Annotated in this window: 54 protein-coding genes, 2 pseudogenes and 1 riboswitch (1 of these 57 running past the window's edge); of the genes and pseudogenes, 33 read left to right on the top strand and 23 right to left on the bottom strand. The window is 47.0% G+C overall.

Annotated features, from left to right (window positions below; translation table 11 throughout):
- Positions 1-231, top strand: partial view of a glucose 1-dehydrogenase gene (locus HCZ42_RS14270; protein WP_167421324.1) — the end only. The gene continues 507 nt to the left of window position 1, outside the view; only the last 231 of its 738 coding nucleotides appear in the window; the start codon falls outside the window, past its left edge; its stop codon occupies positions 229-231.
- A 242-nt stretch (positions 232-473) separates the two neighbouring features.
- Positions 474-1067, top strand: coding sequence for a Fic/DOC family protein (locus HCZ42_RS14265; RefSeq protein WP_167421323.1), 594 nt, complete (start codon positions 474-476; stop codon positions 1065-1067).
- Positions 1068-1131: 64 nt separating this feature from the next.
- Here the strand turns inward: HCZ42_RS14265 and HCZ42_RS14260 are convergent, their stop codons facing one another.
- Positions 1132-2007, bottom strand: coding sequence for a DMT family transporter (locus HCZ42_RS14260; protein ID WP_439849001.1), 876 nt, complete (start codon positions 2005-2007; stop codon positions 1132-1134).
- Positions 2008-2142: 135 nt separating this feature from the next.
- Between HCZ42_RS14260 and HCZ42_RS14255 the strand changes: the two genes are divergently transcribed.
- The 6 genes from HCZ42_RS14255 (at position 2143) to pstB (ending at position 8844) form a co-directional block, all read left to right on the top strand.
- Positions 2143-2625, top strand: coding sequence for a MarR family winged helix-turn-helix transcriptional regulator (locus HCZ42_RS14255; RefSeq protein ID WP_167421321.1), 483 nt, complete (start codon positions 2143-2145; stop codon positions 2623-2625).
- A 153-nt stretch (positions 2626-2778) separates the two neighbouring features.
- Positions 2779-4206: an NAD-dependent succinate-semialdehyde dehydrogenase gene (locus HCZ42_RS14250; RefSeq protein WP_167421320.1), complete on the top strand. Its 1428-nt coding sequence runs from the start codon at positions 2779-2781 to the stop codon at positions 4204-4206.
- Positions 4207-4372: 166 nt separating this feature from the next.
- Positions 4373-5365 (top strand): substrate-binding domain-containing protein, encoded by a 993-nt coding sequence (locus HCZ42_RS14245; protein WP_368484195.1) that lies wholly within the window; start codon positions 4373-4375, stop codon positions 5363-5365.
- Positions 5366-5370: 5 nt separating this feature from the next.
- A complete protein-coding gene (gene pstC, locus HCZ42_RS14240; RefSeq protein ID WP_167421318.1) occupies positions 5371-6753 on the top strand; it encodes a phosphate ABC transporter permease subunit PstC in 1383 nt (460 codons plus the stop codon).
- Complete coding sequence (gene pstA, locus HCZ42_RS14235; RefSeq protein WP_167421317.1) at positions 6746-7987, top strand: phosphate ABC transporter permease PstA; 1242 nt, start codon at positions 6746-6748, stop codon at positions 7985-7987. Before pstC ends, pstA begins: the two co-directional genes overlap by 8 nt.
- Positions 7988-8103: 116 nt before the next feature.
- Positions 8104-8844, top strand: a complete 741-nt coding sequence (pstB, locus tag HCZ42_RS14230; RefSeq protein WP_167421316.1) for a phosphate ABC transporter ATP-binding protein PstB — start codon at positions 8104-8106, stop codon at positions 8842-8844.
- 19 nt (positions 8845-8863) lie between these two features.
- On the opposite strand, the gene HCZ42_RS14225 is transcribed toward pstB, so the two are convergent.
- Together HCZ42_RS14225 and HCZ42_RS14220 are read right to left on the bottom strand one after the other, a co-directional pair.
- Positions 8864-9328, bottom strand: a complete 465-nt coding sequence (locus HCZ42_RS14225; protein WP_167421315.1) for an arsenate reductase ArsC — start codon at positions 9326-9328, stop codon at positions 8864-8866.
- A gap of 206 nt (positions 9329-9534) precedes the next feature.
- Positions 9535-9960 carry a universal stress protein gene (locus HCZ42_RS14220; RefSeq protein WP_167421314.1) on the bottom strand — a complete coding sequence of 142 codons (426 nt, stop codon included), beginning with the start codon at positions 9958-9960 and terminating at the stop codon, positions 9535-9537.
- A 344-nt stretch (positions 9961-10304) separates the two neighbouring features.
- On the opposite strand from HCZ42_RS14220, the gene HCZ42_RS14215 reads away from it, so the two are divergent.
- From HCZ42_RS14215 to HCZ42_RS14190, 6 genes are all read left to right on the top strand, one after another.
- Entirely contained in the window at positions 10305-11045 is a 741-nt protein-coding gene (locus tag HCZ42_RS14215; RefSeq protein ID WP_175579512.1) for an IclR family transcriptional regulator, read from the top strand.
- Positions 11046-11050: 5 nt separating this feature from the next.
- Positions 11051-11884, top strand: coding sequence for an arginase family protein (locus HCZ42_RS14210; RefSeq protein ID WP_167421313.1), 834 nt, complete (start codon positions 11051-11053; stop codon positions 11882-11884).
- A 472-nt stretch (positions 11885-12356) separates the two neighbouring features.
- Positions 12357-14237: a PhoX family protein gene (locus HCZ42_RS14205; RefSeq protein WP_167421312.1), complete on the top strand. Its 1881-nt coding sequence runs from the start codon at positions 12357-12359 to the stop codon at positions 14235-14237.
- A gap of 381 nt (positions 14238-14618) precedes the next feature.
- Positions 14619-14771 carry a hypothetical protein gene (locus tag HCZ42_RS14200; protein WP_167421311.1) on the top strand — a complete coding sequence of 51 codons (153 nt, stop codon included), beginning with the start codon at positions 14619-14621 and terminating at the stop codon, positions 14769-14771.
- 145 nt (positions 14772-14916) lie between these two features.
- A riboswitch (TPP riboswitch) is annotated at positions 14917-15014 on the top strand.
- Positions 15015-15107: 93 nt separating this feature from the next.
- Complete coding sequence (thiD, locus tag HCZ42_RS14195; protein ID WP_167421310.1) at positions 15108-15938, top strand: bifunctional hydroxymethylpyrimidine kinase/phosphomethylpyrimidine kinase; 831 nt, start codon at positions 15108-15110, stop codon at positions 15936-15938.
- 136 nt (positions 15939-16074) lie between these two features.
- A complete protein-coding gene (locus HCZ42_RS14190) occupies positions 16075-16809 on the top strand; it encodes a phosphatase PAP2 family protein (protein WP_167421309.1) in 735 nt (244 codons plus the stop codon).
- A gap of 89 nt (positions 16810-16898) precedes the next feature.
- Here the strand turns inward: HCZ42_RS14190 and HCZ42_RS14185 are convergent, their stop codons facing one another.
- Entirely contained in the window at positions 16899-17189 is a 291-nt protein-coding gene (locus HCZ42_RS14185; RefSeq protein WP_167421308.1) for a hypothetical protein, read from the bottom strand.
- Between the two features lie 277 nt (positions 17190-17466).
- Here HCZ42_RS14185 and HCZ42_RS14180 point away from each other — a divergent pair, with 277 nt between their 5' ends.
- Positions 17467-17799 (top strand): ArsR/SmtB family transcription factor, encoded by a 333-nt coding sequence (locus HCZ42_RS14180; RefSeq protein ID WP_167421307.1) that lies wholly within the window; start codon positions 17467-17469, stop codon positions 17797-17799.
- Positions 17800-17881: 82 nt separating this feature from the next.
- Here HCZ42_RS14180 and HCZ42_RS14175 read toward each other — a convergent pair whose 3' ends face one another.
- Positions 17882-18904 carry an acyltransferase gene (locus HCZ42_RS14175; RefSeq protein ID WP_167421306.1) on the bottom strand — a complete coding sequence of 341 codons (1023 nt, stop codon included), beginning with the start codon at positions 18902-18904 and terminating at the stop codon, positions 17882-17884.
- Positions 18905-19139: 235 nt separating this feature from the next.
- Between HCZ42_RS14175 and HCZ42_RS14170 the strand changes: the two genes are divergently transcribed.
- From HCZ42_RS14170 to HCZ42_RS14160, 3 genes are all read left to right on the top strand, one after another.
- Positions 19140-19727, top strand: a complete 588-nt coding sequence (locus tag HCZ42_RS14170) for a TetR/AcrR family transcriptional regulator (protein ID WP_167421305.1) — start codon at positions 19140-19142, stop codon at positions 19725-19727.
- A gap of 92 nt (positions 19728-19819) precedes the next feature.
- Positions 19820-20671: an alpha/beta fold hydrolase gene (locus HCZ42_RS14165; protein ID WP_167421304.1), complete on the top strand. Its 852-nt coding sequence runs from the start codon at positions 19820-19822 to the stop codon at positions 20669-20671.
- A 159-nt stretch (positions 20672-20830) separates the two neighbouring features.
- On the top strand, positions 20831-22219 hold the full coding sequence (locus tag HCZ42_RS14160) for an SLC13 family permease (RefSeq protein ID WP_167421303.1): 1389 nt from the start codon (positions 20831-20833) through the stop codon (positions 22217-22219).
- A gap of 59 nt (positions 22220-22278) precedes the next feature.
- On the opposite strand, the gene speB is transcribed toward HCZ42_RS14160, so the two are convergent.
- Positions 22279-23205 carry an agmatinase gene (speB, locus tag HCZ42_RS14155; RefSeq protein ID WP_167421302.1) on the bottom strand — a complete coding sequence of 309 codons (927 nt, stop codon included), beginning with the start codon at positions 23203-23205 and terminating at the stop codon, positions 22279-22281.
- Positions 23206-25128, bottom strand: a complete 1923-nt coding sequence (gene speA / locus HCZ42_RS14150) for a biosynthetic arginine decarboxylase (RefSeq protein ID WP_368484193.1) — start codon at positions 25126-25128, stop codon at positions 23206-23208.
- Between the two features lie 272 nt (positions 25129-25400).
- Between speA and HCZ42_RS14145 the strand changes: the two genes are divergently transcribed.
- Positions 25401-25652 (top strand): DUF3081 domain-containing protein, encoded by a 252-nt coding sequence (locus HCZ42_RS14145; RefSeq protein ID WP_167421300.1) that lies wholly within the window; start codon positions 25401-25403, stop codon positions 25650-25652.
- A gap of 122 nt (positions 25653-25774) precedes the next feature.
- Here the strand turns inward: HCZ42_RS14145 and HCZ42_RS14140 are convergent, their stop codons facing one another.
- Positions 25775-26128: a DUF413 domain-containing protein gene (locus HCZ42_RS14140; RefSeq protein WP_167421299.1), complete on the bottom strand. Its 354-nt coding sequence runs from the start codon at positions 26126-26128 to the stop codon at positions 25775-25777.
- A gap of 207 nt (positions 26129-26335) precedes the next feature.
- Between HCZ42_RS14140 and HCZ42_RS14135 the strand changes: the two genes are divergently transcribed.
- Positions 26336-27229, top strand: coding sequence for a LysR family transcriptional regulator (locus HCZ42_RS14135; protein ID WP_167421298.1), 894 nt, complete (start codon positions 26336-26338; stop codon positions 27227-27229).
- A gap of 61 nt (positions 27230-27290) precedes the next feature.
- On the opposite strand, the gene HCZ42_RS14130 is transcribed toward HCZ42_RS14135, so the two are convergent.
- Positions 27291-27872 (bottom strand): FMN-dependent NADH-azoreductase, encoded by a 582-nt coding sequence (locus HCZ42_RS14130; protein ID WP_167421297.1) that lies wholly within the window; start codon positions 27870-27872, stop codon positions 27291-27293.
- Between the two features lie 188 nt (positions 27873-28060).
- Positions 28061-28264, bottom strand: a complete 204-nt coding sequence (locus tag HCZ42_RS14125; protein WP_167421296.1) for a hypothetical protein — start codon at positions 28262-28264, stop codon at positions 28061-28063.
- 154 nt (positions 28265-28418) lie between these two features.
- On the opposite strand from HCZ42_RS14125, the gene HCZ42_RS14120 reads away from it, so the two are divergent.
- The gene (locus HCZ42_RS14120) at positions 28419-29780 is read left to right on the top strand and encodes a DNA-3-methyladenine glycosylase 2 family protein (RefSeq protein ID WP_167421295.1); all 1362 of its coding nucleotides are present in this window, start codon (positions 28419-28421) and stop codon (positions 29778-29780) included.
- Positions 29777-30253, top strand: coding sequence for a methylated-DNA--[protein]-cysteine S-methyltransferase (locus HCZ42_RS14115; protein WP_167421294.1), 477 nt, complete (start codon positions 29777-29779; stop codon positions 30251-30253). The genes HCZ42_RS14120 and HCZ42_RS14115 overlap by 4 nt, the downstream gene beginning before the upstream one ends.
- A gap of 103 nt (positions 30254-30356) precedes the next feature.
- Here the strand turns inward: HCZ42_RS14115 and nhaD are convergent, their stop codons facing one another.
- Entirely contained in the window at positions 30357-31793 is a 1437-nt protein-coding gene (nhaD, locus tag HCZ42_RS14110) for a sodium:proton antiporter NhaD (protein WP_167421293.1), read from the bottom strand.
- A 318-nt stretch (positions 31794-32111) separates the two neighbouring features.
- Between nhaD and HCZ42_RS14105 the strand changes: the two genes are divergently transcribed.
- Genes HCZ42_RS14105 through HCZ42_RS14095 form a run of 3 tightly spaced genes read left to right on the top strand, consistent with a single transcriptional unit; the run spans position 32112 to position 34447 of the window.
- Positions 32112-32849, top strand: a complete 738-nt coding sequence (locus HCZ42_RS14105) for a nucleoside recognition domain-containing protein (protein WP_167421292.1) — start codon at positions 32112-32114, stop codon at positions 32847-32849.
- Positions 32846-33313: a YjiG family protein gene (locus tag HCZ42_RS14100; protein ID WP_167421291.1), complete on the top strand. Its 468-nt coding sequence runs from the start codon at positions 32846-32848 to the stop codon at positions 33311-33313. Before HCZ42_RS14105 ends, HCZ42_RS14100 begins: the two co-directional genes overlap by 4 nt.
- 9 nt (positions 33314-33322) lie before the next feature.
- The gene (locus tag HCZ42_RS14095) at positions 33323-34447 is read left to right on the top strand and encodes a M20 family metallopeptidase (protein WP_167421290.1); all 1125 of its coding nucleotides are present in this window, start codon (positions 33323-33325) and stop codon (positions 34445-34447) included.
- A 212-nt stretch (positions 34448-34659) separates the two neighbouring features.
- On the opposite strand, the gene HCZ42_RS14090 is transcribed toward HCZ42_RS14095, so the two are convergent.
- Positions 34660-35964, bottom strand: coding sequence for a dicarboxylate/amino acid:cation symporter (locus tag HCZ42_RS14090; protein WP_167421289.1), 1305 nt, complete (start codon positions 35962-35964; stop codon positions 34660-34662).
- Positions 35965-36412: 448 nt separating this feature from the next.
- On the opposite strand from HCZ42_RS14090, the gene HCZ42_RS14085 reads away from it, so the two are divergent.
- On the top strand, positions 36413-36736 hold the full coding sequence (locus HCZ42_RS14085; protein ID WP_053409347.1) for a heavy metal-binding domain-containing protein: 324 nt from the start codon (positions 36413-36415) through the stop codon (positions 36734-36736).
- A 32-nt stretch (positions 36737-36768) separates the two neighbouring features.
- Entirely contained in the window at positions 36769-37224 is a 456-nt protein-coding gene (locus HCZ42_RS14080; RefSeq protein ID WP_167421288.1) for a YaiI/YqxD family protein, read from the top strand.
- 55 nt (positions 37225-37279) lie between these two features.
- On the opposite strand, the gene HCZ42_RS14075 is transcribed toward HCZ42_RS14080, so the two are convergent.
- The 3 genes from HCZ42_RS14075 to HCZ42_RS14065 are packed head-to-tail and all read right to left on the bottom strand — an operon-like array spanning position 37280 to position 40654.
- A complete protein-coding gene (locus tag HCZ42_RS14075) occupies positions 37280-38524 on the bottom strand; it encodes an ABC transporter substrate-binding protein (protein ID WP_167421287.1) in 1245 nt (414 codons plus the stop codon).
- 2 nt (positions 38525-38526) lie between these two features.
- Entirely contained in the window at positions 38527-39957 is a 1431-nt protein-coding gene (locus HCZ42_RS14070; protein WP_167421286.1) for an ATP-binding protein, read from the bottom strand.
- On the bottom strand, positions 39947-40654 hold the full coding sequence (locus tag HCZ42_RS14065; protein ID WP_167421285.1) for a response regulator: 708 nt from the start codon (positions 40652-40654) through the stop codon (positions 39947-39949). The genes HCZ42_RS14070 and HCZ42_RS14065 overlap by 11 nt, the downstream gene beginning before the upstream one ends.
- Positions 40655-40908: 254 nt before the next feature.
- Here HCZ42_RS14065 and ptsG point away from each other — a divergent pair, with 254 nt between their 5' ends.
- Positions 40909-42351: a glucose-specific PTS transporter subunit IIBC gene (ptsG, locus tag HCZ42_RS14060; RefSeq protein WP_079855635.1), complete on the top strand. Its 1443-nt coding sequence runs from the start codon at positions 40909-40911 to the stop codon at positions 42349-42351.
- Between the two features lie 147 nt (positions 42352-42498).
- On the opposite strand, the gene HCZ42_RS14055 is transcribed toward ptsG, so the two are convergent.
- From HCZ42_RS14055 to HCZ42_RS14040, 4 genes are all read right to left on the bottom strand, one after another.
- Positions 42499-44946 (bottom strand): molybdopterin guanine dinucleotide-containing S/N-oxide reductase, encoded by a 2448-nt coding sequence (locus HCZ42_RS14055; RefSeq protein WP_167421284.1) that lies wholly within the window; start codon positions 44944-44946, stop codon positions 42499-42501.
- Positions 44947-44964: 18 nt separating this feature from the next.
- Positions 44965-46059, bottom strand: coding sequence for a NapC/NirT family cytochrome c (locus HCZ42_RS14050; RefSeq protein ID WP_175579511.1), 1095 nt, complete (start codon positions 46057-46059; stop codon positions 44965-44967).
- A 354-nt stretch (positions 46060-46413) separates the two neighbouring features.
- The gene (locus tag HCZ42_RS14045; RefSeq protein ID WP_167421283.1) at positions 46414-46863 is read right to left on the bottom strand and encodes a DUF302 domain-containing protein; all 450 of its coding nucleotides are present in this window, start codon (positions 46861-46863) and stop codon (positions 46414-46416) included.
- A gap of 439 nt (positions 46864-47302) precedes the next feature.
- Positions 47303-48286 (bottom strand): leukocidin family pore-forming toxin, encoded by a 984-nt coding sequence (locus HCZ42_RS14040; protein ID WP_167421282.1) that lies wholly within the window; start codon positions 48284-48286, stop codon positions 47303-47305.
- A 490-nt stretch (positions 48287-48776) separates the two neighbouring features.
- On the opposite strand from HCZ42_RS14040, the pseudogene dmeF reads away from it, so the two are divergent.
- The 3 genes and pseudogenes from dmeF (at position 48777) to HCZ42_RS14025 (ending at position 50849) form a co-directional block, all read left to right on the top strand.
- Positions 48777-49713: pseudogene (gene dmeF, locus HCZ42_RS14035) on the top strand (CDF family Co(II)/Ni(II) efflux transporter DmeF).
- Positions 49676-50092: a MarR family winged helix-turn-helix transcriptional regulator gene (locus tag HCZ42_RS14030; protein WP_167421281.1), complete on the top strand. Its 417-nt coding sequence runs from the start codon at positions 49676-49678 to the stop codon at positions 50090-50092. The pseudogene dmeF and the gene HCZ42_RS14030 overlap by 38 nt, the downstream one beginning before the upstream one ends.
- A gap of 91 nt (positions 50093-50183) precedes the next feature.
- On the top strand, positions 50184-50849 hold the full coding sequence (locus tag HCZ42_RS14025; RefSeq protein ID WP_167421280.1) for a class I SAM-dependent methyltransferase: 666 nt from the start codon (positions 50184-50186) through the stop codon (positions 50847-50849).
- A gap of 94 nt (positions 50850-50943) precedes the next feature.
- Here the strand turns inward: HCZ42_RS14025 and HCZ42_RS14020 are convergent, their stop codons facing one another.
- Positions 50944-52140: a hypothetical protein gene (locus tag HCZ42_RS14020; protein ID WP_167421279.1), complete on the bottom strand. Its 1197-nt coding sequence runs from the start codon at positions 52138-52140 to the stop codon at positions 50944-50946.
- 81 nt (positions 52141-52221) lie between these two features.
- Positions 52222-53220, bottom strand: a complete 999-nt coding sequence (locus tag HCZ42_RS14015) for a sel1 repeat family protein (protein WP_167421278.1) — start codon at positions 53218-53220, stop codon at positions 52222-52224.
- A gap of 82 nt (positions 53221-53302) precedes the next feature.
- Here HCZ42_RS14015 and HCZ42_RS14010 point away from each other — a divergent pair, with 82 nt between their 5' ends.
- Positions 53303-54349: a formylglycine-generating enzyme family protein gene (locus HCZ42_RS14010; RefSeq protein WP_167421277.1), complete on the top strand. Its 1047-nt coding sequence runs from the start codon at positions 53303-53305 to the stop codon at positions 54347-54349.
- A 415-nt stretch (positions 54350-54764) separates the two neighbouring features.
- Here the strand turns inward: HCZ42_RS14010 and HCZ42_RS14005 are convergent, their stop codons facing one another.
- Together HCZ42_RS14005 and HCZ42_RS14000 are read right to left on the bottom strand one after the other, a co-directional pair.
- Positions 54765-55958, bottom strand: a complete 1194-nt coding sequence (locus HCZ42_RS14005; protein ID WP_167421276.1) for a hypothetical protein — start codon at positions 55956-55958, stop codon at positions 54765-54767.
- Between the two features lie 81 nt (positions 55959-56039).
- Positions 56040-57038 carry a sel1 repeat family protein gene (locus HCZ42_RS14000; protein ID WP_167421275.1) on the bottom strand — a complete coding sequence of 333 codons (999 nt, stop codon included), beginning with the start codon at positions 57036-57038 and terminating at the stop codon, positions 56040-56042.
- A gap of 82 nt (positions 57039-57120) precedes the next feature.
- On the opposite strand from HCZ42_RS14000, the pseudogene HCZ42_RS13995 reads away from it, so the two are divergent.
- A pseudogene (locus HCZ42_RS13995) lies at positions 57121-57671 on the top strand (formylglycine-generating enzyme family protein); the annotation flags it as partial.

The following is a 57671-nucleotide window of genomic DNA, read 5'->3' as shown; positions in this document are numbered from 1 at the left end:
CTTGAACTTGCAGCCAGAGGCATACGTGTGAATGGCGTAAGACCAGGGTGCATTTATACCGAGATGCACGCCGATGGGGGGGAACCCGACAGAGTGGACCGCTTGGCTTCACAACTGCCAATGCAACGCGGTGGCACAGCGCAAGAAGTGGCGGAAGCGATCGCTTGGTTATTGTCTGACAGTGCGTCTTACGTCACAGGCTCGTTTATCGAACTCGCTGGCGGCCGTTAGTTCCGCTACAACTATAGCGAGCCCATTGCTCGTGTGTAGAAGCAAGGTTCAATGTGAGTTAAACTTAACCACGTAATTCAACGCAGGGGTATCTATGTCCAATCCATCTTCTGATTCAACGGCACAAAAGAAAAAAACATTTTCACCAAAACCTGAAAACTACAAAGTTAGTCTAAAATATGAGGGCATGTCGCTGAAGGAAGAGTGTGAAAACCGCTCGATAGCTGAGTTAAAAAGGAAGTATGCGAGATAAATATGGCGCTTATCATGACAGATACTGTTACCCAGAGAGCGACGTTCTTACTAACCTGCTGAATCTGAGGGACGGTGACGAACTTGCTGAGGCTGAAATAGCCATTACGGCAGAGCGTTATCGTACCTATCAAAGTGAACTCACTTCTATCGAAGAGTTTACGTTTTCCCATCTTAAAGACTTACATTTTCATCTTTTCCAAGACTTGTATCACTGGGCAGGGCAACTGCGCGAAGTGGATATTTCAAAAGGTGATACTCGTTTCTGCACCGTGCCGAGAATAGCGATTGAAGGCGAAAAGCTGTTCAAATTGATCCCCAAGCTTGCCGAGATTTCCGATCAAGAACAGTTGATTGAAGAAGTTGCTTCGCTGTTTTGCGAGATTAATTTGCTGCATCCGTTTCGCGAAGGTAATGGCCGCGTACAGCGCTTTTTCTTCGAAGAAATGTTGTTTGTCCTCGGCTACGATTTAACTTGGCCGCCGCTTTCTAAAGCACATTGGGTGGATGCCAATATTGCTGGTGTGTATCTTAATCTGGAACCGCTCAAAGCCATCTTCCGCCAAGCTATCGTCAAACTATAAAAACGCCAAGCCTGATAGCAGACTTGGCGTGGTTGTTTTATTGTTCGGAGAGTGCGTTATCCGCTCAATGATTTATTGTGTGTACTGGTTTTCGCTGCTTAAGTGCGATAACTAATTGTGGTAACAGCGACATGGCGATCATCCCTGCCATTAATCCATATTGGACAACGGTGTAGTTTTCGCCGAGTAGAATCAACCCGGTGACAATCCCAGCAATCGGGTTGGCGATGCCACCAAAGGTAAAGTCCACCACGCTCATACGTTGCAGTAGCCATACGTACAAACCATATCCCAGCGCCGTGTTGAGTACCGCCACCCAAATCAGCCCCAACGCGTTTTTTAGCGAGATGCCACTCAGCGTCGTTACATAGTTCTCTGTAGTAAACACCGAATGAATGGCTGACAGCACGACCAGCACCAGTCCGCCTAAGATCAGTTGCCACGTTAGTACCTTCCACCAGTGCATACGTGCGCCGAGAGATTTGGTGATTGAGCTACCGACAACGATGCAAGAGATCGCCGCCAGCATCGCCAGTAAACCGATTGGGTTTAGGCGGATTGAACTTGGATCAAACAGCATCCATGCGAGTAATACTAACGCGGCGCCACATAGCGCTTGAATCGCACTGGGGCGCTGTTTGTTTTTAAGCCAATGAAACAACATCGCAAATACCGGTACGGACACCATGCCAACGCCGGAGATCGCAGAAGGTAGAGTTAATGCCATAACAAAGATTAGCGCAAAGAAGGCCGCGATGTTGATCGTCCCAAGCGTGATCAGCACTTTCCACTCGTCTCGTGTTGGCAAGGTAGGTTTGATCATCAGCAGCAATAATCCGGCTGGAAGAGCACGCAGCGCGCCCAGCAACAATGGTGGCCAATCCGTCAGTGTAAATTGAGTCACTGCGTAGGTCGTTCCCCAGAAAAATGAGGGAATCATAGCGAGTAATATGTTCATTGATTTTATCTTTACGTTAAGATAATTGACTTGGAATGTACGCCCTGATTGGTTCTTTGTAAAGTATCTTTATGTTAAGATACTTGCCAGTCTCAATTCGTTTGCGGAGAAGCGTCGATGGACGTTGTGGATCGTCTGACCCAGCAATGGGCGTTGGAAAAACCGGAACTGGATACCGAACCTATGGCCATCATGGGGCGGATCTTGCGTATTGCTAAACACATGGAAACCGAAGTCGCGCAACTGCACAAACGCTATGGGCTTAAACTCGGTGAGTTCGATGTGCTAGCAACGCTGAGACGCAGCGGTGAGCCGTTTTGTCTCACGCCGTCAGAATTAATGGGTTCGATGTTACTTACTTCTGGTGCGATGACGCATCGGCTAGACAAGCTTGAATCGAAACAGCTTATTGTTCGTACTCATAGTAAAGCGGACCGCCGCAGTGTGACAGTGAAACTGACGGCGAAGGGGATTCGATTGATTGATGAGCTGCTGGAATTGCACGTTGAACTGCAGCACCGCTTGATCAGCGGAATGGACGTCGAGCACAAAGCGCAGCTTAACCAAATGCTCAAGCTCTGTTTGGCTGAGTTTGAGTAACCGCTCATCCTAGCCCAAATTACACTGTAAATCGCCAAACTGATGCTATCGCGTTGAGTAAACATAGTTTTCACCGCTAGCGGCACGTAATCGCCCCGTTTGTTTGGCGAGGGTGTAAAATAAATAAACCACTCGTATTAATTGGATTACCCCATGCATCAAATAACGAATTCTGACCTCCTTACGTTTATGGTTTCGAAGCATGAACCAGGACTTGCGGTGAACAACCCTGCGACTGGTGAACTGCTCGGTTACGCGCCTATTCTGCAACACCAGCAGATTGAAGCGGCGGTGGAACGTGCGCATCACGCGCAGCGAGTGTGGGCGAAATTACCTGCAAAAAGCCGTTCACAACTGCTGAACCAGTGGTATCACTTGCTGGTGGACAACCAAGAAGACCTCGCGCGTTTGATGACCTTAGAGCAGGGGAAACCGCTTGCCGAAGCTAAAGGGGAAGTGCTGTATGGCGCCAGCTTTGTCGAGTGGTTTGCCGAAGAGGGCAAGCGTACTTACGGTGAATCGATCCCTGCCCCTTCTGGTGACAAGCGTATTGTTACCATTAAACAACCCGTTGGCGTCGCGAGTGCCATTACGCCGTGGAATTTTCCGATTGCGATGATTACCCGTAAAGCCGCTCCTGCGTTGGCTGCCGGTTGTAGTTTTATCGTTAAGCCTGCCGAGCTCACACCGCTATCGGCTTTTGCTGTGGTGCAGTTGGCCTATCAAGCGGGCATCCCGCGCGATGTGTTGCAAGTGGTGTTGGGAGAAGACGCTGCGCAAGTCGGGTCGATATTTACCTCGCATCCTTTGATTCGCAAGCTATCGTTTACCGGGTCAACGCGCGTTGGTCGTATTTTGATGGAACAAAGTGCACACGATATTAAACGCACCTCTATGGAGCTAGGCGGAAACGCACCGTTTATCGTGTTTGACGATGCAGATATTGATGCTGCAGTGCAGGGTGCGATCGCGTCTAAGTTCCGCAATGCGGGGCAAACGTGTGTATGCGCCAACCGCTTTTATGTGCACAGCAGCGTATACGATGAGTTTATCGAAAAATTTGCCGCACAAGTGGAGCAACTTAACGTCGGTAACGGCTTAGAAGAGGGGATTAACGTCGGCCCGGTGATCAGCCAAACGGCGAAAGATAACATTCTTGCTGTGATCGAGCGGGCTCTCGAACAAGGTTCTGAGGTGGCGACAAAACGCGTCGAGCATGATGGCTTATTTGTTGCGCCAGTGGTGCTGAAAAATGTTCGCCATGACATGGAGATCGTGTCACAAGAGATCTTCGGCCCTGTCGCGCCAGTGATTGCGTTTGACAGCGACGAGCAATTGATTGAAATGGCCAATGACACCATTTACGGTTTAGCGTCTTACTTTTATAGCCAGAATATCGCTCGTGTATGGAATGTTGCGGAAGCGCTTGAGTACGGAATGGTGGGCATTAATGAAGGCATTATTTCGACCGAAGTAGCCCCTTTTGGTGGCGTTAAACAGTCCGGTATTGGCCGCGAGGGAGCCAAGCAAGGTATTGACGAATATATGAATATCAAATACCTCTGTTTTGGTGGACTATAACCAGACTGGACGATTGTTGAACCTTACAATTAATGACAATTCTGTTAATTTTTGATTAACCCATGTTCGAAGCATGGTTATCCTTGTACGCTGTTATTGGTGATAAAATGAACAGTGGAGAAGGGCCATGTCTATTGCCAATAAAGGAATTCCATGCGTATTGAGTATGATGCTCGCATCCCCGCTTGCTCTGGCTCAAGAACAAATCAACATTGTCGGCTCATCAACCGTCTATCCTTTTGCTACGGTCGTTGCGGAACGATTCGGCAAATCTACTCACTTTTCTGTCCCTAAAATTGAATCGACCGGCTCTGGTGGCGGCTTAAAGCTCTTCTGCTCTGGTGTCGGTGGTAACACCCCAGATATCACAAATGCGTCGCGTAAAATTAAGTCTAGTGAAATTGAGTTGTGCAAGAAAAACGGGGTGAACGACGTCATCGAAATTCAAATTGGTTACGATGGAATTGCCTTTGCTAACTCGACTAAGTCTGCTCAGCTTGATGTGACGATCAAAGAACTGTATATGGCGTTAGCAAAAGTTCTGCCGAATGAAAAAGGTGATTTGGTGGACAACCCGTATCAAACTTGGCAGCAAATTAATCCTGACTTTCCTAATGTTGGTATCGAAGTATTAGGTCCGCCACCAACATCGGGTACTCGAGATGCGTTTGTTGAGCTAGTGATGGAAGCTGGGTGTGATGAACTTCCCGCGATGAAAGCGCTCGCTAAGGTGGATAGCAAGAAACATAAGGCAGCTTGTCAAGGTCTTCGCGAAGATGGTGCGTTTGTTGAAGCCGGAGAAAACGACAACCTTATCGTGCAGAAGCTGGCATCGAATCCCAATGCGTTTGGTATTTTTGGGTATAGTTTCTTAGACCAGAATCGCGACAAGGTGCAAGGCGCTAAAATTAATGGTGTAACGCCGTCATTTGACGCCATTGGTGATGGAAGTTATCCAGTATCTCGCTCGCTGTTTTTTTACATCAAAAAAGCCCATGTTGGCACAGTGGCCGGGCTACACGAATATGCGTTGGCTTTTACCAGTGAAGATGCGATTGGAGAAGAAGGGTATTTGACTGACCGAGGTTTGATCCCGCTTTCTGAAGCCGATTGGAAAAAAGTACGCCAAGCGGCTGAGAGTTTAACGCCTAATCTATAACGCATATGCTGCCGCTGTATATTGTAATACTGGCTGTTTTGGCTTTTCTTGTTGGTCGGTTCAAAGCAGTCAGAGTCGCCTCTCATTTGGGCGGCGTAAGGCACTTGCATTCATTGCCCAGCTATTATGGTTGGTTTGTTATGTGGGTGGTGACGCTGCCTGTTATCTCATTCTGTTTATTGTGGATGGTGTCGGAGCATTGGATTATCCGCTACCTGACGCTTTCTCACTTCACCGCGCTATATCCCCTACAACAAGCGGGAATTCAAGAAGATCTGCTGTACGCGCGAATTGTCGCTGGGCTCGGTGGCGAGACGTCCGACGATCCTTTTTACAAGGCACTCTTTCAAGCTCAACAGTATTATCGTGCGCTTGAAGTTGAAAATGACAAACTGTTTTTTATCGGTCTGGTACTGCTAGTCGCATTTCTTCTATTTGTCGGTATTAGCCAAGTTAAGCCTTACTTCCGCGCTCGCCCCAAAGTGGAGAAGGTGGTGCGTTGGCTGCTGATCCTCTGCTCTTCTATCGCGATTTTGACCACTGTTGGTATTGTACTTTCTGTCTTGTTTGAGTCAGTGCGGTTTTTCTCAACTATCCCCGTTCCAGATTTTCTATTTGGTACCCATTGGTCGCCCCAGATTGCCATTCGCGCCGACCAACAAGGTGCAAGTGGTGCCTTTGGCGCTGTTCCTTTGTTTATTGGTACATTGCTGGTGACGTTGATCGCGATGTTGGTAGCAGCACCGATTGGGTTATTCAGCGCTATTTATTTAGCGGAATACGCGTCAGAGAAAACCCGAACGTACATCAAACCGATCATGGAAATATTAGCGGGTATTCCGACGGTGGTGTATGGCTTTATTGCTGCGCTGATGATTGCCCCAGCTATCCGTTCCGCAGCTGAAACCTTGGGCAGCGACAGCGTGTCTTCAGAAAGCGCATTGGCCGCGGGCTTGGTAATGGGCGTGATGATCATCCCTTTTGTTTCGTCTTTGTCTGATGATGTCATTCGAGCTGTGCCACAAAGTATCAGAGATGCCTCTCTTGCGATGGGCGCGACGCACTCTGAAACCATAAAGAAAGTGGTATTACCTGCTGCATTACCTGGAATTGTCGGGGGCTTACTGTTAGCAGTATCTCGAGCCATCGGTGAGACGATGATTGTCGTTATGGCAGCAGGTTTATCGGCGAACTTGACTTTCAACCCGTTGGAGTCGGTAACTACGATAACGGTACAAATCGTGACGTTGCTGGTAGGAGATCAAGAATTTGACAGTGCAAAAACACTGGCTGCGTTTGCTCTGGGGTTAACCTTGTTTGTCGTGACGCTGATCCTAAACGTCATTGCCTTGCGTATTGTGAAAAAGTATCGAGAGCATTATGAGTGATTCACAGCAACACCTGACCCAGAAAAAAATAGCGACTATTCGCCAGTCTCTGGTCAAGCGTAAACGCTCAGAAACGCGCTTTCGAGCCTACGGCGTCGTGTCGATATTGTGCTCTTTGTCCTTTTTGGTTTTTCTTTTGACTTCTGTGATTGCTACTGGTGTGGGGGCGTTTATCAGCTCTGAAATCGAGCTAACGCTTCGCTTGGACAAACAAAGTCACCAAACCTCTCCGCGCAGTTTGATTCGTGACCAGCTAAAAATAGAATTCCCTGACGTTACCAGCCGCTCCGAGCGTCGAGAGCTATATAGGTTGGTCTCGGTCGAATCAGAATACATATTGCAGCGGAAGTTAGTAGAGCAAGCGTTGTCTGATACTTCGCTGTCGGTGTGGTTACCGATGAGTGACAAGTTCAATCAATATCGCAAAGGATCGAGTAAAGTTGCGATGAGTGAGCAAGAGTTGAATTGGTACCACTCTTTGCTGGAGCAAGAACGGATTCGCACTACGTTTAACTGGCGATTTTTTTCACTCGGAGACAGCCGAAATCCAGAGGTGGCTGGTATTGCAGGGGCGTTTATGGGGTCTTTGTTTACTTTGCTCACGACCATGCTGTTGAGTTTTCCTATTGGTGTCGGTGCAGCAATTTATCTTGAAGAGTTTGCTCCCAAAAATACGCTTACCGATATCATCGAGGTTAATATCAACAACCTTGCTGCAGTCCCTTCTATCGTGTTTGGCTTGCTTGGTTTAGCTATCTTTCTCAATGTGTTGGAACTGCCGAGATCAACCCCACTGGTGGGCGGGTTGGTTTTAACATTAATGACGTTGCCAACCATCATTATCTCTAGTCGGGCTTCTTTGAAGTCCGTGCCACCTTCCATCCGCGATGGGGCGTTAGCGATGGGAGCCTCTCGGACACAGGTCGTCTTTCATCACGTTGTGCCATTGGCGTTACCGGGTATGTTTACCGGAACCATTATTGGCATGGCGCAAGCGTTGGGTGAAACAGCACCTTTACTGATGATTGGGATGGTGGCGTTTATTGTCGATGTGCCGCAAGGATTTCTCGATGCGGCGACCGCTTTGCCTGTTCAGATCTTTCTCTGGTCTGAAAATCCAGAGCGTGGCTACGTAGAGCTGACTTCTGCGGCTATTATTGTCTTGCTGTTTTTCTTATTTTTGATGAATGGCGTGGCACTTTATCTAAGGCGAAAGTTGGAAACAAGGTGGTAGTTATGAGCGAATTAGAGCAGTCACCGATGCGTTTAAACGCACCCCTGTGCAGAGTGTTCCCTAGTGCGAAGCCATCACATCAAACCATAGGAGTTTTCAGTAGTGATCGAGCCGGTATGACAACTAAACACGTCAACGTGTTCTATAGCGAGGAACAAGCGATTTATGACGTCAGTCTAGACTTAGGTCGGGGAGAAGTCCTAGCCCTTGTCGGGCCTTCTGGGTGTGGTAAATCGACGTTTCTACGTTGTCTAAATCGAATGAATGATACGGTGCTTGGTTGTGTTGTTCAGGGTGGAATAGCCCTTAGCAATACCGATATTCAGTCTCTAGAGCCGGAAGAGCTACGTTCTAGAGTCGGGATGGTCTTTCAAAAGCCTAATCCTTTTCCAAAATCGATTTATGACAATGTCGCTTATGGTCCAAAGATCCATGGTTTGGTCGAACACAAGGATGAACTGGACGAGCTGGTGGAGCAGTCATTGAAAAAATCAGGATTGTGGGAAGAAGTGTCGTCACGGTTGCACTTACCTGCGACAGGCTTGTCTGGCGGGCAACAGCAACGCTTGTGTATCGCCCGCGCTATTTCGATCAGCCCGGAAGTGATTTTAATGGATGAGCCTTGTTCTGCCCTTGACCCAATTGCGACGGCGGTCATTGAAGAACTGATTCTAGAGTTGAAAGAGAATTTCACCATTGGAATGGTGACCCATTCGATGCAACAAGCACAGCGAATCTCAGATCGAACGGCGTATTTTCACTTGGGGCAATTGATTGAGGTTAACCCAACCAAACAAATGTTCGAGCAACCTATTCACTCTCTGACAAAAGGGTACTTGCAAGGACATTTCGGCTGATTGGGAAGGGTTTTCGTTTCTACTCTGTACCTAACTGAGTGAGTACTGTTTTCTGCTCCTCGTGGCTCATTTGTGTTAAGGGGAGGTCGGCGAGCTTAACCAATCGCTCGCGTAATATTTGGTATGCATCCTGAAGAGCTCCTTTGGCGCTTGCGCTCTCGTCAGCCAAAGGGTTGTCTAGTGACCAGTTCACACGCACGCCGTCACCTAACCAGTTTGGACAGGCCTCATGGTGCACGGTGTCACACACTGAAATGACAAAGTCGGGGTGAAACCCAATAAACTCTTCCCAAGATTTACTACGAAATGTCCCAGTGTCTACTTCGATTGATTTAAGGAACTCAATCACTTGAGGCTGTATTTCACCTGTTGGTTCGCTGCCAGCACTACGTATTTCGTAGTTATTGGGCAACACTCTTTGTGCGACTGCTTCAGCTAGAATACTTCTGCAGGAATTGTGGCGGCATACAAACAGTAACTTCATAACCATTCCTTCGACTTTTCATTGTGTAAAAAGGGGAGTGATCCGATATTAGAGAATCAATTTGAAGATTTTGTGACAGAGCAATGTAGGTGCTTGCGTGGAATTAGGAGTGCTTCAAAAGTCAGAAAACTATTCTGATTGATGGATAAACAAGCAAGACTCACCGAAGTGAGTCTTGCAGCTGTGAATTTGTTGTTGAGTGATGACTACGACTCAATTGGTACCACTAAGATATCGACGGGTGATTTGTTGATCAGGTGCTGAGAGTAGGAAATAATTCGGCTCCAGAAATCTTGGTGGTGACCACAAATCAACAAATCAACTCCGTTGCCTGCGATCACTTCATGCAATTTTTCACTCAGATCGCCCGTACCAACGATGATTTTTTTCACCGGATAATCGGTGCTGGCGTCAAATTCTTTCAACTGCTCCATTGTATGTTCGTTAACTGGTCTCAAATCGGGGTTAGCCTTAATATCCACTAAATCAGGATAGATCTCCCCATGAGTACCATCGATGTGAATAAACGAGATATCAGAACCAAGCTGCTTCGCTAAAAACGTCGCTCGCTCAATAAGGATGTTACTCTGCTCTGAAAGCTCAATAGCGACCATGATGTGTTTGTATTGCATATCCAACCCCTAATTGAAATCGACCATTTAAGCATAGTCTTAATTAGGAGAAATTGGTGCCTGTCAGATCGCGAATTACTCACAAAATTCTCATATTCATCTCTTTGACTACTCAAGTGTTTTTCATTTTCCGTGTCGCGTTTATTCCCTCACATCCGCCTAGCATTCAAGTAAGGAATTGATGCAGGCAGCAAAGTCGGTTTTGTTCAGTTTCGTACAAATGAAGCATAACTGATTGCTGTTTGATGGTTTTCTTATTTTATGAGAAATAGATGTTTAAATTGTTTATATATTCTTACTTATTGAGAATAAAATTTGTCGAAGAAATTATCTGACGATACAACATGAGCACCAACTCGATGAAACAAAGCAATGGACAGGTCAACGAAAAGGTATTGCAGCTTTTGATGCAAGTGGCGGTGAATGACGAGCCCGTCACCGCTAAGCAGTTGAGCGACCAGGTAGGCACGCCAATCAGCAGCCTCTATCGCCACCTCAAGCTATTGAAAGAATGGAATCTAATCGAAGAAAGTCCAAGTGACAAAACCTTGATCATCGGTCCAGCAGCATTGATGCTAATGCGCAGCTACAAGAATAGCCAACACGATTTGGATGCAGTGGATTTGGTTTTGAATCGACTGCAAAAACAAACCGGCGAAATGTCGGCCTACATGGTCCCAGTTGGTTATCGTGCGCTGTGTGTGAGCAGAAAAGAGAGCATGCAGGCGCTTCGTTGCAGTTACGTCCAGGGTCAAAGTCAACCCCTGCTGCGAGGCGCCTCATCCCGAGTTATGTTGGCATATATGCCTGCTCAGCGGTGCGAAAAAATACTGCGATACTTTGGTGAGCAAGACAAAATTGTTCAATGGCAGCAAAAGTTGGAGCAAATTCGCAACCAAGGCTATGCCGTTAGTACTTCTGAGATTGACTCGGGCGTTTCCGGGATCAGCGCACCAGTGATGAAAGGCAGTAAGCTGATCGGCGCCGTCTCTGTAATGGCACCAGCGCATCGGGTTGAAACGAATCAACAAAAAATCATTTTACACGTTCTTCAGGCAGCGAGGGCTTTGCCCCCAGAAAGGTAATCGCAATGTTTGGGCTATTTCGACGTAACAAAACCGAGAATATTATTGGACTTCCGTCTCACCAACTCACACTGATCAGCGTGAGCGAACAGCTTAAATCAATGAAGCTGGTGGATTTCGAAATGGCAGACCAGAGCTTAGAAGAAGTGTATGAATGGCTATCGCAACAAGACAGACACCATTGGTTGAACGGCGGCCATTTCAATCTCAAGCAGCAGCCAAGTAGCAAATTTCAGCTGCACCTTAGTCGTCTTTTGGGCTCTGATTCGTTACCAGTGGTGCTGACCAATAACGTTGAGACGTTGCTACACAGCTTGCCTTTACTGCATACGCCGCGCCGCGAGTTAGGCATCATCCATATCGGTCGACGCTTTGAGCTAAAAGCGCCGCTTGAACCGGATATTGGCTCGGCTTACCATTTTGCGCTTTCTCGCTACAACGAATGTCGTCTATTTTGTATTGGTATCGACAACTCACAAAATGATGAGCGCAGCATTGAGTATGCCGAAGACCTAGGCTGTGACTGGATGACGATGCAAGAGTGCGGTTTCAGCCATCGGTTTCACGTTAAACAGCAGATCGCGAGTTACTTATCTCATTGTGAAGATGTTGTCGTGAACATTGATCTGGAGTGTTTGTACCCGAGTGCTCGTATAGAGTCGGCAAGCTGGTTGGAGGTGCAAATGGTGAGTCGCATGCTGAGACAACTTTTGATTTCAGGAAAGGTACGTCACATTCAGTTGGTTGGATACAAAGATAAGCACCTATACTCCAAACAGACACTGAATCTGTTGCATGATATGGCGGAAATGTTTCCCGTCAATCACCGAGCGGCGTGACATACTCTAATTTTGTCAGGCGCTAAAAACACAAAAGCTGGCGTTAAAGCCAGCTTAGTTTTTTGGGTTTGCACATTAAGATTGTTTGTTCGCGTTTTTGCTTGAGTCTTTCCAGTACTGAATTCGAACGCGATGCAATTGTGCTTTTCTCATTTTCTTCATGATATTCCCTCATTTAGAACATTTGTGCTCGTCATTGAGCTTATTTGATTGTGGTTCCTCATGAACAGGATCCAATTTATCCAGCTACTTAAAATTTAGCTAGGTTTAAGATCACATTTTTTTGCATAAATTCGATATATTACTCTGTAAAATTGAAGAGCCACGCACTTTAATAAGTTTGCCATGTAAATCGAGAAAAACTGTAATCTGCAATTAATCTTAAATAAACAATAGCTTAACTTATTTGTCATCTTGGTTGCCTAGCATCTGCTCGCTAACGAATAAAAACTAATCCAGCAAGGAGTCAGCGATGTGGAACCGTGATGAACAAGATTCGCAGTTTAGCCAAATGATCGAAGCGAGATTGTCTCGCCGTCGTTTTTTAGTCGGTACAGCAGCGGTGAGCGCTGGTGCCTTCCTTTCATTAAACCCAATTGCAAAAGCGTTCGCAGCAGACAAGCAAAGCGCACTGCTCAATTTCGAGGCGGTGCCAGTGTCCACGTCAGACGAAATTGTCGTACCGAAAGGCTACAAAGCGAAACCACTACTGTCATGGGGAGACCCAATTTTCTCGGGCGCACCAGAGTTTGATCAGAGTGGTAAACAAGATTCTAAAGCACAACAACGTCAGTTTGGTGATAACACCGATGGTATGAGTTTGTTCTCGATCAGCGACGATCGTGCGGTGATCGCGGTAAACAACGAATACACCAACTATGAATACCTGTTTGATCATGGCGGTGACGCGATGACAGCAGATGATGTATTAAAAGCGCAAGCAGCACACGGTGTCACGGTGTTTGAGATCGTTAAGTCTGGTGGTGAATGGAAGCTAGATAAAGACGGTAAACGCAACCGTCGTATCACCGCAAACACAGAGATGATGCTAACTGGACCCGCTACTGGTCACGCACTGATGAAAACCGAACTTGACCCATCTGGTATGAAACCGCTGGGTACATTCAACAACTGTGCAAACGGTCAAACACCTTGGGGTACATACCTGACGTGTGAAGAGAACTTCCACGGTTACTTTGGTACTCGTGAAGAAGGCGCAGATATTTCTGCTGACCACAAACGCTATGGCATTAAAGCGGCACCAAGCAGCTACCAATGGCACGATGCCGACGAGCGTTTTGACGTAGCTAAGCACCCAAATGAACCGCACCGGTTTGGTTGGGTTGTGGAAATCGACCCGCATAACCCAGACGCAACGCCACTAAAACGTACTGCACTTGGCCGCTTTAAACACGAAAACGCGGCGGTTGTGGTGAACGACGACGGCCACGTGGTGGTGTATCTAGGTGATGACGAGCGCGGTGAGCACCTATACAAGTTCGTTTCTAAGCATAAATACAAACCTGGCAACGACAAGGCGAACCGCGATCTGTTGGAAGAAGGCACGTTGTATGTCGCGAAATTCGACATGGACGACAAAGAGCTGAAAGGCAACGGTGAATGGATCGAGCTGACTTACGGCAAAAATGGCTTAACCAAAGAAAACGGCTTTAACGATCAAGCTGAGGTGATGATCTTCGCTCGTCGCGCGGCAACGCAAGTCGGTGCAACGACGATGGATCGCCCTGAATGGGTTGCGGTTCACCCAGACAATAAGCACGTTTTCTGTACCCTGACTAACAACAAAAACCGTGGCGTCAAAGAAAACCAACCAGTGGGTGGCCCTAACCCTCGTGCGCAAAACAACTACGGTCAGATCGTACGCTGGATGCCTCAAGGTGGCGACCACACTAACAGTGGTTTTGAGTGGGATCTGTACCTCATTGCAGGTAACCCAGTAGTACACAAAGGCACGCCTTACGCGGGCAGTGAGAACATCAATGCGGATAACATGTTTAACAGCCCTGATGGCATTGGTTTCGATAAAGCAGGCCGTTTGTGGATTCAAACCGACGGTAAATACTCGAACAAAGGTGACTTTGCAGGGCAGGGGAATAACCAGATGCTGTGTGGCGATCCAATGACGGGTGAAGTGCGTCGATTCCTAACCGGGCCAATCGCGTGTGAAATCACCGGTCTGACTTTCTCGCCAGATTACAAAACCATGTTTGTTGGCGTTCAGCACCCAGGTGAAGATGGCGCACCGTCGCACTTCCCAGCCGGTGGCAACAGCAAACCGCGTTCCACCATTGTGGCGATTACTCGTGAAGATGGCGGCGTGATTGGCGCGTAACTGCATTAACCAAAACCAGTAGTTTAAGGGGCTCAATGCCCCTTTTTTTATCGCTGGATAAATGCAGGATATTTATGCGCCTGTCCACATAATATTTGTGACTTAGAGATTGTTTACCACTAAATGTAGTTGCCAGCGCCATACGGTAACCCTATATTGAAAAGGTACCTCAATAACATCAAGGTGTAGAGACCGAATAACTTTTTAAGTGAATACAATAAACTGAACGCAATAGAGACACGAGCCTTAACAAGTGTGGCTTGTTGAGAGTGAATCCAAAACGTAAAAGAATAAAGTATTGCATAACGGCCTTTAACTTCATCCGAAGCTGCATCTTGGGTTAGCCAGGTACTGGTGTTTAACCACAAGGGGAGGTTAGTTATGGTTTCAGTGATTATATTCGCATTAGCCATTGTTGTTTTCTTTGGTTGCTGGACCGCACAGCATGGATTGCCAGTTCTCGGTATGAAGCTTGATGAGTCTGATCAGTTATTGCTCGCTGAAGTGTTAGGCGAGGAAGTCTTAGAGGCATAGTTCGCCCAGCGAAGTAGAGACAAAAAAGGAGCGTTTAGCTCCTTTTGTCGTTTCTAGCGCCGCCAAACTGCTTATTTCTTCTTTGGATGCTTTCTCGCCAGCAAATTATTGGTGCATTCGCATTTTAAATACTGCTATCATCTGCTGGAAATAGTCGGGGAGCCGAAAGGCTGAGATCGCATAGCGAGACCCGTAGAACCTGATTCAGTTAGCACTGGCGTAGGGAACTATTAGCGTCGCATCTTTATTCTGTGCGAGGCACTCGCTGTAAGTAGGATACTTCCACTCTCTACTTGGGCAGAGTCAGTTCTTATACGTCTTGTAGTAGGAGCGACCATGCCGCATTCACAAGACACCACCCCAATCGTATTAACCATCGCAGGCTCAGACAGCGGCGGCGGTGCGGGAATTCAAGCCGATATCAAAGCCATCTCTGCCACCGGCAGCTACGCGTGTTCGGTGATCACCGCGATTACCTCTCAGAACACCCGGGGCGTCCGCTCAATACATCCCGTGCCACTCGAGCATATTGAAAGCCAACTCGACGCGGTGTTTTCTGACCTCAATATCGTCGCGGTGAAAATCGGCATGCTGGCGGATGCGAATATCATTCAGTTGGTGGCGCGCAAGCTAAGACAATACACGCCAAAGTTCTTGGTGATTGACCCTGTGATGGTCGCCACCAGCGGTGATCTTTTGTTGCAACAGAACGCTATCAGCACCCTCAAACAAGAGTTGATCCCTATGGCTGATTTGTTAACGCCCAACTTACCTGAAGGGGCGGCTTTAGTGGGTAAACCTGTGCCGCAAAGTGAAGAAGAAATGGGGGCGCTGATCGCCGATTTACGTGCGTTGGGTGCGCATTCGGTGCTGTTGAAAGGCGGTCATCTTGAGCAAGACGCCAACAGCAATGATTTGCTTATCCAACCGCACTCCAGCGAATTGCTACGCGCCAAACGTCACCTAACGGTAAACACGCATGGCACTGGTTGTACGCTCTCTTCGGCGATCGCTTCTTATCTGGCGCAAGGTAACCGATTACATAAAGCGGTCTACCTTGGTAAACAATACATTTCACAGGCGATTGCCCATGCTGATGAACTGGCGGTTGGTGGTGGTCATGGTCCGGTGCACCATTTTTTCAATGGCCATGTGAATGTGCGTTAAGGTGTATTTCACCGTGTAGGAATTTGTCTCATCCTAAATACTTACTTTCACGAAATTGACAAGAAGTTGATTAAAGAAATCACGCAGAGGCGTCTAATAGAATCCATCGTCTATCAACGACCCATGAAGCGAAAACGTGAAAGAGTATCTAATAAACAAGCGAGCTGGATTAGCACTGCTGGGCACATTTATTCTTGTGACTGCCGTGGTTTCATTCGTCGTATCTCCGATCAATCTGACGGGTAAAGTGTCAGATAATGTCGGGATGTTTTTTACTCTTTTTACGGATTCAGCAGGCTCGCGTGGTTTTCTTTTAACTCTTGGGCTATTACTCGCTGTTACGGTCAAGCTGACTGGGATTAATCGTCAGTTACTGGCTCAACTGCTGCAACTTGGTGTGATTTTGGTGATTGGCTTTGCGGCTAAAACGGGGCTAAAGCAGATGACAGAAAGTCCGCGCCCGTATACCGAAGTGCTTGCCCACGAACTGCTCATCCCACAACCTGAACACTTTTATAATCTGACCACAGAGCAACAAACGCAGGTGCTTAAAAAAGTGGCAGAGAAAGTCAGCCCTTGGCGAATCCAGCATTGGCAGGGTGAGACGGATTACTCTTTTCCTTCGGGCCATACGGTGTTTGTCGCGATCTGCTTGGTGTTCTTTGGCAATATCTTCTTGCAACGCAAACAGTATGTGTTGAGTGCGGTTTTGCTGGTCTGGGCGCTCAGTGTTGCCTACAGCCGATTGTGGCTTGGCATGCATAGACCGGTTGATCTTATCGGTGCGGCGTCATTTATTGCGTTGGTGTACATGTTAACGCCAACTTTTGAAGGGGTGTCGTACAAGCTTCAGCAACGCCTCGTTCAGTAGGTGGGGTAACACTCGCGAAACGGGCAATCAACATTCCGCTGCGCGACAGCAGACTCTGAGCAACGGAATGTTAGAAAAGGGCGCGAAATTCATAAATCACGCATTAAGGTTTCAAACTCTTCATTGGCTTCCACGATTAAGTGGTTTAGTTCAGACGCGTCTTTATCGTGCAGATCCAGCGCCCATTGCGCTTTACCTTGTTTGCCATAAACCTGAGTGCGACCATTCAGTTTCTTAAAGCCAACGTCGCACAGCTCTGCTTTGTGGTGTTGCTTATTCTCAATAATTTCCACGTCCAGTATGCCGACAGGGTTAACTTCAATATGAGCATGGAAGTGCGTGGTGCCTTTCAGCTCGTATTTTCTGTGTACCGAGATCATTGTTTGCTCCTTGCTTAGTCTGCCTACATTCCCACTAAGTGTAGGACAGCGTTCGGCGCTTATTTATGAAACAAACATGAACTTTGATACAGATTAATATTCGCCGAATTGTATCCTGTAAATGCTTGATTTTGGTTCGCTACAAATGGGTGATTGGATGCCATCATAAGTTTTCAAGCTCAAAATGGCTCAAGTCACACAGTTATTAGCGAACGATGATTGCAAAAAACACATATTTCCATTATTTTGGAAATGTTAGTTTGTTTGGGAGTTTTTAATGGAACTGGAAGTTGTCGCGAAAGCACTAAAAGAATTAGGGCATCCGACTCGTTTGGCTATTTACAAGACCATCGTAAAAGCGGGCTACAAGGGAGTCGCGGTTGGCGCGATTCAAGAAAGACTTGATGTGCCGGGTTCCACATTGTCTCACCATATTTCCAGCTTGGCGTCGGCGGGGCTATTGAGTCAGCGCCGCGAAGGTCGAACCCTGTATTGTGTTGCCGAGTATCAATGCCTTGACGATGTGATCGGCTTTCTTAAAGCGGAATGCTGCACAGAAGAGGCTTGTCACGCTGACAACGTTTGTGCGTCGAAGCCGTCGCCAAAGTAATCCTCTTTGCGATTTGAAAACGACAAAAAAGCGATGGTGTGAGACCGTCGCTTTTTTTGTTTGTCTTGATAACGTGTTACACCTAACGGAATAGCCACGGGTAGAGCGGCGTTTTTTCTAAACCTTTGATCAGCAATAGCGTTAACAGCACGCTGCCAAACAATACCGTGAGGTCATGTCCAAGCCCAGTTAGGCCGTTAAAGCCAGCAAAGTTCATCATCAAAATGATTATAGGCAGGTGGGCAACATAGATCGCGAGTACATACTTCGATAGGGAAGTAATCCAACGGCCTGCACCGAGCTCAGGTTTTGCTAAGAGCCATAAGAAGATACCTGTGCCCCACAAGAAAGTGCCAAATAAGTAATCGTTGCTATTGAACGCTTGCCCATGACCGTTAAGAAGCAGTGCTTCGCCAAAGTGTAACAGCATGCCAACCCCTGCAAGCATTAACGCTTGTCGGCTGGTGGCTTTAATGTTGTCTTGACGGATAGTAAAGCCAATCGCAAATAACAAGGTACTAAAGAACGGTCCGTTACGGGTGAAGAACGGTGACCAGAAGTCAGTGACAACTTGGTAGCTGCCCGCTAGTACACCATAGACGTAAAGAACAAACGCAAGCGGTATCAATAGCTCAAGGCGTTTGGCTCTCGCTAAGCAAGCGGTGATTGTCGCTGCCAAGATTAGGGCTGGGATAAACCATAGGTGAACGAGCCCGCCTTCCAGCAGAGAGTTGAGTGGCGTTTGAGCTAGAAAGCTCCAGTATCCTTGACGCTCTGCTAAGTAACCGTGTTCGGCAAGCACCTGAAAGTTGAACGGCATCAGTAAACTGATGATGCTCCAAACCACAAACACTCTTAGCAAAGGTGAGCAGTAGCGACGCAACGCCACCATCGGCTCTGCAACCAGCTTTGGATGGATAAGATACCCTGAAATCAAGAAAAATAGCGGTACAGCAAATCGGGTCGATTGGTTGAAAATATACGCCACCCAAGGGGCTCCATCATATTGCCAGTAACTGACGAATAACTGGCAGTGCATAGCGAGGATCGCAAAAATCGCTACCACGCGGCCGAACTCAATACTTTGAATCTTTTTAGTTTGCATAACCGATATTCTTAAAAATCAAAAACGAAGCAAGATATATCAAACTTATTCACTGATAGGTTTGTCTCAGAGCCTAGGTTGCATATTAAAGACGCGTTGGTAGGAAGATTTGCGACTCACTTCACTCCGTTAAGATCTATGCGAGTGGACACCATGCTTATAGATATATGCAAAATAAAAGTTGAAAAAAAGAACGTTCGTGCTAAAACTAAATAAGTCTGTAAGAGAGAGTTGTATGAGTAAAGGCAGAGTCACCAAAGAAAATATCCTTAGTAAAGCGTTCGCATTGGCGAGTGAGAACGGTTTAGAAAGCCTGACTATCGGTGAGTTGGCAAAGCATTGTGGCATGTCAAAAAGCGGCTTGTTCGCGCACTTTAACTCGAAAGACAATCTTCAGGTCGCGGTATTGGAGTACGCCAATCAGGTGTTTGTCCAACGTGTGATCGCGCCTGCTCGCGAGCAGAGTGAACAGACAATAGAGAAAAAGATTCACACCCTTTTGGATAACTGGTTGGGTTGGAACCACTCGTTTCAAGGCAGTTGTATGTTTTTGGATGCGTGGAAAGAAGCGGGCGTTGAGCCAACGCCTACCCAACAGAAACTAAAGAAGACCATTGCAACCTGGATTGAGTATTTGCGTATTCAAATTGCCAAAGGGGTAGAAAGCCAAGAGTTTCGAGCCGATCTCGACCCGAAGCAGGCAACGTTTGAGTTGTATGGATTGTATCTGAGTGCGCACCTGTTTTACTCGATACACGGACAACAAGCGAGTTATGAGCACTTCTGGAATGGTGTTGAAAGGCTAGTCGTTAGCTGGAAGTGATAATCCAAGCTGAACCGTGTGTTCGGCTTATTGTTTAATTGAAAATAGCACGGTCGTTCGTTTTTTTGCGGGTGACATATAGGACAACTCCAATGAGTGAGAAGATCTACTTTAATACGTCGAAAAAGTTCAGCTTTAAGAAAAGCATGATCAACTTGAGTACCCGTTTGCACCACACGCTAACGCCGAAACACGCGGAGAAGACCGCGCGTAAGTTACTGCTCACACCAGCCCGAACTAAGCCTAAAAACGCAGAGCCGCAAGGGCTAGTCAAAGGTGAAGTGCTGTCGAAAGAAGGCATACTGAAAACCTATCGTTTGGGTAGCGGACCTGTTTGGGTTCTTACCCACGGCTGGTCAGGCAGCTCAAGCCAGTTTTATCCCTTGATGGAACATATCGCGAGCCAAGGATTTACCGCACTGGCGTACGACCATCCTGCACACGGTCAAAGTGAAGGCGTGTACGGGCATATTCCTGCGTTTGTGTTAGGCCTCGAAGCAGTGCTCGATAGCTTAGAGGAGGTGGCAGGGATTGTGGGTCATAGTATGGGCACGGTGTCGGCGATTGAATGTCATCACCAAAAGCTGGTGGATAAACCTATGCTGTTGATTGCGCCGGTGCTCGACTACCTCAACAACCTGTTTGGTAGTGTGGAGCGTTCAGGATACTCAATGCGCCTGTTTAACGCAGTCGTCGATAAGGTTCAGACGCAATACCGCTATCCGCTTCAGTCCATCGACCCAATTGGAAAACTGAAACAGCGCACGGCAGCGACGATTATTGTTCATGACGAAGGGGACAGATTTACGCCGTTCTCTATCTCTGAAAAAGTGGCGCAAGAGACGGATAATGTCAGCATAGTCGCCACCCAAGGACAAGGTCATGGACGAGTGATGAAATGCCAACAAGTAATGGACAGTTTTGATAGGTTGGTGACTAAGTAATCACTCCCCATATGGTTTAGTGTGCATTCTATTCACATTGTTAACATTCGTACGCATGAACTTGATATGCTTAACAAATTCGCAATGAAAAATTATTTCTCCAACAGGTTGTGTGGGATCATTTGCTATGCCACAAGGCCCTCTTAAGGAAATATAATAATGAATAGAAATGATAGTGTCCCTTTGCCCACTAATACCCGAGAATGGTTTCTAAACCGCAACAGTATGATCATCATCGCAGACATCTTTTTGTTTGCGTTGATGTATTTTACGCTTCCATTTGAGCCTCAAGTTGTCTTGGGACTCAGCATGTTGGTGTTTGTTGCGATTCTTTGGTTGACTGAAGCCCTGCATGTCACCGTTACCGCGATTTTAGTGCCGATCATGGCGGTGTTGTTTGGTGTATTTAATACGCAAACAGCGCTCAATAACTTCGCTAACTCGATCATCTTCCTCTTTCTTGGCGGTTTCGCACTGGCTGCGGCTATGCATCGCCAAGGACTCGACAAAGTCATCGCAGACAAGGTGCTGATTTTTGCCAAAGGCAAAATGAGTGTCGCGGTGTTTATGCTGTTCGGTGTGACCGCTGGTCTTTCAATGTGGATCAGTAATACCGCCACCACAGCGATGATGCTGCCGCTGGTACTGGGCGTACTCAGCAAAGTGAACTCAGAAAGTGGCCATAAGACTTACGTGTTTGTTCTGTTGGGTATCGCTTACAGCGCGAGTATCGGTGGTATTGCAACGGTAGTAGGTAGCCCACCAAACGCCATCGCTGCGGCAGAAGTGGGTTTGAGCTTTACCGAATGGATGAGCTTTGGCCTACCGACTGCGCTTATCATGATGCCACTGATGATTGCGATTCTTTACTTCGTACTTAAGCCTGATCTAAACGGCCAGTTTGAGCTTAATGCTGAGCCTGTTGATTGGGACAAAGGTAAAGTGGTTACACTGGCGATTTTCGCCGCGACCGTAATCTGCTGGATCTTTAGCAAGCCGATTAATGCCATGCTTGGCGGCTACGCGAAGTTCGATACGATTGTTGCGCTTTGTGCCATCGTAGCAGTGAGCTTTGCCCGTGTGGTGCATTGGAAAGACATTGAAAAGACCGCAGACTGGGGCGTATTGCTACTGTTTGGTGGTGGTATTTGTTTGAGTAACGTTTTGAAAGCAACCGGCACCAGTGTCTTCTTGGCGAACGAGCTAAGCGATATGATTTCTCACCTAGGATTCTTCTTTATCGTGGCGGTTATCGCCATCTTTGTGGTGTTCTTGACTGAATTTGCCAGCAACACAGCGAGTGCGGCGCTTTTGATTCCGGTATTCGCTACTGTTGCAGAAGCGTTCGGCATGTCGCCAGTAGTCTTGTCGGTGCTGATTGCAGTATCTGCATCTTGTGCGTTTATGTTGCCAGTGGCCACGCCGCCAAACGCGATCGTATTCGGTTCTGGTCATGTGAAACAGAGTGAGATGATGCGAGTGGGTATCATCCTGAACATCGTTTGTATCATCGCGCTAAGCTTTATTGCGATGACCTTCTGGATTTAATCCAACTGAGTAAACCAAAAGGGAGCCAATGGCTCCCTTTTTACATCGCTTAATTGCCGTTATTGCTCTTCACGGCTGCTTGCCCACGCGTACATCAACTCAAGCGCGATCGTCGCACCAGCCAGTGCAGTCACATCGCTGTGGTCGTACGGAGGTGAAACTTCTACTACGTCCATGCCAACAATGTTCACGCCCGCCAAACCACGCAAAATCTTCAGTACCTTGTCTGAGTTCAAACCACCGCAGACGGGGGTACCTGTACCCGGCGCAAAAGCGGGGTCAAGACAGTCGATATCAAACGTCACATACACCGGCTTGTTGCCGATGATGTCGCGGATACGAATGACGATCGACTCAGCGTCTAGGTCATTCGCTTCCATGGCGTTGATGACGTTAAAACCGTGATCTTCTTGCTCGTACTGGGTACGAATACCAATTTGAACCGAGTGTTTCGGCGAAATCAGCCCTTCATTCGGCGCATGATAAAACATCGTGCCGTGGTCGTAAGCGCTACCATTCGCGTAGGTATCGGTATGGGCGTCGAAGTGAATCAACGCCATTTCACCGTGGTGTTTCGCGTACGCGCGCAGGATTGGCAGGGTGATAAAGTGGTCACCACCGAGGGCCAACATCGTTTTGCCGCTTTTGATGATTTCGTTAGTCGCCGCTTCCAAGCGGTAAGTAAAGTCTTCTGCGTCACCACAATCAAAGACCAAATCACCGGCATCAATCACTTTCGCACGTTTAAATACGTTGAAATCCCAAGGGAATTTCTTACCTTCCCAGGCAAGGTTAACCGAAGCGCGACGAATCGCGTCTGGTCCCATACGTGCACCAGGGCGACCGGATGTCGCCATGTCGAGTGGCACACCCAGCACAACCAGATCCGCTTCGGTATCGACTGGATTGCGCACGTAAGGTAGGCGCATAAAACTCATCGAGTTTGAGTAAAGCGAATAATCGGTTTTACTAAATAAATCGTTCATTTAGAAATCCTCTAAATAGGTGTAGCCACTTAAGCCTTGCTCAAGTTCGTTGAGTACACTTTGCTGCTCAGCGTGGTTAACGCGCTCAGCAACCAATTCGCGGTAGTGGCTGCGAATATTGTCTACATCAATATGTACATAGCGCATCATGTCTTCGACACTGTCGCCTTCATCAATACGTTCGATAACCGGTTCGCCCTGCGCGTTAACGGTAATCACCGCGCTGTGCGTGTCACCAAACAGGTTGTGCATATCACCTAATATCTCTTGATACGCGCCAACCAGGAAAAAGCCCATTAAGTACGGCTTATCTTTGTTCCAAGCCGGTACGGGTAAGCTAGTTTCAATACCTTGGCCGTCAACATACTGCTCGATCGCACCGTCAGAGTCACAGGTGATGTCCAGCATAACCGCGCGGCGCTCTTCGACTTCATCCAGCCCTGACAATGGCAGTACAGGGAACACTTGGTCAATCCCCCAAGAGTCTGGTAGCGATTGGAACAGCGAGAAGTTAACAAAGAACTTATCCGCCAGTCTTTCGCTCAACTCGTCCAAAATAGGGCGGTGGAAGCGGTTTTTCGTGCTCATCTTGCGGCTTAGCTCGAAGTAAATTCTCAGAGAAAGCTGCTCTGCCCACGCGCGTTGCTGTAAGTTCAGCACGCCAGTGGCGAATTGAGAGTGCACTTCCGCCAAGTCGCTTTGGGTGTCGTTGTAGATCTCAATCAACGCACGTGCATCGCCGTCGTCTTGTAGGTTTTGCCAGTTGCGCCACATGTTTTGTAGCAGCATTGGGTCGTCAGATTCTGGCTCACTAACTTGTTCTGGGTAATACGCTTCGGTACCAATCACATTGGTGATCAACACCGCATGATGCGCCGTCAGAGAACGTCCCGATTCCGAGATAATCGTCGGCATCGGTTGCTGGTACTGCTTGCATACGTCACCCACAGTGTTGACGATATTACGCGCGTATTCAATCAGACCATAGTTCATCGAGTTCGATGACTGGCTTCGTGTACCGTCGTAGTCCACCGCCAAACCACCACCAATATCAAAGTATTGGATTTGTGCGCCCATTTCACGCAGCTCGCAGTAAAAACGTGCAGATTCGTTCACGCCGTTACGGATATCGCGGATGTTCGCCATTTGCGAGCCAAGGTGAAAGTGCACCAATTGCAACGCATCGAGCTGCTCTTCTTGCTTTAGGCGCTCAATGACAGTCAGTACCTGAGACGCCGCCAAGCCAAACTTAGACTTTTCACCGCCGCTTGATTGCCATTTGCCCGCGCCTTGTGACGCAAGACGAATACGGATACCCATACGTGGCTTCACGCCTAAGCTGCGTGCTTCTTTTAGCACCAAGTCCAGCTCAGAAAGCTTTTCTAAGACGATAAAGACCTTGTGGCCTAGCTTTTCACCGATCAACGCCAAGCGGATGTATTCGCGGTCTTTGTAGCCGTTACAAACGATCACCGAACTGGCTTTTTGTGCCAGCGCCAATACTGCTAACAATTCAGGTTTGCTACCCGCCTCTAGGCCGAGCTGTTTGGTCTCTAGCTGCGCTTGGCTGGCGAGTATCTCGTCGACCACTTCTTTTTGTTGGTTAACTTTGATTGGGTAAACCAACAGGTAGTTATTCTGATACTGATACTCGTCGATCGCTTGGTTAAACGCATGGCAGATACCGTGCACGCGCTGGTGCAAGATCTGAGGGAAGCGTACCAATACTGGTAGGTTAAGCTGGTGCTGTTCCAACTGGGTAACGATATGGCTTAAAGGAACTTGGTGATCCTGACCGAAAGCGGGCGATACATACACTTCGCCTTGGTTATCGATACCGTAGAAGCCTTGGCTCCAGTGTTGAACGTTGTAATCAGCGCGCACGCGATCGAGTTTGGAAGTTATTTCCACATCTAATCTCACAAAGAACAGAGAGAATAAAACATGAATCAGAAGGGCCTGAAATCATACCTGACACGGCGCTGAGGATGGGTTTATTAAGGCAACCGTGACGAGCGCATTAACGGACAAAACACGCCTTGAGTCTAACAAAATAGTTTTGTCTTATTGATTAACGTTACTCAGAATTCAGCGAGCAAAACGCGCTCGAATTTTGATCTAACGCACGCGGCGAAATGGCAAAACAATCTGTTGCTGCCGATACTTAAAGTGTAAAGGCAATGAGGATAGTACAGATGAAAAACGAACTCGATCCGGCCAAAGTGCTACAAGCTTATGAGAATGTGATGGCGAACGGGACACCAACCGAATTTGGCAGAATCTATGAGGGCGTAGAAGCCTTTTCAGATTATGACGGTTACAACGTGTATATGCGCGGCAATGGTGTGGAACTCAAAGTCGGTTTTCACAACACTTATCATCTTGAGTACGACCAAGAACACTTGCGTGATAGCTTTTTGAAAAAAGTCGCGATGTTAGCGAAGTAGATAAGGGGAAAGGAAAGTTCGCCGCATTGAGCTGTCGCTGCGTGGAGATAGTTTCGCTCGCTTGAGCTAGTAGCAGATAAAACAAAGCCCCTTTGCTTTTGCTCAGGGGCTCTGGAGAAAGATTAGTCTTCTTCCAATACCGCGTCTTCAGAGTAATCTTCAGATGCGTCAGGCTTGTTGCGGCCATTTAATGTATGGAAGCGTTTGCGTCCACGCGCTAACTGTGTGTACTTCAACCAAACTCGCTCGAGTTTTGTTTTAGCCTTACCTGGGTTTTCGATAACTTTTACGAAATGCTTCTCCTCAGAGTTCTCAGGAGAAATTTCACCCGATTCCAAGCCAGCCATAGTATCGCCATAAAGCATTAGAATTTCTTCTTCTGCAAGCGTAAAATCACCAGACTTAGCAAAACCTCGTGGAAATTTGCTGTTGTCGTAAAAACGTTTTTTGCCGTGACGGAATTGAGTGTCAGACATTTCAGTAGCCTCTATAAACCTACATTGATAATTACCCTGAACGGTACAAAGCGAAAATTAGGCGCAAATTTAATAAAAGAAAAACAAAACCTTTTTATCGTCTCAATTAAACATTTTTATGAAGCATAGGTAACAGTTTGTTTAAGAGATGGTCAGTAACGTTTCCTTATTTGTTACCCTTGGAAGATTGCACCTAGAGGAAAGTAGATGGACGTAAAAGTCTTCAGGACGTTTTTAGAACTCGCCAATGTGCGCCACTTTGGTCGTGCCGCTGAAAACCTGTATATCACCCAAGCCGCCGTCAGTGCGCGTATCAAACAGCTTGAAAGTTATTTTGATACCCAACTGTTTATCCGTGACAGAAACAACATCAAGTTGACGTCTGCGGGCGAACGTTTGATCGGCTACGCTGAGGTCATGGTGTCTACGTTACAGCAAGCCAAGTTGGAGCTCTCGCTTGAGAGTGGCAAAGCGTTGCAATTGACGCTCGGCGGGACGCCAAACGTATGGGATGCTTACCTACAAAACTGTTTGAGTTTGGTGACCGATGCGTTTGAAGGCTATGGCTTTATGGCCGAAATCCTTAGCCGTGAATCGTTAAATCGCAGCCTACAAGAACGCACCTTGGATATGGCATTCGCCTTTGACCCGATCAAAGCCGATGAACTTAATTGCAAGAAAGTCGCCGATGTGGTGCTGGTTCTGGTCTCAACGCACGAAAACGAGTTAGACCAAGTATTCGAGGATAAATACGTGTATGTGGATTGGGGCACCAAGTTTGCCTCTGAGCACGCAGAGCGTCATCCAAAAGTACCAGCGCCGTATCTGAGAACCTCTACCGCGCGTATCGCTTTAGACTTCATTCTTGAGAAGGGAGGAAGTGCTTACTTACCTGCCTCGTTGGTGGAACCGTTCCTTGCCAGTGGTCAACTTTACAAGGTCAAAGAGGTCGCCGATTGGTGTCGCCCAATCTACTTGAGTTACCGTAAAGCGAGCACCTCAATCGAAGCGATTAAGCAACTGGAAGAGTTAGTGAAAACCATCGACCCGGTAACGGCTTACAGCTTGCAGCAAATGGCAGACTTTCCGGTTGACGAGTAATTTGACTCAGCGATAAAACAAGAAAACCTCGGCATGCCGAGGTTTTTTATTGTGTGTGGTTTTATACCAGTTCAGCTAGCTGCGCGCGCGCTTGGTCACGCGCTGCGGCTGCTGATTCTTCACCCATGTTGAGAGCTTCAGCGTAAACAAACTCAACGTCTGTAATACCGATAAAGCCTAGCATTGTAGTTAGGTAGCTCTCGATAGAGTTACGTGGTGAGTCTTTGTGTAGACCGCCACGAGTTGTCACAATGATCGCTTTCTTGTTTTCAATCAGACCAATAGGTCCATTTTCTGTGTACGAGAAAGTCACACCTGCACGAGCAATTAAGTCAAACCAGTTTTTAAGCTGAGTGGGTACCATGAAGTTGTACATTGGTGCGCCGATGATCACTTGATCCGCCGATTTTAGCTCGTTGATCAACTGATTTGATAGATCTAACACCGCTTTAAGCTCGTCAGATAGATCATCTGCAGAGCCACGTAGGGCAGTTGCAACGTTCATATCCAGTACTGGCAGTGGGTTTGCCGCTAAATCACGCTCAATGATGCCGGTTTTGCCTTCAAGTACGTGGTCGATCAGTTGGCTTGATTGTGAGTGTTCGCCAAGAATGCTGGATTTTAGTACAAGTGTGTTCGTCATATATGTCTCTCTTACTGGATTAGGCGCTAGGTTGTAGACCTACCTGTTTCTGTTGAGATTGAGTTTATGACGAGATGGGGAGTGACTGAATCAGAAGAATTTGAGCAACGAATTCAAAAAATTTGAACATGGACTTGGGGAAACAGCCAGTTGAGCACTGACGAAGCTCAACTGGCATGAGATTTGGCTTAAAGACTCATTAAGCTCTCGATAGACTCTTCTATAGTTAAGTTATTGTAAGAAAGAGTATTTTTACCATCAGATGTCGCAATTGTAATGTTGTCGATATTGTTCACACCGTGCTCATCAATAATGCCAAGGGTTTGTTCAACATTATCAAATGTCATAGTGTGATTATTTTTAAGCACAATTGTGCAAGAGCACAGATTCATAGCCAACGTTCCTTTTTTATTATGCTGTATGAGGTTCCTAATGTAGATGAGTTTGGCTGATTAGCCAACTCAATTGAGTTCCGAAAATGGCTAGTATTTAGTGAACAGTGATTTAAACTCGAGGGTAAGTGAACGGATTAGCAGGAAATCCAACGTGGTCGATATTTCTCCATTTGCGCTGAAGCAATTCCAAAGTGCTAGGCAGGCGAGAGACGCTCGGTTTGACGGCCAGTTTTACATCGCGGTCAAGACGACGGGCATATTTTGTCGCCCGATTTGTCCGGCGAATTTGCCAAAAGAAGAGAACGTTGAATATTTCGTTGATAAAGCGCAGGCCCTGCAGGCAGGGTATCGTCCTTGTTTGCGCTGCCGCCCAGATAGCGCGCCCAGCTCTTGGGCTTGGAAAGGTGTCGAGACGACGTTTTTAAGAGCGTTAAAGCTCATTGAGCAAGGTGAGCTGCAACACGCAACTTTAGCCGAGTTGGCGGAACGAGTCGGCATCAGCGACCGCTATTTGCGCCAACTGTTTCAACACCATCTCGGTATGGCGCCGAAGCAATACGCGCTATACCACCAGTTGATGTTCGCTAAGCAACTACTCCACTCTAGCAGCATGTCGATTACTGAGGTCGCGTTTGCCAGCGGCTTCAATAGCGTGCGCCGATTTAACGATGCATTCAAACAGGTACTCAAATTGACCCCTAGCCAAGTTCGTAAAGACACCGAATCAGAACATGACATTAACCACATCGACTTAGCGTTTAAAGGGCCGCTCGATTGGCAACACATGTTGGACTTTTATCGCCTAAGGGCAATTGAAGGACTGGAGCTGGTGGACGAACTTAGCTATCAGCGCTCGTTCAAACTTGGTGACTGTAACGGTTGGTTTAAAATTTATCCTAGCAAAGCTGGCACGATGCGCGTCGAGTTTAAACTCGATGATACCCGTCAGCTCAAAGCACTGGTCAATCAGCTCAGACGAATGTTCGACTTGGACGCCGATGTGTTGCATATCGAGCAGCAATTGGGTGAAGTTGCGCCTGATCTGGTGAAACGCAGCGGGATTCGTATTCCCGGTGTCTGGAGTACTTGGGAAGCGGGTGTTCGGGCGATTTTAGGCCAGCAGGTGTCGATCAAAGCGGCGATCGGTCAATTGAATTTACTCGCGAGCACGCTGCAACCTGAAACGATTAGCCATTTTCCTACCCCGCAAGAAGTTGGCCAAGCAGATTTAAGTTTTTTACGTATGCCGCAAAGTCGCAAAGAGACATTAAGCTGCTTTGCCCAATTTATGACGCACACGCCCGATGCGTCGCCAGAGCAGTGGCTAGCGCTAAAAGGGATTGGTCCTTGGACGATTAACTATGCACGCCTGCGCGGTGCGTCTGAACCAAATTGTTTTCTTGATGGGGATCTCGTGGTGAAGAAAATGCTGCAACAATTCCCGTCAGTTAACACACAATCTGTCGCTCCTTGGGGGAGTTACGCCACTTTTCATTGTTGGAGCCACGCATGAACACTTGTTACACCACGATAGATACGCCGCTTGGCAAGATGACCATTCAAGCCAACGATGAGGGACTATTGGGCGCTTGGTTTGAAACTCAGACCACCCAACCGGAAGACTTAGGTCAATACGAGCGTAGCTTGCCGGCTTTGCTAGAGGCGGAGAAGCAACTAACAGAGTACTTTGGCGGACAAAGATGCGAGTTTTCGTTGCCGCTGGCTGCTAAAGGTACGCCGTTTCAGATGCAGGTTTGGCGAGCTCTCATGACGATTCCATACGGCGAGACATGGAGTTATCAAGACTTAGCTGACGCGATCGGTAATCCGAAAGCGGTGCGAGCGGTGGGGCTGGCGAACGGAAAAAATCCAATCTCTATTATCGTGCCGTGTCATCGCGTGATCGGCAAAAATGGCAAGCTTACCGGTTATGCGGGTGGCGTTGAGCGCAAAGAGAAATTACTCAAACTTGAGCAAAAAGGCTAACTGTTAGTAAGTGGTCACTTATTGGCTGTCGGATAAAAGTGAATGTGCTTATAAATCATTGAGGCAAAGCCACATCGCTTTGCCTCTTTGTTTATTGGTGCTTTTAATTGAACAAGTTTGCGTTAAGCATGAGGTGCACCAAGATACTGGCGACATAGCCCAAGGCGATCACCGGCATCCACTTCAAATGACCAAAGAAGGTGTATTTACCGTGAGCCGCTCCCATCAGTGCCACGCCTGCGGCTGAACCGATGGAAAGCAAACTACCCCCCACTCCCGCAGTTAAAGTCACTAATAGCCAGTTACCGATCGACATCATCGGCTCCATCGTCAGAACCGCAAACATCACGGGAATGTTATCGACAATCGCCGAGAGAATACCAACCATGATATTGGCCCACATTGGGTCCCACTGGGTGTACATCACCTCTGAGATTAATCCTAAGTAGCCGAGTAGGCTCAGGCCACCGACACACATCACCACGCCATAGAAAAACAGCAAGGTATCCCATTCGGCGTGTGAAACTCGTCTGAATACGTCAAATGGCACCACCGAGCCTAAACGTTTCAAGGCGAAGTCATCTCGGTTGGCAATGGCGAGCGCGGCTTTTTTATGTAGCGACGCTTTAAGGGTTTTACGCAGGAAGTAGCCAAAGAATTGCAGGTATGCCAAGCCCATCATCATGCCGATCACGGGTGGGAAGTGCAGCACAGCATGGAACGCGACCGCGGTGGCAATGGTTAAAATAAACAGCGCGACAATTCGGCGCGCGCCACGTTTAAGCTCTACGTGCTGGTGGACGACATTTGGCTTCATATTCGGCACAAATAGCGACATCACCAACGCAGGAACAAGGTAGTTGACCACGGAAGGCAAGAACAGCGGCTGGAACTCTGAGAATGACACATGGCCCGCTTGCCACACCATTAGGGTGGTAATATCACCAAACGGGCTAAATGCGCCGCCCGCATTGGCGGCTATCACGATATTGATACAAGCGAGATTGATGAACTTTTGGTTGTCACCAGCGACTTTCATGATCACCGCACACATCAATAACGCGGTTGTTAAGTTATCGGCGATTGGCGAAATAAAAAACGCGAGAATACCGGTAAGCCAGAACAGGGCACGGAAGTTAAATCCTTTGCTGACCATCCACGCTTGCAGTGCATCAAACAGTCTTCGCTCTTCCATCGCGCTGATGTAGGTCATCGCGACCAGCAAAAACAGCAGTAGCTCCGCATACTCAAGTAAGTTGTACTCCAAAGCTTCTTTGGCGATCTCAATCTGCCCATGCTGGGTGTAGACATAACCGATCATCGCCCAGATCAAACCCGCAGCGAGCAGAACAGGCTTGGATTTTCTGAGCTTTAAGTATTCCTCAAGCATGACCAATGTATAGGCCGCGCCAAAGATGAGCAGTGACGCATAACCAACAGTAGATTGAGTTAACGGAATCGTTTCATGTGTGGTATTGGCGGCTAACGTTGAGAAAGGGAGCAATAAAAGAGTAACGAAAACAGACCACTGCAATTTCATGCGTCAATCCTTTAGTTCTAGTTATGATGAAATCATTCTAGTCAGGATTCACAGTCTGATATGTGAGATAGGTTTGATATGGTCGATTTTGCGCCCATTTTTACTGGAAAATTATGGTGTTATGAACTCATTGGCATTGCAATATAAATTCATCTTGTTGGATAAAAATTCCGTATATATCCAAGATCACAAAATATGATAATGATTGATTGCTTATTGATAGTTGAGATAACTAATTGATGCGGATCATCCTGAGGAGATATTAATTACTTCAGAATCCTATGTGTCCTGTTCCACATAACAATACATAGGTGACATATGTCCGATTCTAGTCAAAAAGCGCGCAAAGTAACGTGGGGTTGCTATGTTGCGCTGGCTTTCGCTGTCGTATTTTTCTCTGGCTTAATGAAGTCTAGCGAATGGTACGGTGTGTTAGATTTTACTACCCTAAACGGCTCGTTCGGTAAAGTTGCGTACGACGTGAAAGAAACCGCAGAAGGTGTTGAAGCGGCGACGACGTCATTGCGCGGCAAAGGCGGTAGCGGTGCGCGTGACGGTTTCCTTTTTGCTTTGACGCTTATTCCAACCGTGATGTTTGCCCTTGGCGTGATCAACGTACTTGAGCACTACGGTGCGCTAGACGCAGCACGCAAGCTTCTTACTCCTCTACTACGTCCACTGATGGGCATTCCTGGCAGCTCTGGCCTTGCGCTGATTGCATCACTGCAAAGTACTGACGCAGGGGCGGCGATGACACGCCAACTAAAGGATGAAGGTCGTCTAACCAAACGCGAAACGGACGTCTTTACCATGTTCCAATTTACCGCTGGCGCAACCATCGTGAACTTTTTCTCTTCTGGCGCGGTACTGTTTACTTTGACAATGGCTGATGGTTCATTAGCGGTCACTTCTTCGATTGGTCTCGCTGTGGCGATTATGTTCGTGTTCAAGTTTGTGGGCGCTAACTTATTCCGCATCTACCTAAACATCACAGAAGGTAAAGAAGACAAATCAGCAAAACCAGCGCAGCAGCTAAAAGAGGAGACCGCACAATGAGCGACGTACAAGCGAAAAAACCTATGGTGACTGACATTTTCGTCGAAGGCGCGAAAAAAGGTTGGACGATTGCCACGACTTCGACGCTACCTAACGTTCTGATGGCGTTTGTGATCATCAAAGCGCTGCAAATTACGGGTGCGCTGGATCTGATGGGTTCGGTGTTTTCTCCTGTGATGGCGATTTTCGGTTTGCCGGGTGAAGCGGCGGCGGTATTGATCGGCGCATGGATGTCGATGGGCGGCGCTGTCGGTGTGGTGATCACGCTGTTTGACCAAGGCATTCTAAACGGCGCGCACATTGCGATTCTTGCCCCGGCTATCTACCTAATGGGCTCTCAAGTGCAGTACATGGGACGCATCATGGGGCCAATCGGCACCGAAGGTCGCTACATTCCAGTGATGATTGCTATCTCTGTAATCAACGCATTTGGCGCAATGTGGGTAATGAACTTATTCGTTTAAGGATAAATTATGAATTTCTGTTTGAATGAGTACCTTGATGAACTGCGCCCACTGATTGACGTCGATTGCGGGACTTACACACTTGAGGGGATCGAATCTATTGCCGCTCAGTTCGAAGCGAAATTTGCCCAACTTACGGGGTGGCAGGTCACGCGCATCGACTGCGGCAAAGCGGGTGTTGGTCTTGAGATCCGCAACCAACCGCACAGCGAACAGATCGATGTGATGCTGATTGGCCACATGGACACGGTTTTCCCTGTCGGGACAGCGGCGCAACGTCCAATGTCGACAGACGAAGATAAAGCGTACGGTCCGGGTGTATCGGACATGAAATCAGGGTTGCTGAACATCGTTTATGCCATGCGCAACCTCGACCAAACGGTATTGGATAAGCTATCGATTTGTATTTGCATGAATCCCGATGAAGAAACGGGTTCACTTCACTCGGTGGATTGGATTCAGTCGGTGGCGAAACAGGCGAAAACCGTGCTGGTGGCTGAAGCTGCTCGTGCCGATGGTGGCTTGGTGAAAGCGCGTAAAGGTATGGCTCGCTACAAACTGACCTTTAACGGCGTCGCCGCCCATGCGGGTAATGAACCGGAAAAAGGCCGCAGTGCGATCACTGAAATGGCGAACTGGATTTTGGCGATCAACTCGATGACCAATTTTGAGTCTGGTACCACGCTTAACGTTGGCATTGTATCCGGTGGTGCGGGTGCGAATATTGTCCCTGAGCACGCACAAGCGATTGTTGACGTGCGCTTCTGGAACAACGCGGAATACGATGCGATTGATACCAAGATCAAAGCCAAAGCGCAGAAACCATTCGGTGAAGGCGTGACTGTCCAGGTTGAGCGCGAAGCGTATAAACCCTCCATGGTGCCGAGTGAAGAGACTCAAGCACTCATGACGCTGGTACAAACTGCGGCGGATGAGCTGGCGATCGACATCAATTGGAAAGAAGTGGGCGGGGGCTCTGATGCCAATAACACCGCGATTCTCGGTGTGCCGACTCTGGACGGATTAGGACCAATCGGTGCCGGCTTTCATAGCGACCAAGAATATTTGCTCCTGGCGTCTATCGAACCAAGGATCAAGCTGTTGATGAGAGTGCTGGAAAAGCTTGCTCAATAAACTCCATCCCCGGCGTAGGTCGGGGATATTTTTACTACAATATTGATATTAATTCTTCTTTGTATTTGTGGTGTTGTCTGTTCAATAACTCAGCAGACACTTCACTATGACAGCAAGCACCAAGACAGCAATACGCTCAGCTAACGGGCTTGGCCGAATAAAAAAGCCCCAGCACAATGTCTGGGGCTTTGTATGTTATCAGTGTCAGTTCACTATGCGTTAGATTGCTTTAAGTGGACTTCTTCTTCTTTCACGCCTGCCATTGGATCATTGAAACGTTCTTCGTTCAATGCGCCTTCTGACTTCGCGACAATCACAGTTACAGCACTGTCACCAGTAATGTTAACCGCAGTACGAATCATATCGAGCAGACGGTCAACACCCATGATCAGAGCAATACCTTCAAGCGGTAGGCCTACTTGGTTCAGTACCATCGCCAGCATCACAAGACCAACGCCCGGAACACCCGCAGTACCGATAGAAGCCAGTGTCGCGGTCAGGATCACCATCATGTAATCGCCCATGGTCAGATCGATATTGAACGCCTGAGCAATAAACGCCGTTGCCACACCCTGCATGATCGCCGTACCGTCCATGTTGACGGTCGCGCCTAGAGGAACAGTAAATGAAGAGATGCGGTTTTCCACACCCATACGGTTTTTCGCCGTTTCCATTGTGACTGGAATGGTCGCATTTGACGATGCTGTAGAAAATGCGAACATGATGGCATCTTCCATTTTCTTCAGGAAGGTGATTGGGCTAAGGCCAGTAAAGCCTTTCAACATCACGCTGTAAGTCACCAAACCATGAAGAACAAGGGTCCCAGCCAGAACTAAGAAGTATTCTGCGAGGTTAACGATTGCGCCTAAGCCTAAACCACTGAATAGTTTCGCCATTAGGAAGAACACACCGTAAGGTGCTAGGTGCATCAGAATCGCGACTAACTTCATGATCACTTCGTTAAGATCAGAGAAGAAAGAAGCAATGCGCTCGCCCGGTTTACCCGCTGCACTGATTGCAACACCGAACAGTACCGCAAACACGATAATCTGCAGCGTTTTACCTTCGGCCATCGCACTGATTGGGTTGGTCGGGAACATATTGATGACCACCTGACCCAGAGACGGTGCATCCGCTGATTTAAACGAGCTTGCTGCTGTTAAGTCTGCACCCGCGCCCGGTTGGAAAAGGTTACCCATGGTCAGTGCCAGAGTAATCGCGATTGCGGTGGTCGTAATGTAAAACGCGAGCGTTTTACCCCCCATACGACCCAAAGTAGACAAGTCTTTCAGCGAGCTAGTACCACAAACTAGGGAAACAAAAACCAGTGGGACCACAAGCATCTTCAAGCTGGCAACAAAGATCTTACCACCAACTTCAAATAGTCCATTAACGATGTACGTGTCGACAAATCCGTTGTCGGCAAAAAGGGATTGAATTGCAAATCCTGTCAAGATACCCACTACCATACCGATGATAACGCGGCTGGTGAGTGACATAGGCTTCTTGGTATTCATAGTGAACACTCCTTATAGTTATGCACCTTGAGTTCACTTCAAGGTGCTCAGGAGGTTATCAGGCTCTGTAATTAATAAAAAAGCAAAAAACCTAATTGGATTTTTAAATGTGACATCTATCACTATGAAATTGTGTTAATTAACGAATTTTTAACTAGTATAGTTAATGGTTGCATCTAATTGTTCTATTTTTTAACACATAGGGTTCTGTCCTTTAAATAATGACAACTTCTTATTACGTGAGAAAACATCTGCATATCGCCGATTGATAAGTTATGTAATGCATATCTAATCGGCGGATATGCACTACATTTTTGCGGTGACGCAAATCGATACAAATAATATTGTTTCTTATGTCTCATTGCTGGCGGACAAATTTGCCCATACCTAAGCTGTTCTGCTTAAATTCTGCTCAGTCACTGTGATTGAGGGAAACAGGGGAACTGCAATGCTAAAAACGACGACTTCAGTTGTAGAAGGAAAGCCCGTCGAAGATTACCTAGGGGTGGTAGTTGGAGAGGCGATTCTGGGCGCGAACATCTTTAAAGATATGTTTGGTGCGATTCGCGATGTGGTTGGCGGCCGTTCGGGGGCGTACGAGCGAGAGATGGGTAATGCCAGACAAATCGCGTTTGCTGAAATGGAAGAACAGGCCCGCTCTCTTGGCGCGGACGGTATTGTTGGCATTGATATCGATTACGAAGTGATTGGTAGTGGCGGCAGCATGATGATGGTGAGTGTCAGTGGTACTGCAGTTAAATTTAAGGTCTAATAGCCGCCTCATCAGAATTAAGGAATTAGTGAATGAAAATTTGGGTTGATGCTGACGCGTGTCCGGTGGTGATTCGAGACATCTTGTTTCGTGCTTCTGAACGTACCGGTGTAGAAGTGACGCTAGTAGCGAATCAGTTTATTCGAACTCCAGCATCACTCAAAGTGACGATGTTGCAAGTGCAGCAAGGCTTTGACGTCGCAGACAATGAGATCGTTCAGCGCTGTGAAGTAGGCGATATGGTGATCACCAGTGATATTCCACTGGCAGATGAAGTGATCAGCAAAGGTGCCCATGCGCTTAGCTCACGCGGCGAACTCTTCACTAAAGAGAATATAAAATCGCGTCTTAATATCCGCGACTTTATGGACACCATGCGCAGTAGCGGCATTCAAACGGGTGGACCCGCACCACTCAGCCAGTCTGACCGACAACAGTTCGCTAATAATCTGGATAAGTGGCTCGTGCAGTGGCAACGCGCCAATTAAGCGACTTTGTCAGTGTTAAACACGCTGACGATCTGATGCTTATCCAGTTACCTATCTAGTTACTTTCTGCAATCGCAATAATACGTTTAATAAGCTCGTCGGGTTTCATATTTGGATTGCGGTAAAAACGGAAGATTTCCGAGTTTATCGCTTGCTGGGCAACCGGATTGACCGCCATCGAATCAATCATACTTGGCACAGCAAGGTGGTGTTTAATGCCGTAGTGAAAGTCCTGATAAGACTGGATCTGACACGGATTAAAGTCACTGATGTCGATATCGGTGCGCACCGGTATCGACCCTTTAACGCGATTGAACTTAGTTTGAAACTCGACATCTGCCAACGCGCTTGCGATTTGCTGAGCCGCCTCGGCAGAAAACGACTTACTCGACATAAACACCAAGCTGTCCATGTTGTAAAGAAACACACCATCGCTGTCAGGCGTTGGGTAACAGCCGATGTCTTGCGGAACCGAGACTTGATTGGCGAGCAGTTCACCCAAAATCCAATCACCGCCAATTTGAAATAGTGCTTGGCCGTCGGCTAGTGCTTGGGTCGCCGTATCCCACTTGCTGTCGGGTAATTGGTTGTCGATCAACAAGCTCAGGCGGCGAAATTGCGTCAGCGCTTGACGCAGAGTGTCGCTGTCGATGCTGTCTCGCTCAAGTTTAACCATCGCATTGGTGTAAAACTCAACACCACCAGTGGAAATCACTAAATTCTCAAATAGTTGTGCGACTTGCCATGGCTGCTCACCGACCGCGATCGGCACGATGTCATTTTGCTTGGCGAGCTCCATCGCAGCGAACATCTCTTGCCAGTTTTTCGGTGCAGATAAGTTCAGTTGTTTAAGCAGCTTGTGGTTGACCCACAGCCAGTTCAAACGGTGCAGCGTCAACGGCAGGGCAATATAACCGTTTTGCGTTTTGTTGATTTCGATAGATAGCGGATAGAGTACCTCGTCCCAGCGCTGCTCATCGGCAACCGCGTTGACGTTGTGCAAAATACCGATGGCATCCCACGCCTTAATACTTGGTCCCTCGATTTGCGCGAAGCTGGGAGGATTGCCCGCCAGTGCGCGAGCTTGCAGTACCGTCATGGCGCTGTCGCCACCGCCGCCGAGCACCGGGCTTTGCAGTAGCTCAATGTCGTGTTGTTTTAGCTGCTCTTTAAGTGTTTGCAGTGCTTGTCGCTCGCCGTCAGAAGTCCACCAATGTAAAAACTCTACTTCTTGTGGCGGTTCAGCGTGAGCAATGCAAGGAGCAAGCAGTAGTGGGAACAAGAATGCCAGTTTGTTCATAGTCAGTCTCTCGGGAAAGTCAGTGTGGCGCAGAGGCCGCCAAACTGAGAATGGCCAAGCGACAAACTGCCGCCGTGAGCCTTTGCAATGCTCTGTGAAATGGTTAAACCCAACCCAGTGCCTTCTTTATCGTTGCTAGCGCGAAAGTAAGGTTGGCAGAGCTTTTCTAGTAACAGGTCGTCAACGCCATTGCCGTGGTCTTCAATCTGAATCTGGATCGATTCCGAGTTTTCACTCAGTGTAATGTCTGCCTGATGGCCATATTTGAGTGCGTTATCGAGCAGATTCTGAATGCAGCGCTTAATCGCCAATGGTTTACCGGCAAAATGGGTGCGGATTTCACCGTGGATACGAATCGTGTCCGGCGCATCGGCGATGTTGGAGGAGATGTGCTGGATCAGTTGAGTAAAGTTGATCGATTCGATTTCCTCGTGGATATCGGTCTCTTTAATGCATTGCAATGCACCTTTGACCATCAAATCTAGGTCGTTACTCAGTCGAGTAAAACGCTCTCGGTCGATGTCGTTGTCCAACATTTCCGCTCGCAGTTTCAAACAGGCAATCGGAGTTTTAAGGTCATGCGAAATCGCGCTGAATAGCATCTCGCGGTCTTTAATGTGGCTGTCGATGCGCCTATTCATTTTGTTAAACGCGCGTACCGCTGCTTTCAGTTCGTTACTGCCTCGCTCAGACACTTCGGGTACGTCTAAGCGGCTCGACATCAGCGTCGCGGCTTTCGCTAGTTCGCGAACTGGCTGAATTTCTTTTCGGACGATAAACCAGGTACACAGCAACAGTAGCAGCGCGGACAATAATAGCGTCAGCCATTGGCGCAGCTCAAAATAGTTGGTTTCTAGGTTGATGTAAGGCGCGGGCAGGACTGCTGCGAGATAGAACCACTCGTTTTGTGCCACTTCGACCTGCATCACCAGAATAGGTGGATTGAGGTCGCCAAACGATAGTGAGTAATGCGCCCACAGTAGCGGCAATTCGTCGATAGGTAGCTCGTTGTTGAATACCTTGAGTTTGTCGCGCTGGGTGAACTCTACCTCGATGTTAGGAATGCCGCTCAGCTCGCTTTCCAATACCTCGCGAACTTGGTTGATAACTAGGGTTTTGCGTTCGCTTTCCGGTAGCGGGTCGACATCAATCTGGTGATTGTTGAGTGAGACGAAAAAGCGTGTGCCGCCCATGTTGCGTAGTTGATTGAGCACCAAGTGGCGATATTCAGAAGGCAGGGTTTGAAAGAAGGCGATGGTGGAAGAGGCGCTTAGCGCGAGGCTTTTGACCGTGGTGCTGAGGCCTTCTTTGTCTCGCTCGCTGGCGTGTTGATACCAGATAATCCCCGACAAAACCTGCGCCAGAATGATCACCAACAGTAAGAAAAGGCTGGTGCGAACCACCAGTGACCCCGTCCAACGTTTAATTCTCATAATGCACGTCCGTGGTCAGCATGTAGCCTTTGTTGCGTACGGTGAGGATCAGTGAGCGGTCTTTATCTTCAAGGTGATGACGCAAGCGGCTTATTTGCACGTCAATGCCGCGTTCAAACGGGTCGGCATCGCGTCCCCAAATCTCGCGCGCAATATCATCGCGCGACAATATCGATTGCGCATGGTTGACGAACAAGCCGAGCAGTGACAAGTCGGCACCACTGAGTTGTTTGACCTCACGGCTGGCAGTGTGGGTCAACTGGCGGGTTACGGTATCTAGCAACCAATCGTCAAAACGCACTTTACGCGTCAGTTTAGTACTGGCTGTTGACTGGCTGCGTCTGAGAATGGTTTTGATGCGCGCGAGTAGTTCACGCGGGCTGAATGACTTGGTGATGTAGTCGTCAGCACCCATTTCTAGCCCGGCGACTCGATCGGCTTCTTCGGTGACGGCGGTCAGCATGATGATCGGGATGTCGGAGTTTTTGCGCAATTTCTGGCACAGGGTAAAGCCGTCTTCACCGGGCATCATAATATCGAGGATGATTAAATCAGGATGGTGATCGTTGAGCAGTCGCCACATCACGCCGCCGTTTTCTGCACAAAGCACTTCAAACCCAGCTCGACCAAGGTAATCCGACAACGCTTCGCGAAGGTCGAGGTTGTCATCGACGACCAGTATCTGCTTGTTTTCCATCCTTATCTCCCTGTGCCCATCCCTGTGCTTGCCGCTGGTCAATATGATGCATTCTTAAGCGCATGTGCACAATCGAGCTGATTACAATTTTCACTTATTTGGTGTGAGAGATTTGTAAGCGGCCACTTACAAACTGATTGCCTTTTGTAACCTTAAGCGCCGCCTTGCTCGCTATGATCATCCTGACCTTACGTGAAACACCATGACCTGAAGGAATCAGGTCCTACAACACTGGCGTTCGTCAGGAGGAAACCATGTTTGCAAGTATATTTGGACAACTACAAAAAATAGGGCGGTCGTTGATGCTGCCTGTGGCGGTGTTACCTGTGGCCGGCTTGATGCTGGGTATTGGTAACGCTGGTTTTGCGTTTATCCCAGACGCGGTCAACAAAGTGATGCTCGCCGCCGGCGAGGGCGTGTTTGGCAACATGCAGTTGATGTTTGCGGTCGGTGTGGCGCTCGGCTTATCAAAAGGTAATGACGGTGCGGCTGCGCTCGCGGGCTTAGTTGGCTTAATCATCATGAACGCATCGCTCGGTATCGTGACTGGCCTACGCGGCTTGGAAACCGACGCGACCATCATGGGCGTTGAGACCCTGCAGACTGGTGTGTTTGGCGGCATCTTTATCGGTGCGGTTGCGGCGATCATGTACAACCGCTTCTATAACATCAAACTGCCGGAGTACTTGGGTTTCTTCGCGGGTAAACGATTTGTGCCAATCGTCACCGGTTTATCAGCGATCGTTGTTGGCGCGATTCTCGCGTTTGCATGGCCACCTGTCGGACAACTTCTTGATGCATTCTCTCATTGGGCAGCGTACCAAAACCCTGTACTCGCTTGGGCGGTTTATGGCGCGGGTGAACGTTCTTTACTTCCTGTAGGTTTGCACCACATCTGGAATGCACCGTTCTTCTTTGAAGTCGGTAACTACGTTGACCCAGAAACAGGCAAAGAGTTTACTGGTGAGCTCACTCGCTTCTTCGCGGGCGATAAAACCGCGGGTTATCTGTCTGGTGGCTTTATGTACTCAATGTGGGCTCTACCAGCAGCGGCATTGGCGATTTACCACTGTGCGTCTCCTGAGCGCAAGAAAATCGTCGGCGGTTTGATGATGTCAGCGGCGTTGACTTCTTGGTTAACCGGTATTACCGAGCCCATCGAATTTACCTTCTTATTCGTCGCGCCGGTGCTGTACGTGATCCATATTTTCCTAACGGGTATTGCGTTTGCGATCACCGCATTTTTGGAAATCAAACACAGTACTGACTTCGCTCATGGCGCGATCCAGTTCTTCCTGTACTACCCGATGTCGAGCAACGCATGGCTGTTCATCATCATCGGTCCAATTTGGGCGACGCTGTACTACGGCTTGTTCCGTTTCCTCATCGTGAAATTGGATTTGAAAACGCCGGGTCGAGAAACCGATATTGCAGAAGTAAAGATTGCCGGACAACCTGATGAAATTGCGGTAGATGTGGTTGCGGCATTGGGCGGTAAAGCCAACATCAAGTCGGTCGATGCGTGTATCACCCGTCTGCGCGTCTCGGTGAAAGATATTGCTCACGTTGATGTTGCCAAGCTGAAAGCGCTCGGCGCGCGAGATGTATTGGTGATTGGCGACAGTTTACAAGCGATTTTTGGTACGCAGTCTGACTCGATCAAGTCAGAAGTGCACAGCGTTCTCGCCACCTCCTGATCTTACCTCCCCCAAATATAGGTAAGATTTGCCAACCTCCTAGTGAGGTTGGCTTTTTCGTTTTATGGCCATCTTCGCAGATGCTAAAAAATAAAAAAGGCCAGTAGCGTTCACTACTGGCCAAAGGGTTGTTGAAGAGTTTAAATGCTATGCGCCTTTTGGCGGTGTGAATGCCATTAACGCGGGCGCTTGGCCGGTGTATTTCTCAATTTTCACCAACGCAGAGTTCGCTGCACAACCGTTACCCAAGCGAGAGGTTGGGATATCACTGGTTAGTACGTTCACCGCGCCGTTACGACATATACCAGTGCTAGGGTCTAGGTCTGGCCAGCCGCCTTCGTGGATACATACCGCACCTTGCTTGATGCCATCGGTGACTAGGGCTCCGACGAGCACTTCGCCACGGTCATTGTAGGCGCGAACCAAATCGCCGCTCTTGATGCCGTGTGCTTTGGCATCTTCAGGGTGAATCGAAATCGGCTCTCGGTTGGCGATAGCGTATTGCTCGCGCAGTTTTGCGTAGTTGAACTGGCTGTGCAGGCGGTGCGCCGCGTGTGCTGACATCAACTGCAACTCGCCCTGTTTGGCTGAGCCGTAAAACTCGGTTGGCTCGATCCAAGTTGGGTGAGCTGGGCAGTCTTTGTAGCCATAACCTTCGATGGTTTTCGAGTAAATCTCAATCTTGCCGCTCGGTGTGCCCAGTGGGTTCATGATTGGGTCTTTGCGGAAATCGGCATGACGGACAAAGCTCGCGGCTTTCTTGTTGAACTTCATTTCAATCAGTTCGTTAGCATCCCAGAATTTACCAAAGTTAGGCATACGAACACGGGCTGATCGTCCGCCTTTCTGTGCTGCTTCGTAGAAGCCTTTCAGCCAGTCCATTTCTGATTTGCCTTCGGTGTAAACGTCGCGACCGCCCGGTTTGATCAGCTCTGCCATGTCTGCAAATACATCAAAGTCACTGCGCGCTTCACCTTGCGGTTCAACCACTTTCTTCATTGGGACTAAGTGTTGGTTACTGTAGTCACCTGTCATGGTCAGATCATTACGCTCAAATGAGGTGGTAATTGGCAGCACCACGTCGGCGTGTTTCGCTGCCGCTGTCCAATAGATTTCAGAGATAACGGTTAGCTCGGGTTTTTGCCACGCTTTGATCAGGCGGTTGGTATCTTGGTGTTGAGTGAAGTTCGCGCCGCCAGCCCACCAAATCATTTTGATATCAGGGAAGGTACGTTCGTGGCCGTTATGTTGATACTTGGCGCCCGGATTTTCCAACGCTTCAACAATTCGTGCAACAGGGAAGGAATTCACCGCACCAGATACGGCCCAGTCGTTGCCAGCCGAAGAGCCACCACCTAGTGCCGCTGAGATAGCGGGTAATACGCCGGCATCGCGCGCAGGGTTACCGCCGTTTGAATAGTGGTATGAGAAACCGAAACCACCGCCAGGTAGGCCGATTTGCCCCAACATTGCCGCCAACGTCGCGATCATCCAGTGGCGCTGCTCACCGTATTGCTGGCGCTGAATACCCCAGCCCGCCATCAACATGGTACGGTTGTCACTGAAGATGTCCGCCAGCAACTCAAGCTGTTTCGCGGGTACGCCAGTAATATCGGCTGCCCATTCTGCGGTTTTCTCTACGCCGTCTTCTTTACCCATCAAGTAGGCTTCAAACTTGTCGTAGCCAGTGGTGTATTTGTCTAAGAATGCTTTGTCGTGTTTGCCTTTTTTCACTAAAGAATGGGCAATACCCATCAGCATCGCTACGTCGGTCATTGGACGCGGTGCGATCCACTGCACTTTGTCTTCAAAGAATTCCACGGTCTCAGATCGCATTGGGTCGATAGCGATGATGGTTTTGCCGGATTTTTTTAACTGGTGGAAGAACTCAAGGCCAGAACAGTCAGTTGATGTCCAGGCAATCTTAAGGGTATTGATTGGGTTCATCCCCCAAAGTACGACAACCTCGCTGTTCTCCAACACAACAGGGTGGGTGGTTTGCTGTTCATACACCTCGATTGAGCCCATCACATGCGGCATGATGATTTGTGCCGCACCAGTAGAGTAGTCACCAAGGTGGCCTGAGTAGCCGCCTGCCATGCTCATATAGCGTTGCAGCAGTGTCTGCGCCTTGTGCAGCACACCCGATGAACGCCAGCCATAAGAGCCTGCAAATATTGCTTCTGGTCCATTCTCTTTGCGGATTCGCATATGTTGTTCGTGGATCAGTTTGTACGCTTCATCCCAAGATACGCGCACGAATTCGTCTTTGCCACGAATGCCAGTCGGTGCAGATGGATTTTCCAAGAATCCTTTGCGCACCATCGGATACTTAACGCGCGCTTGGGTATGAACTTGGTCTGGCCCCGTCGACTGCAAGCTGTTTGGCACGGTTTGAGGCAGAGCGTTTTTGGTCGCAACCAGTTTGCCGTCTTTGACTTCACACAGCATCGGGCCCATTCGACCCGCAGTGAGGACTCCAGAACCACGCTTAGATGCAGCAACTGCAGAGAGGGGCGTAACTGATGTGATAGCAAGCGCGCCAGCTGCAATACCTGATCCTTTGAGGAATCCGCGACGTGTAATATCTGTCATAACTATATCCTTTTGTTTCTAGTGACCGGCCACGTCTTTTGCGTGGTTTTGGAAGAATTTGGTTAAGATCTCCAAATCGAGTTCAGAGATATCGGTGCGCTCACCCATGCCTTTGGCAACAGGTCCCCAAGCGTTTACGGTGAAATGGTTCGCCGGAATTTTAGAGTGACACGTTGAGCAGTAGACGTTATCGAGCTCCTCTGCATAAGCCCATAGAGGTTCAGGGCTTGCCAATACAGGCGCATCGATAGCGGCTTCGAGTTTTGCGGTACGCCATTCGTTGCCGTATTCGTCGATTTCAAACTCACCGACTTCAAGAGCTTGCTGACCCGCGTCACTTAGCATCGCGATAATGCTGCGTTGTCCTTTACCCATGTAGATTACTTGTTCCGCCCCTTTCATCTGGTAGCCGGATAGGGAGACCGTACGCTCTGCTTCAGAAGTTCCGACCACAGACATTTCGACCGCTGGGTTAATAGAGCCGAAATCACCAATGCTGATTGGAGCGATGGAGTAGACGGTGCTTGCGTCTGCCGGTGTATTCTCAGTTTGGGCAACGACGCGGTTGTATGCTTCACTGTCGAGTTCTGGCTCTGGTGCAAAGTGCGCAACACCTTTGTGACAGTCGATACAGGTTTGGTTGTTCTCTATGCCATATTTGTGCATTTTTGCTGCGTCTTCAGACTGTTCGTACGTGTCCATTGCATCGAAAGAGTGACACGAGCGACAGGTCGCTGAATCGTTGGCACGTAACTGTTCCCATACGGTTTCTGCCATCGCCATACGGTGTTCTTCGTACTTCTCTTCGGTATCGATTTTGCCAGTGACAAACTCGTGATAAATGTCTTTAGAAGCACGAATCTTGGTGATGACGTAATTGATAGGGTCACTCGGAATGTGACAGTCAGAACATTCGGCACGGATGCCTTTAGCGTTGGTGAAGTGGATGGAACCTTGGTATTCCTCGTATGGGATTTGCATCGTATGGCACGATACGCAGAACTCGGTGCTGGAAGTTTTATGCATGATGGCCGCCGTACCACCTAAAACAATCCAGCCTAAGACCACCCCGACACAAGCAATCAGTAATATGTATCTTTTTCTTATCTGCATTTTATTTATTAACCAATTTATCATTATTTGTTTACTCACCATCTAACTCTTAAGGGGTAGGTGGTGAGTTGATATAAATCATTAATTTTTGAGAACTGACTCGAGTAGTATAGAAAATGTGCTACATATCACTGTGTATTTATGGTTGCTGATTTGGAATGAGAATGGTTCAGTTATAAATGTGAGTTATTAGTCGTAATTTCTATTGGACTATTCGGATGGGTGGTGGGGCGTTATGCGGAAATTATTCGGCTTTCTAGGTTGGGTTAAGGGTAAAATCAAGGGAAATTGCGAACCAACCTCAGAACGAGGTTGGTCATTGTTTGGTTGATGCTAACTTGCTGGAAGATTGCGTTATTTGGCCGCAGCGTTGGTTAAGTTGCCCAACACTCCACTGATTTTATTGATTACTTCATCACAACCTTGAATGTTATGACGTTGCTTTAAATACACCGGATCGTTATACGCCAACCAAGTTTTGCCCGCTAAATCTTCATACACCAACACTTTTTGCGGTAAATCGATCGCCACTTCTTGCGCACAGAGCATCAAGGGAGTACCAACTTTCGGATTACCAAAGATGATCACTTCAGTTGGCCTTAACGTCATATCGACCTTAGCCGCATTCTCTTGGTGGTTGATTCGTGCGAAGACGTTGAGCCCTTTTTCTTGAGCGATTGCGACAAACTTATCTGCGGTTTGTTCTACCGCGTGGACACTGGCCACTTTTGTCACGCCCTGCTCGGCGAGTGCGTTAAATGACGCGATCGCGACTAAGAAACCTAATGTTATTGTTCTAACCATATTACTGACCCTCTTGATATTTATTCTGGTACCAAAGAAACTAACTTCCGTTGATGCGTATTGCCGTGACACAGACCGGATACGATAAAGAAGTCATTCAAGTTGTTGCACCGATAGCCTTGTAGTATCAAACATGAGAATAAAATTTGACTCGTGACCATTTTAAGACGGTTTCGAGAACTTGGCGGATGGTTTGATAACGTTGAAGCCGTATACGGTGAGATTAAATAGGAAAGCAAATTCAGCGAAAGGGAGAATTGGTGCGCTTTGTGCGGTTCTGGACAATCACTCTACAATATTAAACTACTGGAATATTTGGACTTCTCCGTGGCAAGGCGTTCTATATTTCTGGTTGGATTGCACCATCTATGGAATACGCCATTCTCCTTTAAAAAGACAAAAAAATGCGGCCGTGGTGACCGCACTTAATCATCCATATTTATAGATGTTCTGAAGGATTAGTGACAGTAAGTGTTTCCCAATCGATTGTGAAACGAACTTGCGCTTGTGTAAGGTGTGTCTCTGTACCGTAGTCATACCAAGTACACGCATTGCGAGAGAAGCCTTCCTCTACCTCTTTCATTCCTGCACGAGCGATCATGTCTGTTCTTGTTTCGCTGCCGCGATCTAATTCAGGCGTGAATACGTACTGGAATTTTGGTTTAAAGCCATGAATCAGGCGCGGTAAGTTTTCTTCCGGTAATAGATTTTCGTTGTAGCAGTCGGTGTAGTGGTACACGCCAGCCCATTTTCCGTAGTACTGGTAGTCATTGGTATAAATTTGGCTGAGGGATGTGGTCCATTTTACCCCAGTACCGCGTTCGAACGCTGCCTTTGGCTTAGCCGCAGTTACATAGTCTTGGCTTGAGTAGCGAGATGTGTAAGCGACGCCGAGTTGGCTGGTCAGCGAACCAGAAAAACTTGGTGCGGAACCCGGTGTTACTGTGGCAGTGAGTCCGATAGACGGCGCAACGGTCGTGGTGGAAACCGAAACATCGTTGGCTTCATTCTGTGGTGAGTAGTCCTCACTAAAGATTGGCGCACCACCCGCTTGGTAAATAGAGTAATCAAAAGTCACCGGATAGTTTTGCGTAAAACGAGCGAGCAAAGGTGAGTCGTAAGTCTGCCTGACACCAGCTTCACCAGGAACGTATCCATTACCTAGTGTGATAATGCGCGCAGCCTTTTTACCGTTATTCGAGTTATGAAATAGCTCGACCAACAACTTCATTTGTACCCGGCTGCCAATAAAAGCAGGTTGATACGGCTTGGATTCACTTTGCAGTACGACTTCATAGCTCTTTTTTATGTACCCGTCTAAAGCAATATCATCAATGAGGACGCTTTCAACAACATCATTCGCTGAGACGGAGGCAGCGGCAGAAATACCCACGATTACGGGTAACAACATCTTATTTTTCATTATATTATCCACTTGCATGGGAACAGTCCCAGAAATTAGCTGTTAGACTATAGCGCATCAGTGAGGATTAAACAGGTCACACCAGAGCATAAAAGGTCAGGCTTGTATCTATCGCTTATAAAGTCGCCAGTATTTGCGACTCTTCGCGCGTAGAAAATCGTGCCGCGAGTATATTGCTTCGTTCATTGACTGCATGGTCGCTTTGTAACGGTTCAACGTAGATCGCTTACATCACTTTCCTTTGGTTAAGCTAACATTACAAGCGGAGTTTAAAGAGCGCCCACTGCTGCAGCGTAATCCAGTTGTGTTTTGGAGGATGACAGCCTTGATTGCCACCTTGAACTACTGGTTTTACTCTGAATCAGTGAAATCTTGGGCTCATCCTTCTCGGTTCAACGGTTCTTGTTTTTCCTGTAGTGCGTTGACAATGTTTGATAATCAAAATAAATTGATGTTCAAATAATTTGACTATCAAACTAATGGTGCCATTTTGAATTCTTCACAGCAGCACAGCCACAACTTTTCTGGACACAACCAACAAGGTGAAAAACGAACTTTTTACGTTCTGTTGCTGACCCTCACCACCATGGTGGTCGAAATTACCGCTGGAACGCTTTTTGGATCAATGGCGCTGCTCGCTGACGGTTGGCATATGGGGACGCACGCAGCGGCGTTTTGTATTACCTTGTTCGCCTATCGTTATGCACGTAAACACGCCAACAATGAGCGATTTTCTTTCGGTACCGGAAAGGTAAGCGTACTGGGAGGCTATACCAGTGCGATTGCTTTAGGGATTGTGGCATTGTTGATGTTTGCCGAATCGGTGCACCGGTTATTTAACCCTGAGAGCATTCAGTTTAATGAAGCTATTATCGTCGCTGTTATCGGTTTGGCGGTTAACGTCGCGAGCATGTTCCTGCTAGGCGAACACCACCATGATCACTCTCATCACCATGGGCACAAGCACCATCATCATGACCACAATCTACGAGCGGCGTATCTGCATGTTTTGGCGGATGCACTTACGTCCGTGCTTGCCATTGCTGCGCTGATCCTAGGCAAACTCTATGGATGGAACTGGCTCGATGCCGCCATGGGTATTGTTGGTGCCGTGGTTATAAGCAAATGGACGATGAACCTTATTAAGCAAACCAGCCCAATCCTGCTCGATGAAAACATTGAACAAGAGTACAGAAGTGCAATCAAAGAAGAGCTGGCACCTTATGGCACGGTGACGGACCTGCATGTGTGGAAGGTGAGTGGTCATCACTATTCGGCTGCGATTACCCTACACGCATCGGCAGGATTAACCGTTGACGAATATAAACAAAAGCTAAGTAAGTTTGATAAGATTAGTCACCTAACGTTAGAAGTACACTCATCATAATCATGCAAAATATCGAACACCTAAACCAATTACTTACTGAGTTCTACGACAAGATGTCGTCGTGGGAACAGTCTGTCGTTAAAGAGACAGACTACTCTTTGGCTCAGGTTCACACCATCGAAGTGTTGGGTGTGCATGGTGCGCTGCGCATGAAAGAATTGGCCGAGAAGTTAGGTATTACGACCGGTACGTTGACGGTGCAAATTGAAAAGCTGGTGGCAGCGAAGCTTATTGAGCGCCAAGCCCACCCTGATGATCGCCGCGCGATTGTGGTGACTTTGACAGAAGAGGGCCAAGCGATTCATCGTCAACATAACCAGCTGCACTTAGACCTAGTTAAAGACCTAACTCGTAATATCGATTCCGAGCAAGAATCGGTGCTCTTGGCTTGCCTAGAAAAGATGAATCGCGAGTTTTAGGTTCCTTAGAGGGGCACTTCTATGTTCCCTCGCTTGGCTGGTACCAATTATCGGCTCTCTCACCAGATCTGACCGACATAAGGATTTGTCATTGTTAGAAGAACACCAACAAATATGGCGTGATTACTATGCCAAAGCTCTGCAACGTCGTCATTTACCGCGAACTGAGTTGGCAGCCAAGCTGAATGAATCTCGAACGCGAGTCGCGATAGACTGTGGTTGTGGGACGGGAAGTGATATTCACTATTTGGCTGAACTTGGTTATCAAGTACACGGATTTGATATCAATTCTGATTCTATCTCAATTTGTCGTGAACGCTTTGCGAACCAAGCATTGGTTGAACTTTATCAAACCAGCTTTGAGAGTTTTGATTACCCGAAGAGTGGGCTTGTCATCGCCAACAACAGTCTCTTCTTTGCCAATCCTGATAGTTTCTTTGATACCTGGCAACGCATCACAGACAGCTTAGAAACTGGTGGTGTGTTTGCTGGTGACTTTATGGGGACAAATGACAGTTGGGCGTCGGGGTACCGTTCTCCGACCACTCCACTTAACGAAACTCAAGTGAGAGAATTATTTAGACAGTTTGAGATTGTCCGCTTTGTCGAGCGTGATGAACAAGGACAAACTGCACTTGGTCGGATTAAACACTGGCATACGTTTTCCGTGGTTGCGGTTAAGCGTGGTGGTTGGTGGGTAGGAGATAAGGGAAGCAAAGTTTGCTGTGGCTTAAAAGACGTTGAGTCTGAGGTCTGAGGTGAGTTATCTGCTCCTGATTAAGTGGTAAAACTCAAGTAGGAGCAGACGTTCAAGTGTTGTATGGGAAAGGTTTTAAGTTGAACTGAGTGCTTTAGTAACCATCTACAGTTGAAGCCCAAGCCCCTTTTACTTCGTCGATGTTAGGTACAAAAGATACTTCGTCAACTAAATGTGTATATACGTCGGCAGCCTTAGATTTCTCTTGTTCATTTAACGTTTCTATACCACTATCTTTTAGTATCATCTCGTATACTTGCCTATTGTGAAAGCTAATGCCACCTTCATAGTCATCATATAATGTTGCATAGGCGTAACCTCGGATTAGGAACTCCCTATCCTTATTGCTTTTATTAAATTGTCTTAAAAAATAATCGTACGTAATAAAGTATCGGGCATTATCCACAAGTGGTAAATTTTGTTCTACTAATCTATCGAACTTAGCCATAGAAGGGATAACGTCTTTAAATTTTTCATTCAATAAGTCAATAGATACAATGTCGTTGTTCAATGCTGCAACCATTAATAAATTAGCTAGAACTTTTCGATCTTGAGTTGTTAATGCTATGACATCCCTATTATAAGGACTTAAGTGCTCTCTAGTTTGGTACATGAATACTAGCTGACGTAAAGGTCGGTAATAATTTTTCTTTATACCATCTTCGACTATCTCGAGAAATTGATTGAAGTAGTCAAAGTTTGTGCGATCAAAACGAGTGTAAAATAGATATGCGTATGCCGCTTTGACATCTCCAGTCGCTGCTCTTTCTTGTAAAATATCTAGACCAGCCTTACCCCATTTTTTATCACAATAGGATCGCATTCTCATCTTACATTGGTAGGAATTAAATTCTGGTGAAAGTTTTATGGCAGAATAGGGGTTGCCGAGTTCTGCGGATCTCTTAAACAGCTCCGCACCATTCCATCCTGAAAACGCGCTGCTTCTATAAGTTATATCGCCTAGCCAAAACATAGCATCTGCGTTTCCTTGATCAACTAAAGGCTTGAGCAACTCTCCCGCTTCGTACCATCTACTTTGCTGAATCGCAATAATGGCTTTAAATAGAGGGTCGTTCGGTTGAAAAGTGCTTGCAGCGTATAAATTTGAATTGATTGTTTTATTTGTACTTGCGATTGAAATCAGTTCACTCAGCCGTCCTTCTGGAGGTTTAGTTAACTCATAGTCTGTAAAGCTAGGAAAGTTTATATAGGTATAGTAGCCACCGAGTGTCAAGAAAGCTGTTATCGAAGTTATTAAAATATATTTGACTATATTTTTTGTCTTAATCATTGAATCATCCGTTTTTAGAAATAATAACTATGGCATTAGATTAAATGAGAATCTATTCCAATTTTTCATTTCTGTGTTTGTTTAAAATAGATCAATGGAAGTTTCATCTAAGAACATATTTGGTTTTATATCTTTTACAAACTCAGCCACTTGTTTATCCATTTCAGCTTGCTCTTGCTCGGTTACTAGAATTTCAAAAACAGGATCCCCATTTTGATCGGAAATAGGTAATCCATTTTCGATAGCTCTTCGGTGAACAATTGTACCATTATCACTTTCCTCTCCTCCTAGAGCACCTGATAATCGATTATAGTAATAGGCTTTTTTGGGATCAGATTGGATAACTACATTGCCATTGCTATCTTTTTCACCCAAGAAATAACTGAGGTATAAAGTTCTAGCCGCTTCAGGATAACCAAGTTGAATAGCTTCATTGATCCATTTCCTTGCTTCGTCAAGATTAACCGTAATCATGTGATAATAAAGGGTTTGCATAGCTGGAGCATAGCCTTGTTCTGCAGCGAGTCTCAAATACGGTAACTTTTCATCAGATGAATCCCAGTATGTATTGTAATCTAGGAACTTGTATCCCCCATTTGGTACAGCATTGCTAATGATATCTTTGTATCGACTTTGACGATAAAACGGTATGTACTCCCACCATTCTCTTTTGGTTATGTTTAATGCAAACGCTGCTTTCCCATCACTTTGTTGAGCGAGTTTAGCCCAGCCTTGTTGGGCTTTAGGCTCCCATTTATTATCACAGGGCCAACCTAAATAGTTACATGGTGTATTTGCATAGAGTTTCCCGCCAGCAAGTACACCCATTGCCCAAGGATCGCCCATTCTGGCAGCTTTCAAAAAAGTGTCACCCGCTTGAAAGTGTTTGCGGCTTTTATATTGAACGACACCTAACCAAAATGTGGCATAGGCACTGCCGTCGTTCGATTGCTGCTGCAAGATCTCCTCTGCCTTCTGATATTCTTTTTGGTTAAAGAGGAGGATCCCTTGCTCGGTCGGGCTTTGTGCCCAAACGGTGTGCTGAGCAAAGAGTAATAGGATAAATAGGATTTTTTTCATTGAAGCCTAGGCCACTTTTTCGTTGACCTACAAATATGTGTGCAGGTGTATATAATTGTCCCTTCATTGTAGAGGGACAAAGATGAACAACAAGTGGTTAAGCATGGTTTGTTTGATGCCAATCATAGCCGGATGTGGCGGTGACCGCATTGACGTATCTAGTGAGCATCTGTCGACGCAACAACTGGAAACCATCATTAGCAATATTAATGCGCAGTATCCTGATGTTGGTATAACACTAAAAAAAGAGATGGCTGATGTGGCAGTCAAAGCGATAGAAAACCTCGTATTTGTAGAGGGAGGGAGCTTTGATATGGGAGACTTTAAAGGGCCGTGTGAGATCCCAAGTAAAACACGCGAAAGAATGGATTGGTCTCCTGATCATAAATGTTATTCGATCGCTGATTTCTCAGGACAGGGATACCAGCATAAAGTCACCTTAGATGCGTACTCAATCTCCAAATACGAAACCACGTATGCTGATATGGAAGTGATGCGAAAAACCAATGGCCTACCGGTTGCCGACCAAAATCTGGATGGAACCCCTCGTGATAGAGACTCTAAAGAGTTTAAAGAGCGATTGAAAAAATTAAATACGTATGCCGCTTTTACCAAGACGTGGCAAGATGCTAAAAATTATTGCCAATGGTTGGGCAATATCACTGCGTTACCTTTCGATTTACCGACCGAAGCACAATGGGAATACGCCGCGCGCAGTCGCGGTCAATACCGTTATTTCGCGACAAACAATGGGTATCGTCAACTAGAGGGAAGCAGTTATTTCAACCCTAACACGGGCTATTGGGTCGACTATCGAGATGAAGAAGTGAACGCCTCAACTCGAATCTCTGAGGTAGATGCGTTTCCGCCTAATCCATTAGGGGTGTACGGCATGAGTAACCAGGTGGCTGAATGGGTCAACGACTGGTATGCCAAAGACTATTACCAACACTCTCCCGAGCGTAACCCCCAAGGCCCGGAGTCCGGTACTGAAAAAGTTCAGCGAGACGGCAGTGGGACCACAATGACTTTTTCGCGTTTGCATGCTTCTGGTTATGACCGCTACCGCGTGGGTGTGAGCTTTCGCTGCGCGGTGCAACAGTCCACACCCGTCAGTCCCTCGGTTTAATGCCGCGTCACCGAATCAACGGTGACGCGACGCGCTTAGACATAACGCGGATTATCTCTTCGGTTGAGTGTGGGATATTCGCCGATGACTTCATTGGGGTGAAAGGCAGTGAATCATAGGGGTATCGTTCTCCAGCGACGCCATTCAACGAAATCTAAGTGAAGAGCTATTAGATGATTCGTTTTGTCGAGCGTGATGAACAAGAACAAACCGCACTTGGTCGGATTAAACACTGGCATACGTTTTCCGTAGTTGCGGTTACGCGTGGTGTTGGTGGATAGAGCGCAAACCATACTTTGGCTTAAGAGAAGCTGAGTTTGAGGTGTGGTATCTGCTCCTAATTAAGTGGTAAAACTCAATCAAGAGCAGACATTCAAGTCTTGTATGAGAAAGGTTTTAAGTTGAACTGAGTGCTTTAGTAACCGTCTAAAGGTGTATCCCATGCATCTCGGGCTTCGTCTATGTAGGTAGTGAAGCTTGCTTTTTCAACTAGTTTCTTATAGATAATTCTTGCGCTTGATTTTTCGTTAGAATTTAATTCTTTGGCACCAGTATCCTTTATTTTTCTTTCAAATATTCTTCTATTTAATGTGCTACCATCATTATCATAACTATCAAATAATATAGAATATGCATATCCTTCTATTAAGTGCTCTCTATTGTTAGTTTTTTTGTATTTCTTTAAAAAATATCTATGAGCAATTGAGTAATGGTCAAGGTCTAGAGCAGGGAAATTCTGTTTTACTATATACTCAAACTTTTCTTCAGATTGAATAACGTCCTCAAAAATATTACTTAGCAAATATATAGATGGTAGATCGTTATCTAATGCCGCTATCATTAATAACTTTGCTAGGACTTTGCGATCTTCAACTTCTAATGGAATGACTTCTCGGCTATAGGGGTTGAGTTGCTCCCTTTTTTCATACATATCAACGAGGTGACGTAATGGGCGGTAATACTTTGTTTCAACAGCTTTCTTAGTAACATCTAGGAATTGATCAAAATAATCAAAGCTCTTATCGTCAAAACGAGTGTAAAGTAGATACGAGTAAGCGGATTTGACATCACCATTTTCTGCTTTCTTTTTCAGTATATCTAAGCCAATTTCCCCCCATTTTTCGTCACAATACGCTCCCATTCTCATCTTGCATTGATAAGAGTTAAATTTAGGGGAAAGTTTTAGTGCAGCGTAGGGGTTTCCTAGTTTCGCCGACTTTTCGAACAACTCTGCGCCTTCCCAACCGGAAAACGCACTACTTCGATAAGTTATATCTGCTAGCCAAAACATTGCATCAGCGTTTCCTTGCTCAACTAAAGGCTTGAGCAACTCTCCTGCGTCGTACCATCTACTTTGCTGAATCGCAATAATGGCATTAAACAGTGGTTCACCCGGTTGATAAGTGCTTGCAGCGTATAAATTTGGATTGATAGTCTTGTCATGATTTGTAAGTGTAATCAATTCTTCTAACCGCTCTGCTGGAGGTGTAGTCAATTCGAAATCTGTACCAGTCGGAAGTCTCACATAAGTAGCGTATCCTCCCACCGCCAGAACGATTGTTAGTGATATAATCAAAACGTATTTAACTATTTTTATTCTTTTAATCATTAAATCAACCGTTTTTAGAAATAATAATTATGGTACTAGATTAAATGAGAATCTATTCCAATTTTTCATTTCTGTGTTTGTTTAAAGTAGATCAATGGAAGTTTCATCTAAGAACATATTTGGTTTTATATCTTTTACAAACTCAGCCACTTGTTTATCCATTTCAGCTTGCTCTTGCTCGGTTACTAGAATTTCAAAAACAGGATCCCCATTTTGATCGGAAATAGGTAATCCATTTTCGATAGCTCTTCGGTGAACAATTGTACCATTATCACTTTCCTCTCCTCCTAGAGCACCTGATAATCGATTATAGTAATAGGCTTTTTTGGGATCAGATTGGATAACTACATTGCCATTGCTATCTTTTTCACCCAAGGAATAACTGAGGTATAAAGTTCTAGCCGCTTCAGGATAACCAAGTCGAATAGCTTTATTGATCCATTTCATGGATTCATCAAGACCAATTGTATTCATGTGATAGTAGAGAGTTTCCATAGCTGGAGCATAGCCTTGTTCTGCGGCGAGTTTTAAATAGCGGACGTATTTTTCTTCTGAAACCCAGCCACTCATTTTCAAAATGGCGTGGTTACTTCCCTTTCGAAACGCATCATAAAAAATCGTTTCTGAATGATATGAGCGATAAAATGGGATTAACTCCCATAAATACGATTTCTTTACACGTAGCGCTAATATAGCTTTGCCATTGCCGTTATCAGCTTGTTCTCTCCACCCATCGAAGGCCTTATCTTCCCATTTACTATCGCAAGGCCATCCTAGATAGTTACAAGGGCTATTAGCATTCAAAGTATCGCCAGCGAGTACACCCATCGCCCAAGGGTCGCCCATTTGGGCTGCTTTTAAAAAGGTTTCGCCTGCTTGAAAGTGCTTTCGATTTTTGTATTGAACGACACCCAACCAAAATGTGGCATAGGCACTGCCGTCGTTCGATTGCTGTTGCAAGATCTCCTCTGCTTCCTGATATTCTTTTTGGTTAAAGAGGAGGATCCCTTGCTCGGTCGGGCTTTGAGCCCAAACGGTGTTCTGAGTAAAGAGTAATAGGATAAATAGGATTTTTTTCATTGAAGTCTAGGCCACTTTTTTGTTGACCTACAAATATGTGTGCAGGCGTATATAATTGTCCCTTCATTGTAGAGGGACAAAGATGAATAACAAGTGGTTAAGCATGGTTTGTTTGATGCCAATCATAGCCGGATGTGGCGGTGACCGCATTGACGTATCTAGTGAGCATTTGTCGACGCAACAACTGGAAACCATCATTAGCAATATTAATGCTCAGTATCCTGATGCTGGTATAACACTAAAAAAAGAGATGGCTGATGTGGCAGTCAAAGCGATAGAAAACCTCGTATTTGTTGAGGGAGGGAGCTTTGATATGGGAGACTTTAAAGCACCATGTGAGATCCCTTCTCGCACCTTTGAACGAATCGATTGGTCTCCAGAAAATGATTGCTACAGTGGTCCAAGTGCTATGTTAGCTGGAGGGTGGTTTATTCATAAAGTGACCTTAGATGCGTACTCCATTGCCAAATACGAAACCACGTATGCCGATATGGAAGTGATGCGAAAATCCAGTGGTTTACCTCTCGCTGACCAAAATTTGGATGGAACCCCTCGCGATAGAGACTCTAAAGAGTTTAAAGAGCGATTGAAAAAATTAAATACGTATGCCGCTTTTACCAAGACGTGGCAAGA

Source organism: Vibrio hepatarius (assembly GCF_011806575.1).
Taxonomy (GTDB): domain Bacteria; phylum Pseudomonadota; class Gammaproteobacteria; order Enterobacterales; family Vibrionaceae; genus Vibrio; species Vibrio hepatarius_A.
The sequence above is the reverse complement of the archived record's forward strand: the minus strand, read 5'-3'. Positions and strand labels throughout refer to the sequence as shown.

Excerpts from the sequence above, each read along its gene's own strand:
- HCZ42_RS14265 (WP_167421323.1), top strand. The coding sequence starts at position 474 with ATGCGAGATAAATATGGCGCTTATCATGACAGATACTGTTACCCAGAG.
- HCZ42_RS14260 (WP_439849001.1), bottom strand. The coding sequence starts at position 2,007 with ATGATTCCCTCATTTTTCTGGGGAACGACCTACGCAGTGACTCAATTT.
- HCZ42_RS14255 (WP_167421321.1), top strand. The coding sequence starts at position 2,143 with ATGGACGTTGTGGATCGTCTGACCCAGCAATGGGCGTTGGAAAAACCG.
- HCZ42_RS14250 (WP_167421320.1), top strand. The coding sequence starts at position 2,779 with ATGCATCAAATAACGAATTCTGACCTCCTTACGTTTATGGTTTCGAAG.
- HCZ42_RS14245 (WP_368484195.1), top strand. The coding sequence starts at position 4,373 with ATGATGCTCGCATCCCCGCTTGCTCTGGCTCAAGAACAAATCAACATT.
- pstC (WP_167421318.1), top strand. The coding sequence starts at position 5,371 with ATGCTGCCGCTGTATATTGTAATACTGGCTGTTTTGGCTTTTCTTGTT.
- pstA (WP_167421317.1), top strand. The coding sequence starts at position 6,746 with ATGAGTGATTCACAGCAACACCTGACCCAGAAAAAAATAGCGACTATT.
- pstB (WP_167421316.1), top strand. The coding sequence starts at position 8,104 with ATGACAACTAAACACGTCAACGTGTTCTATAGCGAGGAACAAGCGATT.
- HCZ42_RS14225 (WP_167421315.1), bottom strand. The coding sequence starts at position 9,328 with ATGAAGTTACTGTTTGTATGCCGCCACAATTCCTGCAGAAGTATTCTA.
- HCZ42_RS14220 (WP_167421314.1), bottom strand. The coding sequence starts at position 9,960 with ATGCAATACAAACACATCATGGTCGCTATTGAGCTTTCAGAGCAGAGT.
- HCZ42_RS14215 (WP_175579512.1), top strand. The coding sequence starts at position 10,305 with ATGAGCACCAACTCGATGAAACAAAGCAATGGACAGGTCAACGAAAAG.
- HCZ42_RS14210 (WP_167421313.1), top strand. The coding sequence starts at position 11,051 with ATGTTTGGGCTATTTCGACGTAACAAAACCGAGAATATTATTGGACTT.
- HCZ42_RS14205 (WP_167421312.1), top strand. The coding sequence starts at position 12,357 with ATGTGGAACCGTGATGAACAAGATTCGCAGTTTAGCCAAATGATCGAA.
- HCZ42_RS14200 (WP_167421311.1), top strand. The coding sequence starts at position 14,619 with ATGGTTTCAGTGATTATATTCGCATTAGCCATTGTTGTTTTCTTTGGT.
- thiD (WP_167421310.1), top strand. The coding sequence starts at position 15,108 with ATGCCGCATTCACAAGACACCACCCCAATCGTATTAACCATCGCAGGC.
- HCZ42_RS14185 (WP_167421308.1), bottom strand. The coding sequence starts at position 17,189 with ATGATCTCGGTACACAGAAAATACGAGCTGAAAGGCACCACGCACTTC.
- HCZ42_RS14180 (WP_167421307.1), top strand. The coding sequence starts at position 17,467 with ATGGAACTGGAAGTTGTCGCGAAAGCACTAAAAGAATTAGGGCATCCG.
- HCZ42_RS14175 (WP_167421306.1), bottom strand. The coding sequence starts at position 18,904 with ATGCAAACTAAAAAGATTCAAAGTATTGAGTTCGGCCGCGTGGTAGCG.
- HCZ42_RS14170 (WP_167421305.1), top strand. The coding sequence starts at position 19,140 with ATGAGTAAAGGCAGAGTCACCAAAGAAAATATCCTTAGTAAAGCGTTC.
- HCZ42_RS14165 (WP_167421304.1), top strand. The coding sequence starts at position 19,820 with ATGAGTGAGAAGATCTACTTTAATACGTCGAAAAAGTTCAGCTTTAAG.
- HCZ42_RS14160 (WP_167421303.1), top strand. The coding sequence starts at position 20,831 with ATGAATAGAAATGATAGTGTCCCTTTGCCCACTAATACCCGAGAATGG.
- speB (WP_167421302.1), bottom strand. The coding sequence starts at position 23,205 with ATGAACGATTTATTTAGTAAAACCGATTATTCGCTTTACTCAAACTCG.
- HCZ42_RS14145 (WP_167421300.1), top strand. The coding sequence starts at position 25,401 with ATGAAAAACGAACTCGATCCGGCCAAAGTGCTACAAGCTTATGAGAAT.
- HCZ42_RS14140 (WP_167421299.1), bottom strand. The coding sequence starts at position 26,128 with ATGTCTGACACTCAATTCCGTCACGGCAAAAAACGTTTTTACGACAAC.
- HCZ42_RS14135 (WP_167421298.1), top strand. The coding sequence starts at position 26,336 with ATGGACGTAAAAGTCTTCAGGACGTTTTTAGAACTCGCCAATGTGCGC.
- HCZ42_RS14130 (WP_167421297.1), bottom strand. The coding sequence starts at position 27,872 with ATGACGAACACACTTGTACTAAAATCCAGCATTCTTGGCGAACACTCA.
- HCZ42_RS14125 (WP_167421296.1), bottom strand. The coding sequence starts at position 28,264 with ATGAATCTGTGCTCTTGCACAATTGTGCTTAAAAATAATCACACTATG.
- HCZ42_RS14115 (WP_167421294.1), top strand. The coding sequence starts at position 29,777 with ATGAACACTTGTTACACCACGATAGATACGCCGCTTGGCAAGATGACC.
- nhaD (WP_167421293.1), bottom strand. The coding sequence starts at position 31,793 with ATGAAATTGCAGTGGTCTGTTTTCGTTACTCTTTTATTGCTCCCTTTC.
- HCZ42_RS14105 (WP_167421292.1), top strand. The coding sequence starts at position 32,112 with ATGTCCGATTCTAGTCAAAAAGCGCGCAAAGTAACGTGGGGTTGCTAT.
- HCZ42_RS14100 (WP_167421291.1), top strand. The coding sequence starts at position 32,846 with ATGAGCGACGTACAAGCGAAAAAACCTATGGTGACTGACATTTTCGTC.
- HCZ42_RS14095 (WP_167421290.1), top strand. The coding sequence starts at position 33,323 with ATGAATTTCTGTTTGAATGAGTACCTTGATGAACTGCGCCCACTGATT.
- HCZ42_RS14090 (WP_167421289.1), bottom strand. The coding sequence starts at position 35,964 with ATGAATACCAAGAAGCCTATGTCACTCACCAGCCGCGTTATCATCGGT.
- HCZ42_RS14085 (WP_053409347.1), top strand. The coding sequence starts at position 36,413 with ATGCTAAAAACGACGACTTCAGTTGTAGAAGGAAAGCCCGTCGAAGAT.
- HCZ42_RS14080 (WP_167421288.1), top strand. The coding sequence starts at position 36,769 with ATGAAAATTTGGGTTGATGCTGACGCGTGTCCGGTGGTGATTCGAGAC.
- HCZ42_RS14075 (WP_167421287.1), bottom strand. The coding sequence starts at position 38,524 with ATGAACAAACTGGCATTCTTGTTCCCACTACTGCTTGCTCCTTGCATT.
- HCZ42_RS14070 (WP_167421286.1), bottom strand. The coding sequence starts at position 39,957 with ATGAGAATTAAACGTTGGACGGGGTCACTGGTGGTTCGCACCAGCCTT.
- HCZ42_RS14065 (WP_167421285.1), bottom strand. The coding sequence starts at position 40,654 with ATGGAAAACAAGCAGATACTGGTCGTCGATGACAACCTCGACCTTCGC.
- ptsG (WP_079855635.1), top strand. The coding sequence starts at position 40,909 with ATGTTTGCAAGTATATTTGGACAACTACAAAAAATAGGGCGGTCGTTG.
- HCZ42_RS14055 (WP_167421284.1), bottom strand. The coding sequence starts at position 44,946 with ATGACAGATATTACACGTCGCGGATTCCTCAAAGGATCAGGTATTGCA.
- HCZ42_RS14050 (WP_175579511.1), bottom strand. The coding sequence starts at position 46,059 with ATGCAGATAAGAAAAAGATACATATTACTGATTGCTTGTGTCGGGGTG.
- HCZ42_RS14045 (WP_167421283.1), bottom strand. The coding sequence starts at position 46,863 with ATGGTTAGAACAATAACATTAGGTTTCTTAGTCGCGATCGCGTCATTT.
- HCZ42_RS14040 (WP_167421282.1), bottom strand. The coding sequence starts at position 48,286 with ATGAAAAATAAGATGTTGTTACCCGTAATCGTGGGTATTTCTGCCGCT.
- HCZ42_RS14030 (WP_167421281.1), top strand. The coding sequence starts at position 49,676 with ATGCAAAATATCGAACACCTAAACCAATTACTTACTGAGTTCTACGAC.
- HCZ42_RS14020 (WP_167421279.1), bottom strand. The coding sequence starts at position 52,140 with ATGATTAAGACAAAAAATATAGTCAAATATATTTTAATAACTTCGATA.
- HCZ42_RS14015 (WP_167421278.1), bottom strand. The coding sequence starts at position 53,220 with ATGAAAAAAATCCTATTTATCCTATTACTCTTTGCTCAGCACACCGTT.
- HCZ42_RS14010 (WP_167421277.1), top strand. The coding sequence starts at position 53,303 with ATGAACAACAAGTGGTTAAGCATGGTTTGTTTGATGCCAATCATAGCC.
- HCZ42_RS14005 (WP_167421276.1), bottom strand. The coding sequence starts at position 55,958 with ATGATTAAAAGAATAAAAATAGTTAAATACGTTTTGATTATATCACTA.
- HCZ42_RS14000 (WP_167421275.1), bottom strand. The coding sequence starts at position 57,038 with ATGAAAAAAATCCTATTTATCCTATTACTCTTTACTCAGAACACCGTT.